Genomic DNA, 54,227 nt, shown 5'->3' on the forward strand with positions numbered 1-54,227 from the left:
TGGGCTGACCGGCACCCGGCCGGTACCCCCGCCGGGCCGGCCGGCCTCCGTCCGCGCGGCCCGCTCCGCGGAACCGCCCTGCCGTCCCGCGGGGTCGGCCAGGTGGGTTCGTCCGTCAATGCCCCATTGACCCTTTCGGGTTGGGCATGGCCGATGATTGACCCATTCGTTGATCATTTAGTACGCAACCCGGCTGGTCGGCACTACGCTGCGCCCATGAGCATGCTGACTCCCCCCGGCATGGGCGGAAAGTACCGCATCACCGGAAACGCCTACCCCCGGATGCGCCGCCCCCGTAACCGCCGCCGGATCATCCTCCTGGCGACGGCCTGCATCGTCGCCCTGGGCCTGGCCGGCTGGGGAACGCTGCAGCTCATCGACGTCTTCACCGGTGGTGAGAAGAAGGCGGTGGCGGGCGGCAGGAAGCCCGACTGCAAGCCCGCGGCGACCACCCCGGCCGCCCCCGCGGGCAAGGTCCCGCAGCCCGCCGCGATCAAGGTCAACGTCTACAACGCGACCCCCCGCAGCGGCCTCGCCAAGCAGGTCGGCGAGGAGCTCAAGAAGCGCGGCTTCCAGGTCGTGAAGTTCACCAACGCGCCCAAGGAGTACGACAAGAAAGTCAAGGCCGCCGCCCTGCTGGTCGGCGCCCCCAAGTCGCTCGACAGCACGCTCCCGGTGCTCGGCACGCAGCTGAAGAAGGCCGAGCGCAAGGCCGACGGCCGCGCCGGGGCGGACGTCGACCTGATCATCGGCGACGCCTTCAAGTCCCTGGACGCGAAGAAGGACGCGGACACCGCCCTGGCCACCCTGGCCAAGCCCGCGTCCGCGCCCTCCGGCGACAAGTGCTGAGCACGTCCCCTACGGCGTAGGTACTACTCCGCGGTCCCGTACATCCGGTCGCCCGCGTCACCCAGACCCGGCACGATGTAGCCGTTCTCGTTGAGCCGCTCGTCGACCGAGGCCGTCACGACGGTGACCGGGGTGCCGGCCAGCTCGCGCTCCATGACCTCGACGCCCTCCGGGGCGGCCAGCAGCACGACGGCGGTGACGTCGTCCGCACCGCGCTTGATCAGCTCCTGGATCGCCGCGACGAGCGTGCCGCCGGTCGCCAGCATCGGGTCGAGCACGTAGACCTGGCGGCCGGAGAGGTCCTCGGGCATCCGGGTCGCGTAGGTCTCCGCCTGGAGGGTCTCCTCGTTGCGGATCATGCCGAGGAAGCCCACTTCGGCGGTCGGCAGCAGCCGGACCATGCCGTCGAGCATGCCGAGACCGGCCCGCAGGATCGGTACGACCAGGGGGCGCGGGTGGGACAGCTTGACGCCCGTGGTCGCGGTGACCGGCGTCTCGATGTCGACCTGCTCGGTGCGCACGTCCCGGGTGGCCTCGTACGCGAGCAGGGTGACCAGCTCGTCGGCGAGGCGACGGAAAGTAGGGGAATCGGTGCGCTTGTCGCGCAGCGTGGTGAGTTTGTGCGCCACCAGCGGGTGGTCGACGACGTGTATCCGCATGTTTCCACAGTAACCGGGCGTGGCCACCGGCCGCCCGCCGCGGCCCCGCCGGGGGCACCCCTGCCGCACTCCTCCCCGTTCGGCTCGCATCATCACCACGACCCGAGGGAAGGTGAAGACATATCCATCCCGCCTCTTCAGGACGGTGCGGCCGATGACGCAGCAGCCAGAACAGGACACCGCCGGGCAGCGGACCGAGGAGAGCGACGCGGCCCGCAGGCGCCGACGCGCCCAGTTCCTCCGCGAACTGAACGAGGCCAAGGAGCTGCGGGACCGGGTCCAGCCGAGGCGGGCCCGAGCGGCCCGAATGCGCCAACAAATGCGGATGCGTACCTTCCGCTGGTAGTCGCAGGAGCACTTCCCGGACAGTGCCGAACACCTCACCCTCCGGACTGATGCACGACGCAAGAGCGGAAGACCTCTCGCTCGGGCCAGGTTTCTGCCACGATTCCGAGTGGGCGGGGCCGAGCGGAGCGCCGCTGAATCGTCACACCTCTGATCAGTGGGAGAGTCACGGTGTACATCGCCGCACTGCTCGCGCGCACCGAAGACGGTTGGCAAGCGAGCGACACAGAGCTCGACGACGTGGAAACCCTGTCGGACCTCGTCGAACTGGCCCGTGAGGGCTCGGTGGACGACGACACGGTTCTCGTCTTCATCGAACAGGAGGACGCCTGGTTCGGCGTCGTCCGCGTGGAGGACCTGGAGGAACCGCGGATCTACGTCTCCGACGCGGCCGCCGCGGCCCGTTCCAGTTACGGGGAGATCCTCACCAACGAACTGCTCGGCGGGGACGGCGACGACCTCTCCGCCGACCTGGACTCGCTGGACCTCGACGGCACCGAGGACGGCGAGAGCGAACCGGCCGCCCCGGACGGGGAGAGCGACGGCCTCGACGACGACACCGCCGACGGGCCGGGATCGAAGGCCGCGACGGCGGGCCCGGTCGGTGACCGGCAGATCCTGGCCGACCTGGGCATGAGCGAGAAGGAGCTGCTGGAGCTCGACGGCGACGCGCTGTCCGAGATCGCGGACGCGCTGGGCGTCGCGGAGATCCTGGAGGCCGTGCGCTAGTGCCCCCTGAGCAACACCGGCGGTCCCCGCGGGAGCAGGCCCCGCGGGAACCGGCGGCGCACACCTACGACCTCGTACGGGAGCCGTGGCAGCCGGTCATGGTCCTCGCCCTGGCCGAGGCGGCGGCGGCAGCGGCGGCCGGTGACGTGCCGGTCGGCGCCGTTCTGCTGTCCCCGGCCGGGGAGGTGCTCGCCCTCGGCCACAACGAGCGGGAGCTGCACGGCGACCCGACCGCGCACGCCGAGGTGCTGGCGATCCGGCGGGGCGCCGAGAAGCTGGGGCAGTGGCGGCTGGCCGGCTGCACGCTGGTCGTCACCCTGGAGCCGTGCGTGATGTGCGCGGGCGCGATCGTCCAGTCCCGGATCGAGCGGGTCGTCTACGGCGCGCGCGACGAGAAGGCCGGGGCGGCGGGCTCGCTCTGGGACCTCGTACGGGACCGGCGGCTCAATCACCGGCCCGAGGTGATCGCCGGAGTACGTGAGGAGGAGTGTGCGGCGCAGCTGACGGCCTTCTTCCGCGACCGGTAGGCCCCTCGTGCCCGGACCGGCGGTTATCGGTTTCGGAGCACTGCCTCACGTGGGCTAGACTCTGTCTCGGTAGCGTGTCCGAGTGGCCTAAGGAGCACGCCTCGAAAGCGTGTGATGGTGCAAGCTATCCGTGGGTTCAAATCCCACCGCTACCGCCATCAGAAAGCCCCCGCCGGAATTCCGGTCGGGGGCTTTCTTCATTCCCGTACGGCGGACGGTGTGCCGCGCGCGTACGGGAAGGGGTGCGGGCCGCACGGTCCGCGGAAAAGGCGAAAGCCGGCAGCGCCGGCCGTGAGGGCGGCCGTGACTGCCGGCTTTCGAAGAGGACGGGGGAAGCGGCATCGGGGGGACAAGCCGCTCCCCCCGATGAGAACGGACCCCAAAGTCCGAGCCGCAGTCAGGGGGGTGCGCGACCCGGACCCCGCAGTGAGGTCCCGTTCCTCGCCCGGTGGATTCCTGCCAGATCCCCTCGGGCTCAAGAACAATCCTGCCCCTGCCGCGCGCCTCCGCACGACGCCAAAGGGCCTCCATGGCGGGGCCCTTGGTCCTTAAAGGAGGAGTGAAGGACTCCGGAAGGACTCGCTGAGTGATCGCATACGGCCACTTGAGTTGTCCGCTCGTACGGTTAGACTCTCGCGACTGCTTGGCGGACCACAGGGGAGGGTCTGGGCGTGGACATCAAAAAGGCCATCCTGTACATCTTGGTCGTTTTCGTGCTGTACACGATCATCACCTCCCCCGACAAGGCGGCGAACATGGTCGGGCTAGGCTTCCAGGGCCTGTCCGACGCGGCCCGGGGCATCGGTTCGTTCATGACCAATCTCGTGAAGTAGCCGGCCAGCAGGCGACCCGCGGAGCCCGCGGCAGGGCCGCTCCCCTTCCCCAAGGAGTGTCCGTGATCCGCCATCTGGTCCTCTTCAAGCTCAACGACGGCGTCGACCGCGACGAGCCCCGCGTGCAGGCCGCAGCGCAGGCCTTCTTCGAGCTCGGGGACCTCGTTCCCGAGCTGGAGTTCTGGGAGTGCGCCTGGAACATCACGGACCGCCCCATCGCGTACGACTTCGCCATCAACTCCGCCGTGTCCGACGCCGATGCGCTGAAGCGGTACATCGAGCACCCGGCGCACCAGGCGGCCGCCGGACAGTGGCGCGAGTTCGCCACCTGGGTCATCGCCGACTACCCCTTCTAGTCCGGCCGCCCCTTCCGGACCACCCTCCCCTCGGGGAGGAAACGCCCGGCCCCGCATCTCATGGATGCGGGGTTTTTGCATTGTTATGCCCCAACTTGCCCTCAACACGGCGTTATACGGTGCTTGCACACAGTGCACATGTCTTGTGATGCTATGACCGCTTTTGACGGATGAGTGAAGCGAAGTGTTCAGGTAGCGACCGAAAAAGGGGTGGCGTGACCGTGCCGGCCAGTACTGCTCCACAAGCGCCGCCCTCCCAGGCGACCTCCCCGGAGGTCTCGCCCACCGGGCCCTCCCCGACCACCGAGGCCCCGCTCACCGAGACCCCCGAGCGCATCCCCGGCGCCCCGGCCGCCCGCACCCGCGGCGCGGACACCCGGGCCCTCACCCAGGTGCTCTTCGGCGAGCTGAAGCACCTCACGCCCGGCTGCCGGGAGCACTCCCGGGTGCGGGCCGCCCTCATCGAGGCCAACCTGCCGCTGGTGCGGTACGCCGCAGCCCGGTTCCGCTCGCGCAACGAGCCGATGGAGGACGTCGTCCAGGTCGGCACGATCGGGCTGATCAACGCGATCGACCGGTTCGACCCGGACCGCGGCGTCCAGTTCCCCACCTTCGCGATGCCGACCGTGGTGGGCGAGATCAAGCGGTACTTCCGCGACAACGTGCGCACCGTGCACGTCCCGCGCCGCCTCCACGAGCTGTGGGTGCAGGTCAACGGGGCGACCGAGGACCTCACCACCGCGCACGGCCGCTCCCCCACCACCGTGGAGATCGCCGAGCGGCTGCGGATCACCGAGGACGAGGTGCTCGCCTGCATCGAGGCGGGCCGCTCCTACCACGCGACCTCGCTCGAAGCGGCCCAGGAGGGCGACGGGCTGCCGGGCCTGCTCGACCGCCTCGGCTACGAGGACCCGGCGCTGGCCGGAGTCGAGCACCGGGACCTGGTCCGCCACCTTCTCGTCCAGCTTCCGGAGCGTGAGCAGCGGATTCTGATGCTGCGTTACTACAGCAACCTGACGCAGTCCCAGATCAGTGCGGAGCTGGGAGTTTCCCAGATGCATGTGTCACGGCTCCTTGCCAGGAGCTTCGCGCGGCTGCGGTCCGCAAATCGAATCGAGGCGTAACCCTCGCGGGTGGAACCTGCGGGGGGCAGAAAAGCCGCACACCCCCTCTTTCCTGCATGTATTTGTCGACTTGGCGCTACAGCGTGTTGCCGACATGTGACATTCTGCTGGAACCGCGTTTGCCGCAGCTCCGCCTCCGGTATTCAGGTGGAGGCTGCTTCCTCCGACGGGAAGCGTCCGCCGCTACCGTCCGCGACCCTAAGAGGGGGTGGCATGTCCGTAGAACAGGGCAGTTCGAAGGTGCTCATCAAGGATGCGCCCGACATGCTCGACCGTGCTCCGGCGATCCAGATCCCGGTGCAGCCGGTGCCCGAGCAGGTGGCGCCCGTGCAGGCGCCGCCGATCGTTTCCCAGCCGGAAGCACTCGACACCCGCACGCTGTCCCGCTCCCTGTTCCTGCGGCTCGCCGTCCTCGACAAGGACAGCCCGGAGCGCACGTACGTCCGCGACACCCTCATCGAGCTCAACCTGCCGCTGGTGCGCTACGCGGCCGCGCGCTTCCGGTCGCGCAACGAGCCGATGGAGGACATCGTCCAGGTCGGCACCATCGGCCTGATCAAGGCGATCGACCGCTTCGACTGCCAGCGCGGGGTGGAGTTCCCCACCTTCGCGATGCCGACGGTGGTCGGGGAGATCAAGCGCTTCTTCCGCGACACCAGCTGGTCGGTACGGGTGCCCCGGCGGCTCCAGGAGCTGCGGCTGGCCCTCACCAAGGCCAGTGACGAGCTCGCCCAGAAGCTGGACCGCTCGCCCACCGTGCCCGAACTGGCCGCCGTGCTCGGGGTTTCCGAGGACGACGTGGTCGACGGCCTGGCCGTGGGGAACGCGTACACCGCCTCCTCGCTGGACTCGCCCTCCCCGGAGGACGACGGCGGCGAGGGTTCGCTCGCCGACCGGCTGGGCTACGAGGACACGGCGCTGGAAGGCGTCGAGTACCGCGAGTCGCTGAAGCCGCTGCTGGCCAAACTGCCGCCGCGCGAGCGCCAGATCATCATGCTGCGCTTCTTCGCGAACATGACGCAGTCGCAGATCGGCGAGGAGGTCGGCATCTCCCAGATGCACGTCTCCCGGCTGCTGACCCGCACCCTGTCCCAGCTCAGGGAAGGGCTCATCGCCGACTGAGCCGATCCGCCCCGGCGGCCCCCAGGGCCGCCAAGTACTGCTACCCACTGGTCATTTGACGAGGCGTCAGCAAGACTGGCGCGATGCGACGTCAGCGAGTGGCGGTGGGTGCCGGTGCGGTCGTGCTGTGCCTGGGCGGTCTGCTGGCCGCCCTGGGTGACAGCGACGGCGAGGACGGATTTGTCGCGGTGGGTGCGGCCGGAGCGGGCCCCGAGGGGGCTCCGACGAGGGCCGTACCGCCCGAGGGCGGCATCCAGTACGTACCGCTCGACTCGTCCGGACGTGCCGCGGACCCGTCCAACTCCGCGACGGACAAGCCGGGTTCGCCCGCAGCAGGCCCGCGCCCCGGTTCGACGCCCGGGGCCGACGGCCGGTCCGCCCGTACGCCGGCGGACGACGCCCCGCGGGGCGGCACGGACAGCGGAGGTTCCGGCGGCGCCCCCGGTGGCGCCCCTGACAGCATCTCCGGCACCGGAAGCACCCCCGGCAGCGGCGGTGGCACCGGAAGCGGCGGTGGCACCGGAAGCACTTCCTCCGGCGGCAGTGGCGGTACACCCGCCCCCGGCCGGACCACACCGCCCCCGCCCCCCTCGAAGCCCGCCCCGAAGCCGGGCCCGGCCAAGCTCTCCGTGGGCTCGCCGGTACGCGCCCAGGCGGACCGGCGGTGGTGCGAGAAGGTCACCGTGGCACTGCGCAACTCGGGCGGGACGGCGGTGCGCTCGGGCACCGTGACGTTCGCGACGCACATCATCGGCGCGCTGGGCGTCGACTGGGGGACGCGCACGTCCTCCCAGCCGCTGCCCGGACCGATCGGCCCGGGAGAGGCCAGGAACGCGACGTACACGGTCTGCGTGGACGCGTGGCGGGTGCCGCTGGGGATGCACGTGGAGACCCGGAAGGTCACCGCCGCCTGGAAGTAGGGGTCCGCCCCGGATCCGGGCCGGCCCTCGCGAGCCGGGCCCGTATCCGTACGGGAGGTACGGGATCCGTACGGACGCACGGGATCCGCAGGGGACGTACTAGCCGAGGGCGAGCCAGGCCACCGCGGCCAGCACGACCACGACGGCGACGATGCCGATGATCAGTCCGGTCTTCGGGCCCGACGACTGCGCGGCGGGCTGCGAGCGGCGCTGCTGAGCAGGCTCCTCGTCCACGAACGCGCGGAACATCTGGGTGCTGCCCGCCGGGTCGTAGTTGCCCTCGGGACCTTGGCCCTGGGGGGCGTGGGGGTTGTGTGCCATGCGCGAGACCCTAGCGAAGGTGACCCCCCGAGCGACACCCCAGGGCCCTTCTCGCCTCTGATCTGCGGCTTTACCGGCGGTACCCGAGCCCTTGACCGGTCGCACACGGAGCCTTTTGGATTCCTTTGCCCCAGAGGCCCGAAATTAATTTGTCTGAAGCAACCATCTACTCATATGGTTGCCCTAAGCAACAAGATGCGTATGAAGGCTCAAGGAGGTGCCGTGGCCGCACAGAGCCAGTACGAGGAACTGGCCCGCCAGCTCAGCGCCTTCGGAGCGGTGAAGCGAGGGCTGGCCCGCATCCTGCCCCTGGAGTGCCCGCCCGCTTCCGCCGCCGTCCTCACCCTGCTCGACCGCAACGGCGAGATGCGGCTCAGCCGGCTCGCCGAGCTCATGGCCATCGACATGTCGGTGACCAGCAGGCACGTGACCCATGTCGCCGAACGCGGCTGGATCGACCGCTCGCCCGACCCGGGCGACAAGCGGTCCCGGATCCTCCGCCTCACCCCGGACGGCAAGGCCGTCCTGGACGAGCTCTCCCGGCACAGCACGGAATTCCTCGCCGACACCCTCGGCGACTGGTCCGACGACGAGGTCGGACAGCTCAACGCGATGCTCGCCCGCCTGCGCGACAGCTTCGGCGACTGCCGTTCCTGGACGCCCGTGCCGCTCGACTGCACCGCGCACACCGCTTCGGGCGGCACGTCCGGCACTCCGGACGCCGCACCCACGACTTCCGCGATACCCGCAACACCTGCGTAAAGGACAAGGATTCAATTGGCTACGACCACACCGGCCGGTGTGCGGGGCGGCCACGCCAAGCACGGGGCACCAGCCCCTGCTTCCGACAGCGCCGCTCCCATGACGCACCGGCAGATCATGGAAGCCCTCGCGGGCCTCCTGCTCGGCATGTTCGTCGCGATGCTGTCGTCGACCATCGTGTCGAACGCCCTTCCCGAGATCATCCGCGACCTCGAAGGCACCCAGAGCGCGTACACCTGGGTCGTCACCGCGGCCATGCTGTCGATGGCCGTCACCACCCCGATCTGGGGCAAGCTGGCCGACCTCTTCAGCAAGAAGCTGCTGGTCCAGATATCCCTGGTCATCTTCGTGATCGGTTCGGCACTGGCCGGACTCTCGCAGAACACCGGCATGCTGATCGGCTTCCGCGTCCTCCAGGGCGTCGGCACCGGCGGCCTGGTGGCGCTCTCCCAGATCGTGATCGCCGCGATGATCCCGCCGCGCGAGCGCGGCCGGTACTCCGGCTACATCGGCGCCACCTTCGCGGTGGCCACCGTCGGCGGCCCGCTGCTCGGCGGCGTCATCACCGACACCTCGTGGCTCGGCTGGCGCTGGTGCTTCTACGTGGGCGTGCCGTTCGCGGCCATCGCCCTGGTCATCCTGCAGAAGACGCTGCACCTGCCGGTGATGAAGCGCAAGGTCAAGATCGACTGGTTCGGCGCGTTCTTCCTGGCCGCTTCGGCCTCGCTGCTGATGATCTGGGTGACCCTCGCGGGCGACAACTACGACTGGATCTCCTGGCAGACCTACGCCATGGTCGGCGGCGCGATCGTGCTCGGCGCGATCTTCATCGTCGTCGAGACCAAGGCCGCGGAGCCGCTGATCCCGCTGCGCTTCTTCCGCAACCGCACCATCGCGCTGACCGCCGCGGCGAGCCTGTTCGTCGGTGTCGCGATGTTCGGCTCGACCGTCTTCCTGAGCCAGTACTTCCAGCTCGCCCGGGACAAGTCGCCGACGATGTCCGGCGTCATGACCATCCCGATGATCGCGGGCCTGTTCCTCTCGTCCACGATCTCCGGCGCCGTCATCACCAAGACCGGCCGCTGGAAGGGCTTCCTGGTCGGCGGCGGCGTCGGCCTGGTCGCGGGCCTGGGCCTGCTCTCCTCCATCGCGTACGACACCGACTACTGGCAGGTCGCCATCTACATGGCGGTGCTCGGCCTCGGTCTCGGCATGATGATGCAGAACCTGGTGCTCGCCTCGCAGAACCAGGTCAAGCCGCAGGACCTCGGCGCGGCCAGCTCGCTGATCACCTTCACCCGTACCCTCGGCGGCACGCTCGGCGTCTCGGCGCTCGGCGCGGTGCTCGCCACCCGCATCACGCACTACGTGGAAGAGGGCCTGGAGAAGGCGCACATCCAGCTCCCGCCCGGCGGCGCGGCCTCCGGCGGCAGCATCCCCGACATGGACAAGCTCCCGGCGCCGATCCGCACCATCATGGAGAGCGCGTACGGCGACGGCATCGCGGACCTGTTCCTCTACGCCGCCCCGATCGCCCTGGTCGGCCTGATCATGGTCCTGTTCGTCAAGGAGGTCGCACTGAAGACCTCCAACGACGCCGAGACCCCCACCTCCGCGCAGGCCGAGACGCCCGTGGAGAGCGCGGCCGAGGGCCTCGCCGGAGTCACCGTCGGCATCGCCGAGGAGGCGCCCGTGACGCAGCCGCTGCCCGCCGGACCGCCCACCGGACGGACCCTGCACGGCACCGTCCGCACCGCGGAGGGCGTTTCGGTCCGGGGAGCGGCGGTCACGCTGATCTCGCTGGCCGGCCGTCAGCTGGGGCGCTCGGTGGCCCAGCCCGACGGGCGCTACCAGGTGGACGCCCCGTCCGCGGGCAGTTACGTCCTGATCGCCTCGGCCGACGGCTTCCAGCCGCAGGCCTCCACGGTGACCGTCGCCGACGAGCCGCTGGCGTACGACATCCTGCTCTCCGGCACCAGCGGTCTCAGCGGTGCGGTGCGCAGCGCGGCCGACGGGTCGGGCGTCGTGGACGCGATGGTCATCGTGACCGACGTGCGCGGCGACGTGCTCGCCACCGGCAAGTCCGGTGACAACGGCGAGTTCGTGTTCGGCGAGCTGGTCCCGGGCCAGGTGACCGTCGCGGTCAACGCGGCCGGGTTCAGGCCGATGGCCCTTCCGGTGGAGATCGGCGGCACGGGTGTCACCCGTATCGAGGCCGTCCTCGCGGCGGGTGCGCTGGTCCAGGGCACCGTCCGGGCGGGTGCCGCCCGCCGGCCGCTGCCGGACGCCCGCGTCACGCTCATGGACGCGGCGGGCAACGTGGTCGCCACCGCCACCACCGGTGAGGACGGCGCGTACGCCTTCACCGACCTGGACGCGGGCGAGTACACCGTCGTCGCGACCGGCTACCCGCCGGTGGCCGGCAACCTGACGGTGGCCGGACGCGGTGTGGACGCGCACGACATCGAGCTCGCCCACCCGGGCGAGTAGCGAATAGGGCTCCGGCACGGGGCGCGTTCCGAGCGGAGGCGCGCCTCGGTGCCGGGGAGCGGGGCCCGGTCCCCAGGGACCGGACTTCCAGGGGGCGGCAGGCAGGGGACGGCCTGCCGCCCCCCTTCTTTTCTTTTGAGTACGTACGAGAGATGCAGGCAGGTAGCGGTATGGGACTTCGCGCACAGGTACGGACCCGGGACGGCTGGGCCGTGCAGCACGCCGTGGTGACCGTCACCGACATGACGGGCACGCAGGTATTGCGGGCGGCGGCGGACGGCGAAGGGGTGGTCAACGACCCGACCGCGCTGGCGGCCGGCCCGTACACGGTCATCGTGACCGCGGTGGGTTACGCGCCCGTCGCGTCGACCGCGCTGGTCACGGCCGCGGGCCGGATCGAGGCGGGCAACGTGACGCTGCTGCGGCAGGGCGGGGTGGAGCTGCCGCCGCCGGGGACGTGGACCATCGACCCGGTGCACTCGTCGGTCGGCGCGGTGGCGCAGCACCTGGGGATCTCCAGCGTACGCGGGCGGTTCACCGGGTTCTCCGGGCGGATCGAGATCGCCGAGGACGTCGCGAAGTCCCGGGTGGAGGCGGTCATCTCGTCCGCGACCATCGACACCGGCAACGCGATGCGCGACGGGCACCTGAAGTCGCCGGACTTCCTGGACGTGGAGACCTACCCGGAGATCGTCTACCGCAGCACGGGCCTGGTGCCCGCCGGGCCCGACCGGTGGACGGTCAAGGGCGAGCTTGCGCTGCACGGGGTGGTGCGCGAGGTGGACCTCGACCTCGGCTACCTCGGCACCGGTCCCGACCCGTGGGGCGGGGTGCGGGCGGCCTTCCACGCCACGGCCGACCTGCGGCGCGACGACTTCGCGATGAACTACAACCAGGTGGTGCAGGCCGGTATCTCGGCGATCGGCGCGACCCTCCGGGTGGAGCTGGACGTGCAGGCGGTGCAGGGGGACGTGCTGCCGCAGGGCTAGCCGAGCCCGCTGCCGGGCGGCTCAGTTGCGGTGGTCGAAGCTGCCCGGTTCCGGGGGGACGCCGCCGGTCCGCAGGACCAACTCGTGGCAGACCTCGCGGAGTTTGACGTTCCGGCCCTGCGAGGCCCGGCGCAGCAGGTTCAGGGCCTGGTCCGCCGGGCACCTGCGGCGGGACATCACTATGCCGATCGCCTGGTCGATGACGTAGCGGTTCTCCATCGCCGCCCGCAGGTCCCGGACCGCCGCCGACTCCCGCTCGATGCGCTCGGCGACCGCCACCGCGCCCGCCGCCTGTTCGGAGAGGCGGCGGGCCAGCTCCCGCTCCCCCTGGAACGCCCTCGGCTTCTGGGAGTAGAGGTTGAGCGCGCCGACCGTGTTCGGGCCGGTCCGCCCGGTGTGGGTGGGGGCGGGCGTCCGGGCCGGGACCGACAGCGGGGCCGCGAGGACCGAGCGGATGCCCTGGGCGGCGGCGAGCCCGGGGTAGGGGCCCCAGCGCTCCTCGCCGATGGTGTCGGCGACGTACTCCTCGACCCCGTTCTCCAGGCTGCAGACGCACGGTCCGGCCTCGACCTCGTACTGCATCGCGTCGAGCAGCAGTGCCTCGCTGTCGCTGCTCGCGGTCGTGACGAGGCGGCCGTTGCGGCGCATGGTGACGCTGCACGAGTCCGCGCTCTCCACCACGGACACCGCGTGTGTGGTCAGGTCCTGGAGGAACGAGTCCAGCCCCCGCCAGTCGGTCAGTGCGTCGTAGACGGAGCCGAGGTCGAATCCGATGCGCTCCCGACCGGCTCCGGTGTCTGTCGTCTCGGTCATACTTCTGCTGCTGCCCCCGATCCGGCCGGAAACGCCGGGCGTGCTCCGCGCCGGGCGGCTTCGGTGCGCGCGGGTGCGTGCGCTCGGGCGCACACGGTTACGGTTCACTCCCTCGACCGCCGCCCGGTGACGTGCTCCAATGGAAGCCCTGGTCAGGAAGCGGCCCCACCGACCACGACGTGCGCCCATGGCCGTCGGCATCGGACAGGTGAGCGCTGTGCCCTTCCGTCTGACCCTCAGGGACCTCCCCCACGCCCCGTACCGCTGCGTGGTGCTGCTCATGCCGTACGAGATCGACATAGCGAACTGCGAGGCGGCGTACGGGGCGGTGCGCGCCGCGCTGGACCGGCGGCAGGGCCGGATCGACGTACTGGTGCTGGACTTCACCGGGACCGTCTTCACGGACAGCCGCGGTGCCCGGCTCGTCTCCGCGACGCGGGAGTACGCGGGGCGGTCGGGCGTCGCGGTGCGGCTCGCCGCGGGTGAGGGCAGGCACGACGGCGGGCTGGTGCGGCGAGTGCTGTCGCTGACGGGGATACGGCGGGACGTGCCGGTGTACCGGACGGTCGAGGAGGCGGTCACGGGGGTCGACGAGCTGGCCCAGTGGCTCGGGCGGCCGGGGGACGCCGGCTGACGGGGCGGTCGCTCCCGGCTGACGGGGGCCCGGGACGGTCCGGGCTGCCGGGGCCGGTGGACAGTCCGGGCTGCCGGAGCCGGTGGGCGGCAGCGGGGGCCGGGGCGTGCGGGGCGCCGGTGTTCCGGGCGGGGCCGCTACTCGGGGCGTTTCGTCGCGCCGCTGGTCTCGATGCCCGCGATCAGGACGTCCAGCGCGTTCTCGAAGTCGCGGTCGTACATCTCGGCGACCGTGTCGCCGCCGCGTGCCGCCATCAGCTCCGTCGATTCGCGGAACAGCGGGGACTCCTCGATCTCTCCGGCGATCAGTCCCATCGACCGCTGGAAGAACTCGTCCGTGGTCAGCTCCGCCTCCGCCGCGAGCCGGTTGAACTGGGCCTCGCTGGTGGCGAATCCGAACACGAACTGGAAGACGGCGGCAATCATGCCGCCGTGCCGCTCCAGGGGCGCGCCCGTCCTGCGCATCACCGCGAGCGTGGCGCCGGAGAAGGCCATGAAGTGCGGCCCGATGTTGAGGAAGCGCCCGACCAGCAAGGTCGCCCACGGGTGCCCCACCAGCAACTCGCGGTAGCTCTGGGCGAGTTGCCGCAGCTGGATGCGCCAGTCGGTGTCGTCGTCGGGGTCCGGCAGGACGATCTCGCCCGCCACGTGGTCCAGGGCGAGTTCGAGGAGGTCGTCCTTGGTGGCGACGTACCAGTAGACCGACATCGCGGTGACCTTCAGCTCGGCGGCCAGCCGGCGCATGGAGAACTTGTCGAGGCCGTCCGCGTCGAGCAGTGCGACGGTGACGGCGGTGATCCGGTCGCGGTCGAGATGCGCGGCGGCGGGGTCGGACCTGCGACCGCCGCCGCTGCCCCCGCGCCCGCCGGCGCCCCCGCCCGGCGACTTCTTCGCGTCCATCCATACGCTGCTCTGTCCGGGCTTCTTGACGCGGTCGGCCGCCGGCACCATGGGGCACTCTCCTCGGTTCTGCTCGGTCCAGCTCCGTCGAGCGGGACGGACCGTGTTGTTCCGGTTCGTCCCGTCGATGGTATGCCGCGGACTACTCCGGCGGTACGGGTACGGAGGGCCCGGCCTGCTCCTTCCGCAGCTCTGCCGCGCGGGCGTCGGTGCGCTCCGCACGCCACAGCAGCAGCGCCGCGAGGAGCCCGCCGACCAGCACCGCGACCGCCCCGACGAGCTGACTGGTGGCCAGCCCGGAGGCGAACGCGTCCCGGATCGCGTCCCGTTCGCCCTCGCTGCCCGCCGACGCCATCGCCGCGGGCAGCGACACCGCGCCGACGGCGGCCGGGAAGAGCGCCGCGAAGCGGGAGTTGAGGACCGCGCCGAGCACGGCGACACCGAGCCCGTTGCCGAACTCCGCCATGGTGCCGTTGACCCCGGCACCGACCCCGGCCTTCTCCGGCGGGATGGCGCTCATGATCGCGTTGGCCATGGCGGGTCCGGAGAGCGCGATGCCCGCGCCCATCACCACGAGCCCCAGCAGCATTCCGCCGTAACTGTGGCCGCCGAGGGTCGCGATGCCCGCGAGCCCGGCGGCGACCAGCGTCATGCCCAGCGCGATCGTCCGGGGCGTGCCCAGCTTCATCAGCAGCCGCGCGCCGACGCCCGCCAGGTTGAGCACGACGACGGTCACGGCGAGCGGAGCGGTCCGCAGACCCGCGTCCAGCGGGTCGTACCCGAGCACGAACTGGAGGTGCTGGGTGAGCAGGTAGAGCGAGCCGCCCATGCCGAAGGCGACCAGGATCGAGCCCGCGACGGCGCCGATGAAGCGCTGGTCGCGGAAGAAGTGCATGTCGAGCATCGGGTACGGGGCACGCAGCTCCCACCAGGCGAACGCGGCCAGCACCGCGACCCCGGTCCCGGCGGCGAGCAGCACCTGTCCGGAGGTCCAGCCGTGCTCGGGGCCGGAGATGATCGCGTACACCACCGCGGCCATGCCGATCGTGGAGAGCACCGCGCCGGGCAGGTCGGGCCGGTCGCCCGCCGGGTTCCTGGACTCCGGCACCAGGGTGAGGACCGCGACCAGGGCGAGCACCGCCACCGGGATGTTGATCAGGAAGATCGCGCCCCACCAGAAGTGGTCGAGCATGAAGCCGCCGAGCAGCGGCCCGGTGGCGAAGCCGAGCGAACTGACCGTCGACCACAGGGCGATGGCCCTGACCCGCTCGCTGTCGTCGAAGATCTGCATGATCACGGCCAGCGTGGTCGTCATCAGCAGCGCCCCGCCGACGCCCATCCCGGCGCGGGCGGCGATGAGCTGTGCGGAGGACTGCGCGAGTCCGGCGACCAGCGAGCCGACGCCGAACAGCACGAGCCCGGCGGCCAGCATCTTCTTGCGCCCGTAGCGGTCGGCGGCGCTGCCCGCGGTGAGCAGCAGCCCGGACTGCACGAGCGAGTACGCGTTGATCATCCACTGGATGTCCGCGCTGGAGGCGTGCAGTTCGGTGGTCAGGGAGGGGATGGCGACGTTCAGGACGGTGTTGTCGAGCAGCACCGTGAGCTGGGCGAGGCAGATGACCCCGAGGATCAGCCAGCGCTGGGGGTGCCCCCGGGACGGGGTCGCGGGCGGGGTGTGACCGGTGGCCGGCGCTGTCATGCCGAATCTCCTCTACGGTGTACAGCGATTTCTTGTACACCGTAGAGGAGTTTCTTGTACGCCGTAAAGTCGGTTATCGGGAGAGCGGCTTCGTCAGGTCGTAGAGCGTGGTCCCACCCGCGGAGACCTTGGTGAAGTTGGCCTTCACCCAGGTACTGATGGAGCTGCTGGTACCGCCCTGCGGGCCGCCTCCCATCCGGACCCGCTCGCCGCCCTCGCCCCGGGCACCCCCACCGGGCCCGCCGGACCGCTCGCCGTCGTCGATGAAGTAGTGGATCTTCCCTTCGCGTACGTGGGCCTGGAACGCGGCCAGGGTCGGGGACGGGTCGCTGCCGTTGAAGCCGCCGATGGCCATCACCGGCTTGCGGGTGGCGAGTTGGTAGCTGGCGGCGTTCTGGGAGCCGACGGCGGCAGCGGCCCAGGTGTAGTCGTCGGCGTCGGCCTCGATACGGGCCTTGGCAGTGGCGTCGACCCGCTGGCCGTCGAGGAGGCCGTTCATCGGGGCCCGGTTGGTGCCGCCGCCTGAGGTGGAGGCGCCGGGGGTGGAACTGCCGGGGGTGGCCCCTTGGCCGCCGCCGTTCGGGGGCTGGGCGCCGCCGGGCGGGGTGCCGCCGGGCTGGTTGCCGCCGGGCTGGTTGCTGCCCTGTGCTCCGCCGGGCGGGGTGCCGCCCTGGCCGCCCCAGGGCTGGGCGGCCTGTCCGTTGCCGTTGCCGTTGCCCGGTCCCGCGATCCAGAGGCCGGGGCCGGGGCCGCGTTCCATGCGCATGCCGGGGCCGCCGAAACGGCCGCCCATGGCCGAGGGGCCCGCCGTCACGATCGAGCCGGTGTGGCCGGTGCCGACGGTCTGGGCCGCGTACGCCGCCGGGCCCGCGAGACCGGTGGCCAGGCCGAGTCCGGCCGCGCCCACGGCCACGTACCGGACGAGCCGTCCCTCGGTGAGCCGGCCGGGCAGCAGACCGGTCGCGAGCAGCCCGAGGGCGGCGAGCCCGCCGGTCACCAGCACCGCCCAGCGCAGCCACGGCAGGTGGTCGGGGGTCCGGCCGAGCAGGACGAACGCCCAGTACGCGGTGACGCCCACGGTGCCCGCGAGGGTGAGGGCGGCGGCCGGGTGGCGGCGCTCCTCCCACAGGACGGCGGTGCCCATGCCGATCAGGGCGGCGACGTACGGGGCGAGGGCCACCGTGTAGTACTCGTGGAAGATGCCCGCCATGAAGCTGAAGACGGCGGCGGTCGCCAGCAGCGCCCCGCCCCAGGCGAGGAACGCGGCCCGCGCGGTGTCGGTGCGGGGCGCCCGCCAGGTGATCACGAGCCCCGCGACCAGCAGGATCAGCGCGGCGGGAAGCAGCCAGGAGATCTGGCCGCCGACGCTCGTGCCGAACATCCGCAGCAGTCCGGACTCGCCCCACATGCCACCGCCGCCACCGCCGCCGGGACCGCCGGGGCCACCGCCGCCGACGCTCCCCGCCTCGTTGCCGTTGATGCGGCCCAGGCCGTTGTAGCCGAAGGTCAGCTCCAGGAAGGAGTTGGTCTGGGAGCCTCCGATGTACGGGCGCGAGGCGGCCGGCCACAGTTCGACCAGGGCGACCCACCAGCCGGCCGACACGACGACCGCCAGCCCCGACAGGGCGAGCTGGCCGAACCGCCGGGCGACACCGGTCGGCGCGCAGACCGCGTACAGCACGGCCAGCGGCGGCAGGATCAGGAACGCCTGGAGCGTCTTGGTCAGGAACGCGAACCCGACCGCGACCCCCGCCCACACCAGCCACTTCGTCCGCCCGTCCTCCAGCGCGCGCAGCACGAGGTAGACGGTGACGGTCATCAGGAGGGCGAGCAGCGCGTCCGGGTTGTTGAAGCGGAACATCAGCGCGGCGACGGGCGTGAGCGCCAGCACCGCACCGGCGACGATTCCGGCCGCGTACGAGAAGCGGCGGCGGACGGCCGCGTACAGGACGGCGACCGTACCGACGCCCATCAGCACCTCGGGGACGAGGATCTGCCAGGAGCCGAGGCCGAAGAGCCGTACGGAGAGCGCCATCGGCCACAGGGCGGCCGGGGGCTTGTCGACGGTGATGGAGTTCGCGGCGTCGGAGGAGCCGAAGAAGAAGGCCTTCCAGCTCTCGCTGCCTGCCTGGACGGCCGCCGAGTAGAAGGAGTTGGCGTAGCCGGAGGAGGAGAGGTTCCAGAGGTAGAGGGCGGCGGTGGCCAGGAGCAGCAGGATGAGGCCGGGGCGGGGCTTGGGGAGCGCGGAGAGCACGCGGGGGAGCCTGGCGCCGAGGTGGTGGGTCCGGGTCGGTGCGTCGGTACTCACGGGGACTTCAGTTCCTCTCGGGCCCGGGGGTTCTGGTGGGGTTGCTGGGTTTGTTGGGTTTGTTGGGGCTGGCATGGCTGGTGGGCTGTCGGTCCGGACGGTTGCGGCCTTTCCTGGAAGACCCAGGCGCGCAGCAGCAGGAAGCGCAGGACGGTGGCGGCGAGGTTGGCGACCACCAGCACGGCCAGTTCGCTGTGGTGCGAGACGGGGCCGCCGACGGTGCCGAGTGCGGCGAGCGAACCGCTGGTCAGGGCGAGCCCGATGCCGAAGACGACGAGCCCCTGCGCCTGCTGGCGGACGGCCCGGCGCCGGCCGCGCACCCGGAAGGTGAAGCGGCGGTTGGCGGCCGTGTTGGCGACGGCGGACAGCAGCAGGGCCGCCGCGTTGGCCGCCTGCGGCCCGGCGAAGGTCCGCGCGAGGGAGTAGAGGGCCAGGTAGAGCAGCGTGCTGAGCACGCCCACGCAGCAGAATCCGATCAGCTGGCGGACCAGTCCGCGCGGTACGGCGTCGAGTTCGCGGTCCCTGGGGTCGTCGCCGAAGGGCCGGGCGAGCCGGTCCAGCGGCAGCGCGCCCACCGCGAGCGCCCGCCCCACCCGCCACACCCCCTTCAGGTCCTCGACGGCGGTACGGAAGATCCGCACGCTGGAGTGGGGGTCGTCGACCCAGTCGACCGGAACCTCGTGGATGCGCAGCCCGGCACGTTCGGCGAGCACCAGCATCTCGGTGTCGAAGAACCACCCGGTGTCCTCGACCATCGGCAGCAGCCGCCGTGCCACGTCTCCCCGGATCGCCTTGAACCCGCACTGGGCGTCGCTGAAGCGGGCGGCCAGGGAGGAGCGCAGGATGAGGTTGTACGTCCGCGACACGAACTCCCGGCGCGGCCCGCGCACCACCCGCGACCCGCCCGCCAGCCGGGTGCCGATCGCGAGGTCGGAGTGGCCGGAGATGAGCGGGGCGACGAGCGGGAGCAGCGCGTTCAGGTCCGTGGACAGGTCCACGTCCATGTACGCGAGTACGGGTGAGTCCGAGGCCTCCCAGACGGTGCGCAGCGCCCGGCCGCGCCCCTTCTGCCCGAGCCGCACCGACCGTACGGCGGGCAGCTCGGCGGCGAGCGCGGCGGCCACCTCGGGAGTGCGGTCGGTACTGGCGTTGTCGGCCACGGTGAGCCGGAAGGGGTAGGGGAAGTTCCGCACCAGGTGCTCGTGCACCCGCCGCACGCACGGTTCGAGGTCGTCCTCCTCGTTGAACACGGGGATGACGAGGTCGAGGAGCGGGGTGGGGTGGGGGCCGACGGGGGTGGCGTGACGGGAGGGGAGGGTGGCGGGGAGGGGAGCGTCGGAGGGGCGGCTCCCGGGGGCGCTCCCCGGCTCGCTTCCGGTCTCGTGCCGAAGGTCGCTCCCGGGTTCTCCGCCCGGCTCCCGGAGGGAACTTTCGAAGGTTGGCCTCATGGGAACGACGTTGTCCGAGGCAGCTGTTGAGGGGGTGTGGTGAGGCTGTGGGTGAGCTGTGAGGTGGGGCCGGGGCGGTTTCTCCGCGCCTTGGGCGGGCGCTGTGTCCGCGCGATGCGGCGGCTGCGGCGGGGGGGGTGGACCGACTGCGCGGACCGTCCGTCTGGGGGGCGTTCTACCCGCGCGGGTCGCTGCCCGTGAGCCGTCCTACCCGCGCGGGTCGCCGCCGGCGGGCAGCCGCACTGTGAACACCGTGCACCCCGGCTCGCTCGTCACCGCGACGCTCCCGCCGTGCGCCACGACCACGGCCCGCACGATGGCCAGGCCGAGGCCGGTCGAGGCGACGGACGTCGGGGCGGCGGAAGCCGGGACAACGGACCTCGGGGCGACGGACGTGGTGACCCCTCTGCCGACCAGGGTCGTCGTCGCGGAGCCGCCGGGAGGGGTCCCGGTGCTGTCCGCCGTACCTGCCGAGCCCGCCGCACCCGCCCGCGTCCGGGACGCGTCTCCGCGCGCGAACCGTTCGAAGACCCGGTCCACCAGCTCGGGCGCGATGCCGGGGCCGTCGTCGCGGACCTCGACGACCACTTCCCGGTCCGCTCCGGCCGCAGCTCCGGCTCCGGCTCCGGTCCCGGTTCGCACGCTCGCCGTGACCCGTGTACCGGGTGGCGTGTGCGTACGGGCGTTGCCCAGCAGGTTGACCAGGACCTGCTGTAGGCGTGCCGGGTCGCCGCGTACGAGGACCGGTTCGTCGGGCAGTTCCAGCCGCCAGACGTGGTCCTGTCCGGCCGCCCTCGCGTCGCTCACCGCGTCCACCACCAGCGGCAGCAGATCGGTGCTCTCCCACGAGAGCGGCGCTCCGGCGGACCCGGCCGTGCCACCCTCCGCCCCCGCGTCCAGCCTGGCCAGCAGCAACAGGTCCTCCACCAGCCCGGTCATCCGCGTCGCCTCGGACTCGATCCGCCCCAGCGCGTGCCGGGTGTCGGGCCCGGTGGCCGCCGCCTCCTCACTCCGCCGGGTGAGTTCGGCGTACCCGCGTATCGAGGCGAGCGGCGTCCGCAGCTCGTGGCTCGCGTCCGCGACGAAGCGCCGTACCCGCATCTCGCTCTCCTGCCGGGCGGCCAGCGCGGAGCCCACGTGCCCGAGCATCCGGTTGAGCGCCGCGCCCACCTGTCCCACCTCGGTGCGCGAGTCGGCCTGCGCCTGCGGTACGCGCTCGTGGAGCGCCACCTCGCCCCGGTCCAGCGGCAGTTCGGACACCCGCGTCGCGGTCGCCGCGATCCGCCGCAACGGCCGCAGCGCCGCCCCCACCAGGGCGTTCCCGGCGAGCCCGGCGGCCACCAGCGCGGCCAGCGTCACACAGACCACGACCACGACGAGGGTGTGGACGGTCTCCTGGACGTCCTTGAGCGGGAAGCCGAGCACGACGGACCGCTCGGCGGAGGCGGAAGATCCGGTGCCGTTGCCTGACCCCGTTCCCGTTCCCGTACCCGTCCCCGTCCCGGTTCCCGTCACCTCGCCCGGCAGCGGGCCCGGGAAGCCCTCCGGCGGTGTCTTCCCCGGCCAGTCCTTCCCGCTCCCGGCGAGCACCCGGTAGTCCCCGAGCCCCGGCACCGTCACCGTGTGCGGCTCGCCGTCCCTGGGCACCGCGTCCAGCGCCTTCACCTGGGCCGCGTTCAGCCCTTCCAGATGGGCCCTGATCCGCGCGCCCGAGGTGCCGGAGTCGTCCTTCACGTCCACGCTGGTCGCACCGGCACCGCCGCGCAGCCCCACGGCCCCGAGCGGGGTGCCCGGGGCCGCCACGAAGTCCAGCCCCCACCCCCGGTCGCGCGCCACCGCCTCGCTCAGCCGCGCGTCCACCTGGCGTTCCAGGTACGACTGGAGGGCGACGGAGGTCACCGCCCCCACCACCACCGCCACCACCGCGACGAGCGCCACGCAGCACACCACCAGCCGCGCCCGCAACGACAGACCGCGCGCCGTCAGACCGCGCACCGGGAACCGCCGCGACGGCCTCCTCCGCACCTCATCCACCCGGCTTGATCAGATACCCGGCCCCGCGCCGCGTGTGGATCATCGGGGTGCGTCCCGCGTCGATCTTCTTGCGCAGGTACGAGATGTACAGCTCGACGACGTTGGCCTGGCCCCCGAAGTCGTAGTTCCACACCCGGTCGAGGATCTGCGCCTTGCTGAGCACCCGCTTCGGGTTGCGCATCAGGAACCGCAGCAGTTCGAACTCGGTCGCCGTCAGCCGCACCTCGCTCCCGTCCCGCCACACCTCGTGGCTGTCCTCGTCGAGCCGCAGGTCCCCCACGACCAGCTCCGACGCGGACCGGGCGATCACTCCCGCACCACCGCCCGCGCCGCCGCCACCGCTGCGCCGGATCAGCCCCCGCAGCCGCGCCACGACCTCCTCCAGGCTGAACGGCTTGGTCACGTAGTCGTCGCCGCCCGCCGTCAGCCCGGCGATCCGGTCCTCCACCGCGTCCTTCGCCGTCAGGAACAGCACCGGCACCTCGGGCAGGTCCTCGCGCACCCGCCTCAGCACCGACAGCCCGTCCATGTCCGGAAGCATCACGTCCAGTACGACCGCGTCGGGGCGGAACTCACGTGCCGCGCGCAGCGCCGCCGCCCCGTCGCCCGCGCTGCGCGTCTGCCAGCCCTCGTACCGCAGCGCCATGCACAGCAGCTCGGCGAGCGGAGCCTCGTCGTCCACCACCAGCACGCGCACGGCCCCGCCGTCGCCCGCCGCGCCCGCGCCCACGCCCGTGCCACCGCCCGCCCGGAGTGCGCCGTCCGCCGTCCGCACCGTCTCTGTCGTCCGCATGCGGTCAGCCTGTCGGGGGCCGGTGAGAGCACCCTTGGCCGTTCCTGTGAATCAGCTGAGAAGAGTCCGGGGAAAGTCCTGGCCGGAACGGAGCGGCCGGAATAGCCGCAGCCACCCGCCCGTTGCCCCCCACATGACCTCCGACGCCACTCCGGCCTCCGCAGCCTCCCCCTCCGCCCCATCCGTCACGTACGGCCGTCTCGGCGTCTGGAGCAGCGCCTTCCGCGCAGGCACTCCCGAGCAGCTCCTCGAACTCACCGACGCGGTGACCGAGTTGGAGGACCTGGGATACGGAACGGTGTGGTCCGGCGGCAGTCCTTCGCTGGACGACGTCGCTCCGCTCCTCCAGGCGACGAGCCGCATCAAGGTCGCGACCGGCATCCTCTCGCTGTGGCAGCACACGGCGGAGGAGGTCGCCGCGCAGGCGGCCCGCTTCGAGGAGCAGTACCCGGGCCGTTTCGTGCTCGGCCTGGGAGTGAGCCACGGCGCGCTCGCCCCGCAGTACGCCAAGCCGTACTCGGCGATGGTCGGCTACCTGGACGCGCTCGACGCGGCGCCGGTGCCGCTCCCGGCCGGCCGCCGGGTGCTGGCGGCCCTCGGCCCGAAGATGCTGGAGCTGGCCGCGAACCGGGCGGCGGGCGCGCACCCGTACCTGGTGACCCCCGAGCACACCGCCCAGGCGCGGGAGGCGCTCGGCCCGGACGCGTTCCTGGCCCCCGAACTCACCGTCGTACTGGACCGGGACCTGGAGCAGGCGCGCACCACCGCCCGCGGCATGCTGGGCATGTACCTCCAGCTGCCCAACTACACCAACAACCTGCTGCGCCTGGGCTTCGCCGAAGCCGACTTCACGGGCGGCGGCAGCGACCGCCTCCTCGACGCGCTGTTCGCGCTCGGCGACGCGGACCGGGTGGCGGCGAAGGCACAGGAGTTCTACGCGGCGGGCGCCGACCACCTCGCGCTCCAGGCCCTGACCTCGGCCGACCGCTCCACGTCGCTGCCGAGGGAGGACTGGCGGGAGCTGGCGAAGACGCTGCTGTGAGGTGAGGGGCGGCCGGGGGAGCGGCGGCTCGCGGCGCGGACCGCCACTCCCCTCCCCGTACGGCCTCACAGCTTCACGGCCTCAGCGCCTCACGGCTTCACGGCCTCAGAGTCCGAAGAGCCGGGCCCCGTTTCCGTGGCAGACCGCCCGCAGCCACTCCTCGCCCAGCCCGAGCCGCTCCAGCGACTCCAGCTGGTGCAGATAGCCGTACGGGATGTTGGGGAAGTCGCTGCCCAGCAGCACCCGCTCCCCCAGGTCCCCCAGCCGCCCCAGCTCCCGCACCGGGAAGGGCGCCATCGCCTCGCTGAAGTCGGTGAAGGCCATCGTGGTGTCGAGCCGGACCTCCGGGTAGCGCTCCGCCAGGTCCAGGAAGTCGGCGTACTCCGGCATCCCCATGTGCGCCACCACCAGCCGCAGCCCAGGGTGCCGGGCCAGCACCGCCCCCATCGGCCCCGGTCCGGTGAACTTCCCCGGCATCGGCCCCGACCCGCAGTGCGTCACCACCGGAATCCCGGCCTCCGCGAGCAGGCCCCACACCGCGTCCAGCTCGCTCGCGCCCGGGTCGTACGCCCCGACCTGCAAGTGCGCCTTGAAGACCCGCGCGCCGCCCTCGACGGCCGCCCGCACGTACGCGGCCACGCCGGGCTCCGGATAGAAGGTCGCCGTCCGCAGACAGCCCTCCGCGCGGCGGGCGAACTCCTGCCCCCAGCCGTTCAGCCACTCGGCCATGCCCGCCTTGTGCGGGTAGATCATCGAGGTGAACCCCACCACCCCGAACTCCCGCAGCAGCGCGATCCGCCGGTCCTCCTCGAAGCGGTACGTGATCGGCCACTCGACCCCGGTCAGGGGCCCCACGCCGTCGAAGTACGCCCACACCTTGCGGAGCACCCGGTCCGGCATGAAGTGCGTGTGCACATCCACCAGTCCGGGCAGCCCGAGCCGCTGCCACCAGGCGCGCACGGCGGCGGCCTCCTCCGGGCCCGCGGCGGTGCCGGCGGGGTCGGGGCCGCTGCCGGTGCCCCCGTCCGTACCGAAGTCACCGATGTCCGTACCGACGTCCGCACCGAAGTCCATGCGCGCACGCTACGTGCATCTGCCACGCATCGGAATCCCCCTCAGAACAGTCCTTCCTGCTCTCCCGCCCGCCCCGGCCCCACCACCCGTACCGGCACGCTCACCGGCCCCGCCGCGTCCGCCCCCACCAGCTGCCACCCCACCAACAGCCTCGTGTCCACCACGAGCAGCCCGCCGTCCGCCGCCGCCAGGTACAGATCGGGCCCGGCAGCCGCCACCAGCTCCCCCGCGACCACGCCGTCCGGCACCAGTTCGACGACGTCGTGCACCGCCCGGTCCCCGTCGAGGGCCCGCAGCCCGAACGCCTCCGCATGGTCGACCACCTGGAACCCCACCCGCTCCAGGGTCTCCGGCCACCCCGCGAGCCCGGCCGCCGCCCGCCACGCCGACTCGACCTCGGCGGCCCGTTCCGGCCTTCCCGGCAGCGCCCCGCGCGCCGCCCGCTTCTTCCCGTACGGAATCCGGTCCGGCACCCCGAGCGCCGCCCGCAGCACCTCCTCCGTGCGCCGGGCCGCCATCAGCGGCCCCCGCCCCAGCCAGGCGTACGCGACCGCCCCCTGCTCCAACAGCCGCGCGCCGCCCCGCTCCTCGGCCGTGATCCCGACCTTGACCAGCCCGGTCCCGAACCACGCCAGGTACACCCGGTAGGTGCGCGGATCGTCGGGCACCCCGTCCGCCGCCACCGACCCCACCCGGTCCAGCCGCGCGCACTCCCCGCAGCGCGCCCGCGAGGTGTGCCCCGGCACCACGGCCCCGTACGGGCACGGATGCTCCCGCGCGCCCACGCACCGCCGCAGCCCCACGGCCCGGAACGCGACCGGCTGCCCGTACACCAGCGGACTGGTCCGCCCCCCGGCCCACCGAAGCCCCGGCGCCCCGCCCGTCCAGCTCAACCCCGCACTGCGCCATTCCATGGAGCCCAGTCTTCCTCTTCGACGACGGGTACGGGGGCCGCTCCTGGGAGTCGGGGGCACGCTTGCGGCGAGGCGGAGGCGGGGCACGCCGGGAGGGGCGCGGAGGCGGGGCACGCCGGCAGGGGCGCGGAGGCGGGGCACGCCGCCAGGAGCACGCCGCCAGGGATCGCGGAGGCGGGGCACGCTCCGGGGAGTGCCGCATGCCCCGGTGCGCGCCCCGCGTCCCACGACGGCACCTCACCGCCCGGTGCGACGCCGCCTCCGTCCGTAGGCCACCGCCACCACGAACAGGAGCGGTCCCCAGGCCAGCAGCGGCACGTAGGCGGCGGTCATCAACCCGTACTTGAAGCCTTCCGGTGCCTCCGGCGCCCCCATGTTGTCCACCGCGTTCCACTCCAGCGCGCCCAGCACCGTCACCAGGGTGACGACCAGGGCCCCCGCCAGCGCCGGAACCATCGCCGCCGCCGTCGGAATGGTCCGCCCGCCCAGCCACGGCACCCACCGGGGCAACACCTCCCCCCACCGCCGCACGAGCCCCAGCGTCAACAGGGCCACCAGCTCGGCCACCAGGCTCAGCCCGACCAGATAGAACGAGCCGGATCCGGGGAAGCCGCCCGGCCCCAGGAAGTCGTCGCGGAAACCCGAGTCCCACCCCAGCGCGATGGCGATCCGCCAGACCCCGGTCGGTACGGCCGTGAACGCCGCCGCGTGCGCGGCCCACCGGATGCCCCGCGACACCTGCGGGCCGTGCTCGGCGCCCGCCCCCGGAGTCCGCTCGCGCGGAACCGGTGCCGTCGTCCTGCGAACCTCCGTGCCGCGCTCCCGCGTCTCCTGCGGCGACCACGGCCAACGCAGCACCTCAGCCACGGCGTCCCGCCCCCTCAACGCCCTCAACGCCACCCTTGCCGAGGCCCTTTTCGGCACCCTTCGCGATGCCCTGCCCGCCACTCCGCCCGGCGTCCCCGGTCGCGCCCTGCCCGGCGGACCCGCGCGCGCCCTTCGCCGGGCTGCCCGGGTTCTTCAGCACATCGGCGTGCACCACCCGGAAGCCGCCCTCGACCACCTTCGTGAACGGCGCGGGCGCCATGCACGTCCCCACCTCGGAGAGCATGACGTTGCCCTCCGCGTCCCGTGCCTCGGTGTCGAGGTTGGCCTGCCCCCACGAGAACCCGAGCCGGTCCGGCGCCCCGTGCTCGCCCTGCTGCACGCTGATGCCGATCCGCGTGCCCTTCTCGTGGGCGTCGGAACTGCGGATGATCGCCGTCAGCGTGGCGGTCCTCCCGCTGGTCACCAGGCAGTCCACATCCGCGACCGCCCGCATGGGCTTCTTCGCGCCCGGCACCAGGTGGCTGAACCGCACCGTGCCCCGCGCATCGGTCGCCATCCCGGCCGGAATCCCCGGTACCGGCCTGCTGAACGGCACGCCCACCGCGTTGACGCCGAACCGGATGTCGTGGTCGGCGGACTCGACGTACCAGAGCTTCCCCGCCCCACTCACACTCGCCACCCCGGGCATCCCGTGCCCCGCCCGCTCCGCCCCTGACTGCGCGGCGGACCCGGAAGGCCCAGCGGACCCGGAAGGCCTGGCAGACCCGGCGGGCACGGCGGCCCCGGCGGCGGGCGCGGTGGCCGTCGCGGGAGCCTTCACGGGTGCCGCGGCCGTGGAGGCCGGCGTAGTAGCGACCAGGGTCACGGACAGCGCCGCGGCGACGGCACCCACCGTTCCGACGGTGCTGAGAACAAGAGCGCGCATGCGGGAATCCCTTTCCGTGGCGGGTACTCGGCGCCCACCGCACGGCCCTTGCCGTACAGCCTTCGACCTGCGCCTTCGTCCCTGACTCGTCCCTCTCCGGAACGGCTCCAGCCTCGCCCCGCGGCCCCGCCCCGGACCATCCGCCGATCGGCACAAAGACCGCCCCCGAAGCGGGCCCGAACCGGCCCGTCTCTGCCGATCGGCAGAGGGCGCCCGGCCGCCGCCCGCCCGTACGCTGATCGCCATGGGGGACTCAACAGGCATGCCCGGACTGCTGCTCAGCGCCATACCGACGGCTGCCGCCACCGCGACCGTCCTGTGGACCGCCGCCCACGCCCGGACCGCCCGCACCAGGACCGCCCACCGCGGCACCGGCCCCTCCCTGCCCCGCCCGGCCCGCCGCCCCCGGCGCGACCGCACGGAGCCGCCCGACCCCGCGCCAAAGCCCCCCGCACCGGACCTGTCCCCACCGAACAGCGCTCCGCAGGACAGCCCTCCGCCGGGCACTCGTCAGCAAGGCAGCCCCCCACCGGACAGTCCCCCACCGCACAGCGCTCCGCAGGACAGCCCCCCACCGGGCACTCCTCAGCAAGGCGGCCCCCCACCGGTCGTCCCTCGGCCGTCCGGCCCCCCGCCCGCCGCCCGCGCAGCGCACGGACCCGTCCCGCCCCGCCTGGGCCGGGCCACCGCCCTCTGCGCGCTGCTCTCCCTCGCCACCTCTGCCGCCCAGCCGTTCCTGGAGGTCACGACCGGGTGGAAGCTCCCCGAGGCGGGGCTGCTGCTGCTCCTGATCGTCCTGACGACCAGGTACGCACCCCTGCGCCAGCTGTACACGGCGCTGCCCCTCGCCGCGCTCGCGGTCTGCGCCTGGCCGCTGCCGCTCGTCGCAGGATCATTCCTGGAACACACCGGCGTGGCCGCCTTCTGGCTGCTGCCCGCGCTGGCCGCCGCGGCCTCCGGCGCGTACCCCCGCCGTCAGGAGCACCGCAGGCGGCAGGCGGTGACGACGGCCCGGCGCGACCAGCGGCTGCAACTCTCCCGCGACCTGCACGACTTCGTGGCCCACGACATCAGCGGCATCGTCGTCCAGGCCCAGGCGGCCCGCTTCGTCGCGTCGGCCGATCCGCACCAGGCGGTCCTGGCCCTCGAACGCATCGAGAGGGCCGGCCTGAACGCCCTCGCCTCCATGGACCGCACCATCACCATGCTGCACGGCGACGACGCCTCCACCACGGACGCGCTCCCCGGCCTCCCCCAGCTCCCCACCCTGGTGGCGGAGTTCTCGGCGGCGGGCGGCACCCGGGCCCGCCTCGACCTCCCTCCGGACGCCGAGCAGGCACTCTCCCGCGAGGCGGGCGCCGCCGCGTACCGCATCGTCGTCGAGGCCCTCACCAACGTGCGCCGGCACGCACCGCGGGCGACCCGCGCGGACATCGTCCTCACCCCGACCCCCACCGCGGTCGAGCTGACCGTGACGAACGACCGCAGCGGCAGGGCCCGCCCCGGCTCCCGGGCCCGCGGCGGCCACGGCCTCCCCGCCCTCACCGAACACGCCCTCGCGCTCGGCGGCACGCTCAGCGCGGGCCCGTACGACACCACCGGCTGGCGTCTGACGGCCGTACTCCCCCGGAAGGAAGCCCCCGCCCCGTGACGTCTCCCACCCGCATCCTGCTCGCCGACGACCAGGCCGACATCCGCACCGGTTTCCGGCTGATCCTCGACTCCCAGCCGGACATGACGGTGATCGCGGAGGCCGCCGACGGCACCACCGCCGTCGAACTGGCCCGCTCGCTCCGCCCCGACCTGGTGCTGGCCGACATCCGTATGCCGGGCCTGGACGGCCTGGAGGTCACCCGCCGGCTGACCGGCCCGGACGTGCCCGACCCCATCCCGGTCCTCGTGATCACCACGTTCGACCACGACGACTACGTCCGTACGGCGCTGCGCGACGGCGCCTGCGGATTCCTCCTCAAGCGCTCGGGCCCGGCCCTCCTCATCGAGGGCGTGCGGGCCGCGATGTCCGGCGACGTCCTGATCAGCCCCCAGATCACCGTGCGCCTCCTGCGGTCCCTCACACCACCGGCCCCGGAACCGGTCCGCGCCCCCCGGCAGCCCTCCCCGCTGACCCCGCGCGAGGAGGAGATAGCCCGGCTGGTCGCCGACGGCCTCACCAACGCCGAGATCGGCGACCGCCTCTTCATCTCGGCCGGCACCGCCAAGACCCACATCGCCAACATCCAGTCCAAGCTGGGAGCCCGCAACCGCGTCGGCATCGCCGCCTGGACCTGGCAGTCGGGCCTCCCCACGCCGCCCGGGTGAACCTGCCGGAAGCACTCAGGGGGAGATGAGTACGTACGCCCTCACCCCGGCGGCCCGGGGCGGCGAGGCTTTCCCCATGCCCCAAGACCAGCGGAAGCCGCTGCCCCCACTGCTCCCGACCCTCGCCCTGGCCCTGTTCGCGCTCGGAGCGTGGGCGGCGTGGCTGGGCTGGGACCAGACCCGCGACCTGCACCCCGACGGCTCGACGACCGGCCCGTACGAGGCCTGGCAGGTGATCGGCCTGCTGCTGACCCTGCTGCCCCCGCTCTACTGGGCCGCCTCCCGGCGCCACCTGACCGCCTCCGTACTGGGCATCCCCGCCGGCCTCACCGTCGCCGCCTACGTCGACTGGTCCGACGACGCCAGCGGCCTCTTCATGGTCGGTGTGGTCATCACCCTGCTGGGCACCCTGACCGCCACCGCCCTGGCGTCCGCCCTCATCACCGCCACCACCCGCACAACCCCCCGAGCCGGAACCTGAACCCCCGTCCCCCGCGGTGCCTCCGGGCAACGCAAGAGGCCCCGGACGCGATGTCCGGGGCCTCTCACCTCTGTGCACTCGGCAGGATTCGAACCTGCAACCTTCTGATCCGTAGTCAGATGCTCTATCCGTTAAGCTACGAGTGCTTGTCGCTGTGCTTCCGGGCCGTTTTCCGCCCCGTCGGCGTTGCAAGAAGAACATTACATGACCTGCGCCGTCATGCGAAATCCATTGCGCACACCTGGCCTGAGCTGGGCAAACACCCGGACGAGTGACAGCCGCCCCGCCTCGTGACGCACCGGGGTCCCGGTACGAAGGAAGCCCCGGTCCTGGTGGACCGGGGCTTCCCGTGTGCTGGCGGAGGCGGAGGGATTTGAACCCTCGATGGGCTTTAAGACCCAAACCGCATTAGCAGTGCGGCGCCATAGACCGGACTAGGCGACGCCTCCAGCACGAACCGAAACGCCATCGCTTGCGCGATCGCGAGTAGGTGCGTTGCAGATGATGGCACAGCATTGCGCGGTGTCACCAATCGCACCCCACGGTACTAGGCGGAAGGGCCGCAGGGCAAAGCACTTCCCGCGCTCGTGCGGCGGGACCCGCGGGGCGTTCCGGGGGTCCGGCCGGGGTCGCGGGCGGAGGGGCGGACGGCCGGGTGCGGGTGGGTACGGGTGTGCGGAAAACGGGGGAGAGTGGCGGCGCCCGGCACGGGTATGCGCCAGGGGTACGTGCCCTCCACACCTGCTTCTCCCGCGCGTCCGGGATCTCCCGCAAGATCCACTTCGGGCGGATCCGGTCCTCACGCTCATCCGCCGTCACGCCCGTATCCCCAGCCTTTAGACTCCTTCCAGTGACAACGCGCGGCCCGCGGGCAAAAATTGGGGTCGCCGGAGGGTCACCGACTGGGCAAGTTGCAGTAATCAGGGAGGAACCGTCGTCGTGAGCAGCAGGCCATCCCGAGGCGCTGCTCGCCTCGCAGCGATACTCGACGCTCTCCCCGACGGGCTGCTGCTCGTCAACTGCAACGGGACCGTCGTCAACGCCAACACCATCGCCCTGGAGACCTTCGAGACCCCGGGCACCGCCCTGGTGGGGCGTGGCCTGCTCGACCTCCTGCCGGAGTTCGACTCCAAGCTGATCCCCGGTTCCATGCGCCGCCCGGACAACGCCGCCGCGCAGAACCGCACCAAGCCGACCCGGATGACCGCGCGGCGCACCGACGGCAGCCAGTTCCCCGTCGAGGTGACCAGCGCGAACCTGGAGGACGGCCGGGACGCGTTCAGTGCCGACCGCCCCGTCGGCGCCACGTCCCTGACCGGGGACGAACTGCTCATGCTGGTCGTACGGGACCTCACGGGCACCGTCGACACCGAGGCGGAGCTGGCCCGTTCGCAGCGGCAGACCGAGATGATCCTGCGGGCCGCCTCCGAGGGCGTGGTGGGCACGGACACCGACGGGCGCATCGTGCTCGCCAACCCGGCCGCGGCGCAGATCCTCGGCTTCCGCGCCAGCGACCTGGGCGGCAAGTCGCTGCACGAGCTGGCCGTGCACTCGCGGGCCGACGGGACGCCGTTCCCGTACGAGGAGTCGCCGCTCGCCGACACCCTGAAGTCCGGGCGCAAGCACCGGGTGCGCGGACAGGTGCTGTGGGCGAAGAGCGGCAAGGCCGTGCCGGTCGACATGACGACGGCACCCGTGCGCGACGGCGAACAGCTGGTCGGCGCGGTGATGACGTTCACCGACCGCCGCCCCTACGACGAACTGGTCACCCGGCACGCCGAGGAGGTGGCCGCGACCGCCGCCCAGCACACCGAGGAACTGGCGACAACGCGCGAGCGGTACGACGCCGAAGTCGCGATGGGCCAGGAACGGTACGAGGAACTGGCCGGGCGGCACGCCCAGTTGAGCGCCGTGCTCGGCGGCTCGCTGCGCGGCCCGCTGCAGGAGCTGCGCGGCGAGCTGGGGACGCTGGCCGCCGACCCGGCCGGTCAGCTGTGGCCCGAGGCCAACCAGGTGCTGCACCACCTGGCCGCCGGCTACGCCCGGATGACGACGCTGGTCGACAACGTGCTGGGCTACCAGCGCCTCGCGGCCGGCGTGGAGCCGTTGGTCAAGGCGAACGTGCTGGTGGACGGGGTCGTCGCGGCGGCCGTGGAGGGTGCGGTCGAGCTGATCGGGCCCGGCCGCGTCCAGTTCGCCGTGCACGCGCCGCCGATCGAGGCCGAGGTGGACGGTGCGCGGCTGGCGACGGCGCTGGCCCACCTGGTGGCCGACGTGGCCGGGGTGGACTCGACGGGCAAGGCACCGGTGGCCCTGGCCGGCGGGGGCTACGTCGACTCGACGATCGTGGTGGCCGCCGCACAGCGCGGCGAGGTCGTGCGCTTCGAGGTGCGGGGGCCCTACGCGGGCGGCGACCCGGTCCACGAGCCGATCGTGCGGGGCATCGTGCAGGCGCACGGCGGCGTGCTCCAGACGCACGACATGCCCGGGACGAGCGGTAGCGCCTATGTGCTGGAGGTGCCCCTGGGGGCGGGCTCGGGAGCGGTCGAGGCTCCGGCCCCGGCTCCCGAGGCGGCCCCGGAGGCGGCGGCTGCGGCGGACGCCGCGCCCGGTGCTCCCTCGGGTCCTGCGGGTCCCGCTGCGCCCGCGGGTCCTGGGGCGGCCTCTCCGGCCGGTGGTGACGCCGTGCCGGTGCCCCCGCAGCAGGGCAGCGGGCGACGGGCCCGGCGGTCCTCCACCGACGCGTTCCTGGAGCCGGGCGGCGAGGGGAACGGCCCGGCCGGCGCCGGTCCCGGCGAGGAGGCCCTGGCTGCCGGTGCCGCGCAGAGCGCGCCGAGCGGCCGGCGGCGGGCCCGGCGCGGCCCCTCCGACGAGCAGCAGGAACTGATTCCGGCGCAGGGCACCGGCGAGGGTGTCGGCGGCGCGGGCGGAACCGGCCGCCGGCGCGGTCGGCCGAGCCCGGCCGAGGAGCCCGGCGCCGATGTGCCCGCGGGTGCCGGTCCGGGTGCCCCGGGCGCCGGTGCACCGGTGGGTGCCGGTGCGGCCGGGGCCTACGGGCAGGGTGACGGGGCTTCCGGCACGGGCGGCTCCGCGGGCGGACAGGCCCTGGCGCTGCCCGCTCCCGCGCGTTCGGCGGAAGGGACCGCCGAGCGGTCCGGCGGTCCGGCCGAGGGGGCCGTGGTGGCGGCCGGCGAGAGCGCGCCCGGACGGGCAGGGCTCTCCGGCACCGTGCCGCCGCAGGGGATCGCGCAGGAGCTGCCGCAGAGCGTTCCGCCGCAGGGGCTCGCGGGCCAGGGCACCGAGCAGGCGCCGACGGGCCGCCGTGCCCGGCGGGCGGGCAGCCCGATGCCCGCGCTGCCCCCGGCCGGCACCCCGGACCAGGCGCCGACGGCTCCGCCGGAGGCCGCTCCCGGCACAGACGGCGCCGCGGGCACCGGCACCGACCGCACCGCCCAGGAAGGTCCGGGCACCGGCCACGGCACCGACCACGGCAGCAGCCATGGCACCGGCCCGAACGCCGGTCACCGCCCCGTCCCCGCCCCTGCCACCGGGCACGGTCCGGGCTCCGGCGGAACGGGCGCACTGCCCGCCGCCCAGCCCATGGGACCCGGGCCCGGACCCGTGAACCCGGGGCTGCCCGACGCCGGGCTGGCCGAGGACGACACCTCCGGGCACGGACAGGTCCTCGCCTCCGCGGGGGCCGCCCAGCAGCGCGGTCAGGGGCAGGCCCAGGGCTCTTCGGGCGGCAGGCGGGCGCGGCGGGCGCTGGCCACCGCTCCGGCGGCCGAGGCCGAGAGCGCGCGCAGCCCGTTCGCGCTGCCTCCCGCCGACGCGGACCGCGCCCCCGGCCATGTGACGGAGGCCCCCGGTGAGCAGCAGGCGCCGGGCGGCGCGGCGCACAACGGCTGGCCCACGCCCTCCGCCCAGGTGGCGAACCCGGCGCCCCTGCCGCAGGCGTCGCGCGCCCAGGCGCAGCCCCTCCCGCTGCCCGCCGAGGCCACGCACTCGACCCAGGGCCGTGCCTTCAGCGTGCGGACGCTCGGCCAGGGGATGCCCTTCGCCCAGCACCTCACGCAGCAGCAGAACCAGTCGCTGGGCTCCGGGCGGCGCCGCAAGCTGGCGACCCCCTCGGAGGAGGAGCGTCCGGGGGCAGCCGCGCTGGGGCCGGCCGAACCGGCCGCCCGTCCGCATCCGCACGGCACTCCTCAGCCGGGTGCGGCCGAAGCGGCGCAGGACGCGCCGGCCTCCGGTCCGGCAGCGGTGCAGCTGCCGCACCAGCAGCTCATCTCGACGCCGTCCGAGGGGCGTGCGTACGCCATAGACGCCCCGGACGAGGGCAGCGAGGGTCCTGAGCCGCTGGACGGCCCGAACGGCGCCGTCGAGGTCGCCAACCGGCCCGTACCGCAGCCCGTCGACGACGAGCTGCCCCCGGAGCCGCTGGACAACCCGCGGCGGCTGCTGGTGTGGCCCGCGCCGGACGTGTCAACGGAGCAGGCGCTCAGCGACCGCGGCTACCGGCCGGTGATCGTGCACTCCCGCGAGGAGGTGGACGCGCAGATCGCGGCGTTCCCCGCCGCGTTGTTCGTCGATCCGCTGACCGGGCCGATCACCCGTACCGCGCTCCAGTCGCTGCGGCAGGCCGCCGTGGCGGCCGAGGTGCCGGTGCTGGTCACGGCCGGTCTTGGCCAGGCGACCCGGGAGGCGGCGTACGGCGCCGACCCGGCCGTGCTCCTGAAGGCGCTCGCTCCCCGGGACAGCGAGCAGCACCCGCCGAGGGTGCTGCTGATCGAGGAGCACGAGGAGATCGCGCTCGCGCTCAACGCCACGCTGGAGCGTCGCGGCATGCAGGTCGTGCGGGCCGCCGACGACAACGAGGCGGTGGCGCTCGCCGGTCAGATGCGGCCGAACCTGGTGGTCATGGACCTCATGCTGGTACGCCGCCGGAGGGCGGGCATCGTCGACTGGCTGCGGGCGAACGGTCAGCTGAACAGGACCCCGCTGGTCGTCTACACGTCCGCAGGGCTGGACCAGTCCCAGCTCCCGAAGCTCTCCTCGGGCGAGACGGTCCTCTTCCTCGCGGAGCGCTCCACGAGCGCCGAGGTGCAGGGGCGGATCGTCGACCTGCTGGCGAAGATCGGCACCAACTGACGCACGGGCGTGGATGTTTCACGTGAAACGGGCGGGCCCGTCACGTGACGTGGGTGGAGCGAGGAAGGCGGGCGGGGTGTGTTTCACGTGAAACACACCCCGCCCGCCTTCCTCACGGGGGCGGTCACCGCCGCCCCCGCCGCAGCCCGTAGGGCCCCTACAGCTCCGTGACGTCCAGCTCTCCGTCCGCGTAGTTCTTGCGGATCACCTTCTTGTCGAACTTGCCGACGCTCGTCTTCGGCACGGCGGGCACCAGCGCCCAGCGCTCCGGCAGCTGCCACTTGGCCACCGATCCGGCCAGGAAGTCGCGCAGGTCGGCGTAGGTGGCCGTGGCGCCCTCCTTGAGCACGACGGTGGCCAGCGGGCGCTCGCCCCACCGGGTGTCCGGGACGGCGACGACGGCGGCCTCAGCGACCTCCGGGTGTGCCATCAGGGCGTTCTCCAGGTCGACGCTGGAGATCCACTCTCCGCCGGACTTGATGACGTCCTTGGCCCGGTCGGTGAGGGTGAGGTAGCCGTCCGCGCTGATCACGCCAACGTCGCCGGTCTTCAGCCAGCCGTCCTCGCTGAACTTGTCGTCGGGGCGGAAGTCCTCGCCGCCCGCGCCGCCGTAGTACGCGCCGCCGATCCAGGGGCCGCGCACCTCCAGTTCACCGGCCGACTCGCCGTCCCACGGCAGCACCTCGCCGGTCGGCCCGACCAGCCGGGGCTCGACGCTGGCGGGGAACCGGCCCTGGGTGACGCGGTAGGGCCACTCCTGCTCGGCGTCGAGTCCGGCCGGCGGGTGCGCCATGGTGCCCAGCGGCGACGTCTCGGTCATGCCCCACGCATGGCACAGCCGTACGCCCAGCCGGTCGTACGCCTCCATGAGCGCCGGCGGGCAGGCGGCGCCGCCGATGGTGACCTGGCGCATCGAGCTGAGGTCGCGCGGGTTGGCGGTGACCTCGGCGAGCAGTCCCTGCCAGATGGTGGGGACGGCGGCGGCGTGCGTGGGGCGCTCGCGCTCGATCATCTCGGCGAGCGGGGCGGGCTGCAGGAAGCGGTCCGGCATCAGCATGTTGATGCCGGTCATGAAGGTGGCGTGCGGCAGGCCCCAGGCGTTCACGTGGAACTGCGGGACCACGACGAGGGTGGTGTCCTGGTCGGTGAGCCCCATCGACTCGGCCATGTTGACCTGCAGGGAGTGCAGGTAGATCGAGCGGTGGGAGTAGGCGACGCCCTTGGGGTCGCCGGTGGTGCCCGAGGTGTAGCAGAGGGCGGCGGCGCTGCGCTCGTCGATGTCCGGCCAGTCGAAGGTGGTCGGGCGGTCCGCGATCAGCTCCTCGTACTCGTGGACCTGCGGAGTGCAGCCGTCGAGGAGGGAGCGGTCGCCGGGGCCGGCCACGACGACGTGCTCGATGGTCGGCAGGTGCGGCAGGAGCGGGGCGAGCAGCGGGAGCAGAGAGCCGTTGGCGATGACCACGCGGTCGGCGGCGTGGTTGACGATCCAGATCAGCTGTTCGGGGGGCAGCCGCAGGTTGAGGGTGTGCAGGACCGCGCCCATGGAGGGGATCGCGAAGTACGCCTCGACGTGCTCGCTGTTGTTCCACATGAGGGTCGCGACCCGCTGGTCGCCGACGACGCCCAGTTCGTCGCGCAGGGCGTTGGCGAGGCGCACGGCGCGCGCGCCGACCTCGGCGAAGCTGCGGCGCTGCGGTTCGGCCTCACCGGTCCATGTCGTGACCTGTGACTTCCCGTGGATGGTCATCCCGTGCTTCAGGATGCGGGTCACGGTCAGCGGTACGTCCTGCATGGTGCTGAGCACGGCGTCCTCCCGGTGGGCGCGCGAAATGGCACGTAGCACTGGGCTTCGCTCGCCCGTGCGTGTCTCGCCGATTCTGCGCACGTACCCGGCGGTATGTCACTACCTGGGGGTAACCAAAAGGAGGGGAAAGGTGCCCGGTCAGCGGGCCGGCGTCAGCTCCGGGTCCTCGCGGAGCTTGCCCAGCGCACGGGAGACCGCGCTCTTGACCGTGCCGACGGAGACGCCGAGCACCTCGGCGGTCTGCACCTCGCTCAGGTCCTCGTAGTACCTGAGGACGACCATCGCGCGCTGCCTCTCGGGGAGCTTCATGATCGCCCGCCACATCGCGTCGTGCAGCACCTGCTGATCGGCGGGGTCCGCGGCGGGCGGTGCGGTGGAGCCGGGGATGCTCGGCTCGGGCAGGTCCTCGCAGGCGAACTCGTCGACCTTGCGCTTGCGCCACTGCGAGGTGCGCGTGTTGAGCAGCGCCCGGCGCACATAGCCGTCCAGGGCGCGGTGGTCCTCGATGCGCTCCCAGGCGACATAGGTCTTGGTCAGCGCGGTCTGCAGCAGGTCCTCGGCGTCGGACGGGTTCGCGGTCAGCGAGCGCGCGGTGCGCAGCAGGACCGGCCCACGGGCCCGGACGTAGCTGGAGAACGACGGGTATCCGGTGAAGGAGGCGGCGTGCCCGGCGTGCCCGGTGGCGGCCTTGGATGCGCTGGTGCAGACAGGCGTGGTCATGTGTTCCACGCTAGAAGCGGCGATGGTCCCGGGGATCGGCCCCAGGTCCCGAAGGCATGTCCGCCTCAGGTTGTAGAGGTGGGGCAGGCCCCACCTCCTGAAGGTGGAGGGGGGCCCGGGGGGTATCAGGGTCGGGGCATCGGGGGAGCCGGGCGGGACGGCTCAGCCCCAGGTGCGGGCCACCAGTGCGTCGACCCGGTTGCAGTCGATGTTCAGGAGGTGCCCGCCGTGGCTCTCGCGCACGTTGCCGGCGTACTGGTGGATGCGGCGGTGCGGCGTCCAGGCGGCGCGGTGCAGCGCCGGCTCGTGGTGCACGGAGGGCTTGCTGCCCCAGCGCGCGAACCAGATGACGGCCGGCAGGTCGCCTGCCCGCACCTGCCGCGCCCATTCCATGTGGCGCACGCCCGAGGAGGAACTGCTGTAGTAGCCGGGGAAGTACTGGTGGCGCCTCAGTTCCCGGTTCCAGGCCTGTACGAAGGTCAGGGTGCGCTTGGCGCAGGGCTTGTCGCGCAGGTCGTAGGACTCCATGTCGAGGTAGAGGGTGCTGCCGGGGATCATCCCGTGCCACTTGGCCCGCCGTACCGCGTCGCGCCCCTCGGCGGTGCCCTGCCGCCAGGGGTCGGCCCCGATGGCATAGGGGCGCTTGTGGCCCTCCCACACGCACGGCGACTGGGAGCCGACGTACACAGGGAGCAGGAACCAGCCCATCCGGTCGACCGACTTGATCCACTGCTTGTTGAGGTTCTCCTGGCGCGGGCAGCCGCGGCCCCGGCCGCCGAAGTAGATGCCGACGGCGCGGTACGCGGAGGCGCGGCGCCAGGCCTTCATGGTGGCCAGCGAGGGGGCTTCACAGGTGTCGAAGGCCCAGCCGTTGAAGTGGACGGGCTTGGCGGGTCCGGCGGACTCGGCCCCCGGGGACGTCGTGGGCCGGGTGTCGCCCGCCCTGGCGTCGGCAGGCAGCACCAGCGTGCTGAACACGACGGCCAGCACCCCCGCGAGCAGCAGGCCCCGGCCGGGTGACCATTTTCGTACGTACGCAGAAAGTCTGATTCGGTACATACGCTGAGCTAACGGTCATCCCGCAGCCGAGTCCACGACGCACGCCGGGCCGGTCAGCAATCGGTGCCCAGGATCAACCCGGATGTGGGAACTCCGGTGCCCGCCGTCACCAACGTCCGTTCCACACCCGGAACCTGGTTCACCGACGTGCCGCGGATCTGCCGGACCGCCTCCGCGATCCCGTTCATCCCGTGCAGGTACGCCTCGCCGAGCTGACCGCCGTGCGTGTTGAGCGGCAGCGCGTCGGACGCCACGAAGTCCGCCGCCTCGCCCGGCCCGCAGAACCCGAACTCCTCCAACTGCATCAGCACGAACGGAGTGAAGTGGTCGTAGAGGATCCCCACGTCGATCCCGGCGGGCGTAAGGCCCGACGTACGCCACAACTGCCGCGCCACCACTCCCATTTCGGGAAGCCCGGTGAGGTCGTCGCGGTAGAAGCTCGTCATCTGCTCCTGGCCGCGCCCGGCGCCCTGCGCCGCGGCCACGATCACCGCGGGCGGCTGCGCGAGGTCCCGGGCCCGCTCGGCCGTCGTCACCACGACCGCCTGCCCGCCGTCGGTCTCCTGGCAGCAGTCGAGCAGCCGCAACGGCTCCACGATCCACCGCGAAGCGGCGTGCTCGGCCAGCGTGATCGGCTTCTGGTAGAAGTACGCCGCCGGATTGCGCGCCGCGTGCCGCCGGTCGGTCACCGCGACGTGCCCGAACGCCTCCGGGGTCAGCCCGTACGTGTGCAGATAGCGCTGCGCCGCCATCGCCACCCAGGACGCCGGGGTCAGCAGCCCGAACGGCAGTGCCCAGCCGAGCGCCGCCCCCTCCGCCGAGGGCTCCCGCCGCTGCACCCCGGAACCGAACCTGCGCCCGGAGCGCTCGTTGAACGCCCGGTAGCAGACCACCACTTCGGCCACCCCGGACGCCACCGCCAGCGCCGCCTGCTGCACGGTCGCGCAGGCCGCACCGCCGCCGTAGTGGACGCGGGAGAAGAAGGACAGCTCGCCGATCCCGGCCGCCTGGGCGACGGTGATCTCCGGGCTGGTGTCCATGGTGAAGGTGACCATGCCGTCGACGTCCGCGGGGGTGAGCCCGGCGTCGTCCAGCGCGGCGTGCACCGCCTCCACCGCCAGCTTCAGCTCGCTGCGCCCGGAGTCCTTGGAGAACTCGGTGGCCCCGATCCCCGCGACGGCGGCCTTCCCGCCGAGGGTGTCCGCCCTGCGCACGCTCATACCGGCTCCTCTTCCCGGAAGGCGACCCGCACCGTGCCGGTGACGTGGTTGCCGATGCCGTTGGCCCCGACGATCCGGATCCGCGCGGTGCCCGCCGCCCCGTCGACCTCCTCGACCGTGCCGCGCAACACCATCGTGTCGCCCGGATAGTTGGGCGCGCCGAGCCTGATCCGTACCGCCCGCAGTCGGGCACCGGGGCCGAGGCTGTCGGTGACGTACCTCCCGACCAGGCCGTTGGTCGTCAGGATGTTCATGAAGATGTCCGGCGAGCCCTTCTCCCGCGCGGCCTCCACATCGTGGTGCACGTCCTGGTAGTCGCGGGAGGCGACCGCCCCGGCCACGATCAGGGTGCGGGTCACCGCTATCTCCAGCGGCGGCAGTTCCTCACCGGCCCTCATCCCTCGCTCCCCTCCGCCACGGGTTCCCCGGCCACGAGTCCCTCCGCCATCAGCAGCTCCCCCAACTCCTCGCCCGCCTGTCCCGACCCGCCCAGATACGCGTCGATCTGCCGCCCCCACAGGAAGTGCCGGTGCACCGGATGCTCCAGGTCGGCCCCCATGCCGCCGTGCAGGTGCTGCCCGGTGTGCACCACCCGCCGGCCCGCCTCCGATGCCCACCAGGCGGCGGTCAGCGCGTGCGTCCCGCAGGCGAGGCCCTCGTCGTACCGCCAGGCCGCCTCGTACGCGGTGACCCGGATCGACTCCGTGTCCATGTGCGCCTCCGCCGCCCGCAACTGGACCCCCTGCTTCGTCGACAGCGGCCGTCCGAACTGCTCGCGCTCCGAGGTGTAGCGCGCGGCCCGTGCCACCGACCCGGCGCACACCCCGGCCTGGAGCCCGGCGAAGGCGATCCGCGCCGCCGCCCGGATCCGTTCGTACGCCGCAGGGCCGGGCCCGCCCAGCCGCTCGCCCCGCGCACCGCTGAGCACCAGCCGCCCGGCCGCCCAGGGCGCGGTCGTCTCGACCGGCTCCACACCGGCCCCGGCGTCCTCCGTACGCACCAGCCACAGCGCCCGGTCCGCGTCCGGCACCACCACATGGGTGGCGTCCCGCAGCCACGGCACAACCGGAACCGCCCCGGACAGCGCACACACGTCCGACCCGGCCGCGTCCTGCGCCCGAACCGGGCTCGCCCCGGTGGCCGAAAACGCACCCACGGCCACCACGGAGCCGTTTCGCAGCCCGGGAAGCAGCGAATCCCGCTGCCGCTCGCTCCCGTACGCGCCCACCGCGAGCAGTCCGTACACGCCCGTGGCCGCGAGGGGGATCTGCGCGGTGGTCCGCCCCTGCTCCTCCAGCAGCAGGACGAGCCCGAGCAGACCGACCTCCTCGACGGCTTCGAGGAGTCCCGCCCCGCCGAGCCGCTTCCACAGCTCGGCATCCGTGCCCGTCCCGGCCGCCGTCAGCCGCTCGTGCGTCGAAAGATCGCCGAAGATCTCCGCCGCCAGGTCCCGCGCGGCCCGCTGCTCCTCGCTCGGAGTGAAGTCCATGCCGCCCTCACCCCTCACCCTCGGCACGTGCCCCGGCCGCTGCCCCATCGCCCCGGCCGGCCGCCGGCCGGAACACCGGCAGTTCCAATTCCGCGTCGAACCGCTGGAACTCCGCCCGCACCCGCATCCCGATCCGCACCTCGTCGTGCCCCACCCCGACCACGTTGCTGAGCATCCGCACGCCCTCCGCGAGCTCGATCAGTCCCACCGCGTACGGCGGGGAGAAGGCGGGGAACGCCGGATGGTGCATCACCACGTAGGAGAAGACGGTCCCCTCGCCGCTCGCCTCGACCGTGTCCCAGTCCGCCGAACCGCACGCGTTGCACCCGGGCAGCCAGGGGAACCGGAGCACTCCGCACTCCTTGGCCGTGCACCGCTGGATCAGCAGCCGGTGTGCCGCGACCCCCTCCCAGAAGCCCGCGTTGTCCCGGTTGACCACCGGCCGGGGCCGCAGCGGAGCAGGCGCCCCGTTCGCGTCGCCCTGTTGAGTTGTTCCCGTGGCCCGGCCGCCCCGTGCCGCGCCCTGCTCCGCCGGGCGGTCCCGCGCTCCGCCGCCTTTCGCGCGCGGTGCGTACTTGAGGATGCGGAAGCGGTGCGTCCCCGCCGGCTTCCCGTCCGCGTACACATCCATCCGCGTGGTGACGAAGTGCCCCGCGCCCAGCTTGGTCGTCTTGCGCTCCGAGACCGACTCGATCACCGCGTCGAAGGTGATCCGGTCCCCCGGCCTCAAGTCCCGTACGTACTCCTGCTCGCAGTCGGTGGCGACCACCGAGGTGCACCCCGCGCCGTCGAGCAGCGCGAACAGTTCGTCGTACGCGGACGTGCGGCCCGCCCCCGACCCGTGCCCGGACAGTCCGCCCATCGTCCAGGCCTGGAGCATGGTCGGCGGAGCTATCGCGTCCGGCCCTTCGTATGCCGGACTGGTGTCTCCCATCGCTTCGCACCAGTGCCTGATCATCGGTTCGTTGACCAGGTCCTTGCCCACTGCCGAGGTGGCCGCCGCCAGCCCCTCGTACTCCTTCAAACGGGCGAGGAAGTCACCCGGTTCCCCGATCCCGTCACTTTCCGTGACCAGTTTTTCCGTCACCGCTTGACCCTCCGCATCCCGAGCCGCATCGTCGCGACGATCTCCCGCTGCACCTCGCTCACCCCGCCCCCGAAGGTGTTGATCTGCGCGGCCCGGTTCATCCGCTCCAGCTCGCCGTCCCCGAACACCCCGGGCGAACCGGCCCGCACCAGCGCCGCGTCGCCGACCACCTCCTGGCACAGCTGGTAGACCGCGACCGCGCTCTCGGTGCCGACGAACTTCACGCCGCTCGCGTCGCCCGGCGCCAGCGTGCCCGCCCCCACGTCCCCCACGAGGCGCCAGTTCAGCAGCCGCACCGCCGCGAGCCGCGCGTGCGCCTCCGCCAGCCGGGCCCGGACCCAGGGCCTGTCACCAGGCCTTTCACCGGTCGCCGGGTCCACGGTCCGGGCATGGTCGAGCGCCTGCGCGAAGGCGTCCTCGGCCTGCATCCCGATCGCGGCGAGCGCGACGCGCTCGTGGTTGAGCTGGTTGGTGATCAGCCCCCAGCCTTCGTTCTCCTCGCCCACCAGGTTCCCGGCCGGCACCCGGATCCCGTCGTAGTACGTGGCCGTGGTGGTCAGCCCGCCCACGGTCACGATCGGCGTCCAGGAGAAGCCGGGGGCTTCGGTCGGCACCAGCAGGATCGATATTCCCCGGTGCTTCGGGGCCTCGGTGTCCGTCCGGCAGGCCAGCCAGATCCAGTCCGCGTTCTGGGCGTTGCTGGTGAAGATCTTCTGTCCGTCGATCCGCCACTCGTCGTCGCCCTCCTCACTCTCCGTGCGCACCGCCCGTGTCCGCAGCGAGGCCAGGTCGGTGCCCGCGGACGGCTCGCTGTACCCGATGGCGAAGACGAGTTCGCCGCGCAGGATGCGCGGCAGGAAGAAGTCCCGCTGTTGCGGGGTCCCGTACTTCATGAGGGTCGGCCCGACGGTGTTCAGCGTGACCATCGAGACCGGGGCGCCCGCCCGGTAGGCCTCGTCGAAGAAGACGAACTGCTCGTCGGGGCCGCACCCCTGGCCCCCGTACTCCTCGGGCCAGCCGATCCCGAGCATCCCGTCGCCGCCGATCCGGCGCAGCAGGGCCCGCTGGTCGGCGGCGCCCTCGGGCAGGCCGTCCGGCATCACTTCACGGAAGTACGAGCGGAGTTCGGTGCGCAGCCGCTGCTGGCGCCCGGTCGGTGCGAGGTGCACGGCGGTGTCCTCCGGCGGTTTGCCCGGTCGTACGGGGCGACGTACGGGCGACGTACAGGGGTGACGTACGAACCTGTGGAACAAGGTTTCTGACTGTCCGTCAGATTTAGTCGCCCTGTCAAGGTCACCGGCAGAAGCCGCGGCCCCGCCCGCACGGGTCCACCGAATCCACACGGGGGAGGCCCGGACGCGGACATGCGGAAATGCCTGTGCGGCGGCGCCGAAGCACCGCCGCACAGGCAGCCGTTCACCCCGCAGCACAGACCTTTTTCAGGTCGCCTCCGCTACCAGAGCTCGGTGAAGTTCACCGCGACGTTCTCGTTGCCCTGGTTGATGGACGTGAAGCCGGAGCCGTTCACGCTGGCGTTGTTGCTCTGGTTCGAAGCGCCTGCACCGTTGGCCACCTGCTGGGTGGTGGTGGAGTTGCCGTTGTTCGTACCGCCCACGCCGCTTCCGTTGATCGTGGCGACAGCCGCGTTGGAGCCGTCGTCCGCGAAGGAGCCGTTGTCGGCGGTGGCGACACCCGTGAAGAGGGCGGCGGCCAGGGGGAGAGCGGCAACAGCGGCGAAGATGCGGGCATTACGCATGGTCAATTCCTCCAGGAACTGCAAAGACGGTTTGTTCCGAGGGAGTTGGCCGACTGCCTCGGTGCTGGTGACGACGTCGCAGCACCAGAGTTGCCCACCGAATCCCCGGCGAACCACCCACCAGGCACTTATTCGCTCGCAAGCGTGATGTTTTACCGATAAACCCCCAACCTCATCGCAAAACTGCCAGCTCTGGGCCAAATGGGTGATGAGGCGCAGTAACCCCATAGGACGAAGCGTTCCGTCAGATTTTCAGCCAACTTTCCCCACTTCCCTTGCTCGAACATTCGTACGACTATGGAGGCATGGCCACTCCAGACCGGCTGACCGCCACCCTGGCCCTCGCGCACGCCCTCTCAGCGGCGGAGCGCGGCCTTCCCGTGATCCCCCTGTCCCGCACCAAGCTCCCCGCCCTGCGCTCCCCGCACCACGACGAGCCCCTGTCCGGGGGCGGCCCCCAGCGGCCTCCCTGCCGGGGCGAATGCGGGCTTCCCGGCCACGGCGTGTACGACGCGTCGACCGACCCCGCCGTCGTCCGCGCCCTGTTCGCCGCGGCCCCGCGGGCCACCGGCTACGGCATCGCCTGCGGCCGTCCGCCGCACCACCTCATCGGCATCGACCTCGACACCAAGCACGGCGACGACCCTCTCTCCGCACTCGAACACCTGGGCCACGAGCACCACTTCACGCTCCCGCCCACGGTCACCGTCCTCACCCCGTCCGGCGGCCGTCACCTCTGGCTCACCGGCCCGCCCGGCGTCGACATCCCCAACTCGGCGAGCCGGCTCGCCCCCGGCATCGACGTCCGCGGCACCGGCGGCTATCTGGTCGGCCCCGGCTCCCTCACCACCCACGGCGTCTACCGCCTGGCCCCCGGCACCGCCCACCTCCCGGCAGCCCCCTGCCCGGCACCGCTCCTGGCCCTCCTGACCCGCCGTCCCCGGCGGCCCCCACCGCCCCCGACGGTCAACTCGGCCCAGCAGCAAGCCGGAGGAAGGGGCCAGGGCCTCGTGGAGTTCGTCCGCGCCGCCCGGGAGGGCCAGCGCAACACCCGCCTCTTCTGGGCCGCCTGCCGCGCCTGGGAGAACGGTCTCGGCGAATCCCTCGCCCCCGCCCTCACCGAGGCCGCCCTCCAGGCCGGACTCACCCTCGCGGAGGCACGCTCCACCCTCGCCTCGGCCGCCCGGCTGACCACGGGCACGCGCGCGTAGCGCGAGTACGCCGGGGGTCGCGGGCGCTCCTGCCGCCCCGGCCCCCGACCGCCCCGACCGCCCGATCACTCGTACGCTCGCGGAATCGGGTCCTCCGCGGATCCCGGGCTTCCGCGGGCCCCGGGCTTCCGCGGGCCCGGCCCTCCTCGGACAGCACGACGGCCCCCGACCAACTACCCGGTCGGGGGCCGTGCTTGCGCGGTGGGTGTGGGATTTGAACCCACGGTGACATCGCTGCCACGACGGTTTTCAAGACCTTTCGCCGATCACGGCCGGTCCGATCTCCACCGCAGGTCAGACGGGTACGAGAGCCCCGGAAGAGCCGTCGTCATCGTCATCGTGCCCGCTACGTGCCCCCGGCTCATGATCGTGCCCGCTCAGCCAGGAGTCCGACGCTTCCGCCACCTGATCATCACGACCGGCAACCGGCCGGGCGTAGTGCCGGGTGGTGACGCTCGCGTTCGAGTGCCCGAGCCGGTGTGCGGCGGTCATCACACCGTACTTGTCGGCAACCCACGTACCGTGCGAGGCGCGGAGATCGTGAGGGGTCACGTCGGTCAGGCCGGCCGCCGACACCGCGGGGTCGAAGTACGCCTTGCGCCACTGGTTGTACCGCAGGGGCTTGCCACCGGGTGTGGTGAACAGCAGCGCATCGTCCCCGCCGGGCAGGGTCTCCAGGTACTTCCCGATCTTCTTCGCGAGGGCCGGGCCGACACGGATGAGCCGCTTCTGATGTGACTTCGGAGTGTCGAAGACGAGCTTGCCGTTCGCTTCGGCAAGGTTCTCGTCCACGAGCACGAAGCCGCCGGACACGTCGATGTCCACACGGCGGAGAGCGAAGGCCTCACCGACCCGAAGGCCCGCGTACGCAAGAAGCGCGATCAGCAGGTCATGGGGCTTGGCCGCGCTCCGCACCATCCGGGACGCTTCCAGCGGAGTCAGGATGTGCGGCTCGGTCTGGGGCATCCGGGGGAGCTTCACGCCCCGGCACGGCGTCACCGGGATCATGTCGTTGTCGACAGCCGAGCGCATGATCTGCGAGAGCACCCGGTACGCCTGCCGGATGCGCGACGCGCTGAGACCCTTGGTCCGCATCGAGCCGACCCACTCCGTGATCGTGATCGGACGCAGGCTCGACAGTTCCCGGTCCCCGAGCGCCGGAGTGATCAGGGAGTTGATCAGCGACCGGTAGGTGGCTTGGGTCTTGTGCTTGAGCTGCGGGGAGACCGCCGCGAGCCAGCGCGCGGACCAGTCCCGTACGGTCGTCTGCCCTTCGGCGGGGTCGAGCCACCGGCCCTCTTCGATCTCGATGCGCTTCTTGTCGAGCCACCGACCGGCGTCCGTCGTGGTCGCGAACGTGCGATCAGCGGGGCGGAGAACGCCGTCCGGGCCCGGGTAGCGCGCCTGGAAGCGACCGGAAGGGAGCTTGCGGATACGGCCGAAGTTCCGGCGTGCCTTGCGCCTCCCAGCCATTACGCGGCCCTCCGGTAGGTCACGGCGATCGGTTCCACGGTGTGCTCCGTGATGAAGGCCGCCAGAGCCTGTTCCGGGATCCGGACGTGCCGGCCGACCTTCACGAAGGTGATGCGCCGCTCCTCGATGAGCCGCCGCGGGAACCGGACTCCGGTACCGAGCGCCTCGGCTGCTTGCTGCACGGTCAACAGACGATCCATCGTCACCACGCCCCCTCTGCGGTCGGTAGGTCGGTCGTGCGCTCTTCACGGGCGATCTCTCGGCTTTGCTCGATGTCGCGGCGGATGTTGGCGGCCAGCCAGGATTCGCCGGGGGTGTGGCCGTGGCCGGCGTAGGTCCAGTGGGCGAGGATGAGCGTGGTCTCCTCGGGGATCTCGTCGGGGTCGGGGAGGCCGAGGGCGGCGCGGTGCTGGGCGGCGCGGTAGTCGGCGCGAACCTGGCGGAGGGCGCCAAGGGTGGTCGAGTAGCGGCGGGACTTGGTGGAGAAGTGGCCGCGGAAGCCGAGCATGTGGGCCCAGTCGCGGAGCTTGCGCTCCGGGTAGGCCGCGTGCAGGTCAAGGCACGCTTCGATCAGGCGCCGGGGGTGATCGGGTACCCCGAGGAGGACTAAGGCTTCCTTGTTGCCGATACGGCGGTCCACGGTGCCGGTGGTCTCTGCGGCTTTGGTGGCGTACTTGGCGACGTAGGAGGCCACGGCCTGTTCGGTGATCTCAGAGCCGTCCCCGAACGCCTTGATCTCGCGCACATCCACGCGGTCACCCCAGGCCAGCACGCGGGCACGGTGGTCACCGGACGCCTTCAGATCAACGCGGGCCCGGGATGCTGCGGCGTGAACCGCGTCGGTCAGCAGGGCGACACTCGCCCACGGCGGGGGCGGGCTGTCGGGTCCGTCCGGGCCGTCGAAGCGGATCACCGCGTGGAAGTGGATCGCGCCGCGCTTCTGGTACTCGGCCACCTTGCCGAAGGACACCTTGGACTGCTCACGGGCCGCCTTCTGGGTCAGGCCCGCTCGGGCGGCGATCTCGCGGCGCAGGTAGATCGTGAAGAACCGCCACAGCTCGGAGGCGTGGTTGTTCCACAGCACGGCGCCCGCATAGTCGTAGGTGGCTGCATCGAGCGGGGTGCCCAGCTCGGGCGCGTCCTCCGCATGGCGTGCACCGCAGCGGCACGGCCGGTGGTCCGGGCGGTTGTGGACCGGGCCGAACGACGGGGCGGTAAGGGTGGCAAAGACGCGGGGGTGTTCGCGGAGCGTGGTCGGGGTGCCCTTGGCCGGGTCCCCGACGAGACCGGCACGGATCAGGTGGTAGGTGTCCCCGGCGTACGTCCAGGCGCAGGACGGGCAGCGCGAGGCACGGCGGTTGCCGCACGCGATGCGGAGCTTGCCGCCGGGCTCACTGTCGGTGGCGTACGAGTACAGGACTTGGCCGGTGGCGCGGTCGCGGGTGACCGTCGCACCCTGGAGGTGGATCGGGTCGGAGCAGCCTCCGGTGCGGCGGATCTGGTCTTGGATGCGGTCGAAGCCCGGAGATCCGGCGACCCTCAGCACATCGGCGAGGGTGGCCGGGTCCAGGCCCGCCAGGGTGGCGGTGTCACTCACGCGAACACCCCCTGCCGGCAGGTCAGGAACGCGGTGCCGATCCACTCGGTATAGACAGGCGGGATCGCTTCGGTGAGTTCCTCACGCGCATCGGTCCAGGTGATGCCCATCGCACTCTGCATCTCGGACACGGTGGCCTTGCCCCCACCGGCTCCGTAGGCGGCCACGTAGGGGCCGTCCCGGTAGACGCCGTGGCGGTAGCCGCGCACGTAGCCCCGGTGACGGGGGTGGGCCGGTTGCACGGTGGCCCAGTTGCCGAGTTCGAAGGTGCGGTGCCGCAGCACTCCCAGCCCGAACATCTCCCCGCACAGAGTCAGATCCCGACGGACGGGTGCGCGCCCGTTGGGCTGCTCTATCACGTACGGCAAGCCCGTCGCTTCCAGCAGGGTGCGCAGTTCCGGGATGAGCTGGACGTGATCGCGTCCCCAACCCTGGGAGGCGTTGGTACCGACCGTCAGCGCACACCCTGCCTGGCAGGGCGGGGACGTGTGGACGAACGCGTACTGGCCGATGTCACCGGTGGTCAGCAGCCGTTCGAGGTGGGTGAGCGCGTCGCCCTGGTACTGCGGGAACGGGTAGTTGGGACGGGGCACGAGATCGACGCCATCGACGTCGAAGCCGGCGCGGTGGTAGCCCATGGCCGCCCCGCCGGCGCAGGAGAACAGGTCCAGCACCCGCAGCCCGGTGCGCGAAGGCGTGGTCATTGCACTCACCGCCCAGCCGGGACGGGCAGGGGGCGGGCGAGGGTGCGGGTGCCGGTGCCGTGGCAGGTGCGGCAGATCGCGGGGACGACGTGGCGGGAGCCGTCGCGGTGGCGGGTGCCGGTGGTGATGGCGACGACGGGGAAGCCGTCGCAGTCCGGGCAGACTCGGGTCACGGGGCCGGGGCGGTGCGTCATGATGGGGGTGCCTTTCGGGTCAGTGATCTGGAAGGTGGTGAGGCGCCCGGGGCGGCGGAAACTTGGCGGTTGAGGCCGCCCCGGGGGCTGTCAGCGGCGGCGGTTGCGGCGCGGCGGGTTGATCGGCGGGATGTCCTCGTAGCCGCGCTTTCCGGCGTCGAACGAGTCCTGGTCCACGTCGCCGTTGCCGAGTTCGCGCTGAATCCGGCGGACGGTCCTGCGGTCCCCATGGCGCTTCGCGATGGCGTACTCGCGGCCGAGTTCGGCGGCGGCCGGGTCGGCCGGGGACGGGTCCTGCTTGCGGCTGAAGATGCCCATGTCGATCGGTCCTTTCAGTGGTGGTTGATCTCGTCGCGCAGGGTGCGGACGAGGAAGAGCACGACGAGCCCGGACACCGACAGCGCGACGGCGGTCACGGCGACCGCAAGAAGCAGCGACACGGCGACGGAGGCCAACGCGAGGGCACCGGCGACACCCCCGGCGGCGAGGGCGACCGTGGTGCCGGTCGTACGCGGCAGCCGGGCGGCCAGGCCCAGCCCGGAGGACACGGGCGCCGGGGCCGGGGCGGGGTCGACGACGGCCGGCGGAGAGGCCGGGGTGTGGGCGGTCAGGACGGGGGTGTCCGGGACGGGGTGGCGGGGCTTGAACACGGGCTTGTCTCCTTCGGGTGGGTGCTACTTGGTGAACGGGGTGATCGCGGGGGCCAGGAAGCTGTCCGCGAGGAGGAAGCCTCCAAGGAGAAGCAGGGCGATCAGCCAGATCGGCGGGCGGGTGAGCTTGATGCCGAGGTAGCCGACGACAATCACAGCGAGCCAGAGCGGAACGTCCATGACGGGATCTCCTAGGCCGAGCAGCGGTGGGTACGCGCGGCGAGTTCGGCGGCGGAGCGGTTGTGGTACTCCGCGGAGAAGTCGCAGCGGGGCGCGGTGCAGGCGGCGGTGTGGCGGTCCCGGCCGCGGCCGTCGTAGAAGCTGGCGACCTGGACGGGGCCGAACTTGCGGACGTCACGGAAGCGCCGGTAGGCGGACATAGCGAATCGTTCCTTTCGGTCAGGTGAGTTGGAGTTGGGCAGCGATCGAGTCGACGACCGGTTCCGGGAGTCCGAGTTGCGCCCGCAGGCTGGCAACCGGGAGCGGGCTTCCGGTGGTCGCGTGGTGCTGGTCAGCGAGCTTGCGGGCATGGTCCAGGAGTGCCGGCGGAACACTCGCCGCGACCGGCTTGGGCTCCGAGGCCGGTGCCGGAAGTTCGGCAGGCGCGGGCGGCTCGGAACGCTCCTCGGCATCGGGCGCGGTGTCGGTGCGGTGCACGTCGACCGCAGGCACTTCCTCGCTGGGCTCCATGGGCGCCGGGGCTGCGGGGATGGCCGGAGTGTGGACGAGGAGCGTGCCACCGAGGAAGGCCAGCGCGGGCCATCCGGCGACCGCGATCCGCAACCAGGTCGGCACGTCGGCCAGGTCGAGGAGTCCGGCGGTCGCGATGTTGGCACCGAGCGAGGCGAACAGGGCGATGACGAACCAGGTCCAGGCGGCACGGTCACCGCGGGCGGTACGCAGGCGGCGCCAGGCCGCAACTAGCAGCAGATCGACGCTGATCGGGTAGGCCCACGCCTGCCAGCCGGTCTGTCCGGCTGCTTCGGCCAGGTCGTGCAGGTGGGAGAAAGACAGGGCTCCGGCGATCACTGCTTGGATCAGTACGGCGTCCACACGGATCGGACGGTTCATGTCGCTTCACCTCCTTCGCGCGTTGAGCCGAGGGCGGGACGGGGAACGGGTCCGACCGCCCAGCCCCGGCGGTAATCAGTCGGTGGGCGCGGTTCCGGTGCCGAGGCAGTCCAGGCACACCGCGGTCTGCTTGTCTCCGGTGTCGCGCTTCTTGCGGGCACCGACCCGCACCGTCTCGGTGATCTCTCCGGTCCCGCTGCACGGCTGGCACTTCGCAGACTTCAGCGCTGCGGTGGGGGGCGCGGTGGTCTTCCGTGCAGCCATGGAGATCACCAAGCCCACGGGGAGTCGGTGTCAGAGCCCTCGGAGGGCTCGTCGTGGTGGGCATCCATAGCCTCCGGCGCGTTGTTCCACGCGGACAACAGGGCGGACTCCAGCGGGTCGAGCGGCTCCGGACTGCGGTCAGCGGGCTCCGGGAAGGGGAGAACGGTCATGAGGTCACTCCTTCGGTTTCAGGCATGGGCGGGGTGGGGACCTGGCGTGAGGCGGTCACGCCGACCGGTGAGCGGGGTGTCTCAGGGAATGGCCGGGGCCGTCGTGGGCATGGGCGGGAACACCACCGCCGGGGCCGGGGCGGGAGCGGGAGCCGGGCGGAAGGGCTCCAGGGCCGGAAGGTCCGGGATCAGGTGGGCGAACTTCCGGCAGTCCGCGACGGTTTCCTCTACCGAGGTCAGCGGGGTGCGGATGCGGCCCCAGCCGCCGGAGGCATCCGCGGCAACGGCCTGCCCGGGGCGGTCCGCGGGGATCGTGCACGCGGCCGGCACCGATTCCGGGGCCACGTCGTTCAGGCCCATTTCCGCGGTCTGCTTGTCGTTGACCCGGTGGACCACCCGGCCGGTGAGCTGGGCCCGGAGCATCGTGGCGCCCTTGCCCAGTTCGGAGCCGAAGCGCTGCCCGCAGATCTCCAGGTACACGCCGACCGCGCGGGAGAGCTGGGCCAGCCGGATCAGCCCCATCACGATCCGTTCGCGGCGCTCCTCATCCCTCTTCGAGGAGATCAGGAACAGTTCCGCGATCTCGTCGATCAGGACCACGACCGGCGCCGGCCGCATGTCCTCCGGCAGCTCCCACACGTCCGAGGCGCCGTGCTTGGCCAGCAGATCGAAGCGGTCTTCCATCTCCGCCACCAGCACATCGATCAGCGAGGCGGCATCGTCCGGGTTCGTCGCCAGTGCGGACAGCCGCGGCGCATACCGGGACTGCTCGACACCGCGCTTGCAGTCGATCCCGACCAGGGCGACCGGCAGTTGCGCCAACCCCTTGATCAGGCTGCGCTGATACATCGACTTGCCGGACTGGTTCGCCCCCAAGGTCAGCGCGTGCGGGATCTCCCGGTAGTTCCGCTCGTACGCGGTGCCGTCGTCCCGCAGCGCGACCGGCACGACGAGATCACGCGGCTCGGTGTTCTTCGGCATCTGCACCCGGCGCAGCAGGTCGAAGCCCGTCATCCGCAACTGGACGAACCCGGGCTTGGTCGGCCGCACATGGACCGAGTGGACGCCCCAGGCGTGCCGCAGCCGCTCCGAGGCCGCCGCCAGATCGGCGGGCTCCAGCCCCGCAGGAAGGCGCAGCGTCACCCGCAGCCCGGTCGACGTGCCCCACATCCGGCGGATCTTCGGAGCCACCGGCCGCACCTCGTGCCGGGCGACCCGGCGCGACATGAACGCCCGCAGACCCGACGGCTGCACCGTCAGCCCGCACACATCCATCGTGTTCCGGTACGACCACGCGAACCGCCCCCAGGCCACCGGCATGCCGATCGTCGCCCAGTACACCCGCGGCGCCCGCACCTTGGCGTAACCGGCGCCACCAGCCGCCGCTAAGGCGCCCGAAGCCTCCAGCCACAGGGTCAGGTCAGCCATGACTCAGAGCCCCATGATCGCGGTCGCGCGGAAGGAGATCCCGTGGCGCTTCTCGCCGTTGAAGGTGTTCTCCCAGTCCCGCGCCTTCAGGCCGACCACCTTCACCGGCATCCCCGGCACCAGCCCCTCCGGGAAGCCCGTCTCCGGCACCGTCACCTGGTAGAGGTTTCCCTCTCCCTCGTCCGAGACCAGCAGGCCCACCGTCGACAGCGACGCGTTCGTCTCCCGGTCCACCGCCCGCTCACCGGTCTTCTTGTTGACCATCTTCGGCTCCGGCGCAGTCGCCACGAACACCACAGCGGTCGAAGTGTCGATCTTGAAGGACGGCATGACTGTCTCCTTGAGTTCAACTCAGGCCCTTTGGACCTCTTGCTCAACTTGTTGGTACAAGCTGACACCTAGAGAGTGAGCCACAGGGAGTGAGACGTCAAGCACTTCGCGCAAACATGTACCAACAAGTTGAGCGAGTGCGTCATGATGAGGGCATGAGTAAGCAGCCGAAGTACCAGCAGGTTGCCGACGCGTTGCGTCGGGAGATCGACAACGGCACCTACCGACCTGGCTCGCGGCTGCCCTCCGAAGCCGAACTAGCAGGCCGGTTCGACGCCTCCCGAAACACCGTGCGGTCAGGTCTCAATCTGCTGGTCAGCCAAGGTCTCATCACGTCCAGCCAGGGCCTTGGTTACGAGGTTCGCAAGCATGAGGTGTTTGAACTCAACGCATCTCGCTTCGAGAATCTGACCTTCCCGCAGAACGGAGATGCCTTCTCCACCGACGTGACCAACGCTGGCCGGCATCCGCACCAAACCTTCCGCGTCGAACTCACACCAACGCCTGAGTATGTTGCGCAACGGCTCAGGGTCGAGGCGGGGTCACGCTCAGTGCTGCGGTTCTGCCACCGGTTCGTGGACAACGTCCCTTGGTCGACTCAGGCCACCCACTACC

Annotated in this window: 57 protein-coding genes and 4 tRNA genes (2 of these 61 cut by a window edge); 22 read left to right on the plus strand and 39 right to left on the minus strand. The window is 72.2% G+C overall.

What is annotated here, in order from left to right; translation table 11 throughout:
• Both ACFYVL_RS35350 and ACFYVL_RS35355 read left to right on the plus strand, forming a co-directional pair.
• A protein-coding gene (locus ACFYVL_RS35350) for a type II toxin-antitoxin system VapB family antitoxin (protein ID WP_003955420.1) crosses the window boundary here: on the plus strand, positions 1–8 show its end. Its footprint begins 289 nt before the window's first position; 8 of the gene's 297 nt are visible here — the last part of the coding sequence; the start codon falls outside the window, past its left edge; it ends in the stop codon at positions 6–8.
• Between the two features lie 208 nt (positions 9–216).
• Positions 217–849, plus strand: coding sequence for a LytR C-terminal domain-containing protein (locus tag ACFYVL_RS35355; protein ID WP_389252346.1), 633 nt, complete (start codon positions 217–219; stop codon positions 847–849).
• A 23-nt stretch (positions 850–872) separates the two neighbouring features.
• On the opposite strand, the gene upp is transcribed toward ACFYVL_RS35355, so the two are convergent.
• Complete coding sequence (upp, locus tag ACFYVL_RS35360; protein ID WP_389252348.1) at positions 873–1,508, minus strand: uracil phosphoribosyltransferase; 636 nt, start codon at positions 1,506–1,508, stop codon at positions 873–875.
• A gap of 154 nt (positions 1,509–1,662) precedes the next feature.
• Between upp and ACFYVL_RS35365 the strand changes: the two genes are divergently transcribed.
• From ACFYVL_RS35365 to ACFYVL_RS35405, 9 genes are all read left to right on the plus strand, one after another.
• Positions 1,663–1,854: a hypothetical protein gene (locus tag ACFYVL_RS35365; protein ID WP_389252350.1), complete on the plus strand. Its 192-nt coding sequence runs from the start codon at positions 1,663–1,665 to the stop codon at positions 1,852–1,854.
• Positions 1,855–2,024: 170 nt separating this feature from the next.
• Positions 2,025–2,582, plus strand: coding sequence for a hypothetical protein (locus tag ACFYVL_RS35370; protein ID WP_389252352.1), 558 nt, complete (start codon positions 2,025–2,027; stop codon positions 2,580–2,582).
• A 98-nt stretch (positions 2,583–2,680) separates the two neighbouring features.
• Positions 2,681–3,109, plus strand: coding sequence for a tRNA adenosine(34) deaminase TadA (gene tadA / locus ACFYVL_RS35375; RefSeq protein ID WP_389252494.1), 429 nt, complete (start codon positions 2,681–2,683; stop codon positions 3,107–3,109).
• Between the two features lie 68 nt (positions 3,110–3,177).
• Positions 3,178–3,267 (plus strand) — tRNA-Ser (locus tag ACFYVL_RS35380).
• 513 nt (positions 3,268–3,780) lie between these two features.
• Positions 3,781–3,942: a hypothetical protein gene (locus tag ACFYVL_RS35385; RefSeq protein ID WP_389252354.1), complete on the plus strand. Its 162-nt coding sequence runs from the start codon at positions 3,781–3,783 to the stop codon at positions 3,940–3,942.
• Positions 3,943–4,004: 62 nt separating this feature from the next.
• Complete coding sequence (locus tag ACFYVL_RS35390; RefSeq protein WP_389252356.1) at positions 4,005–4,298, plus strand: Dabb family protein; 294 nt, start codon at positions 4,005–4,007, stop codon at positions 4,296–4,298.
• A gap of 221 nt (positions 4,299–4,519) precedes the next feature.
• On the plus strand, positions 4,520–5,422 hold the full coding sequence (locus ACFYVL_RS35395; RefSeq protein WP_389252358.1) for an RNA polymerase sigma factor SigF: 903 nt from the start codon (positions 4,520–4,522) through the stop codon (positions 5,420–5,422).
• A 213-nt stretch (positions 5,423–5,635) separates the two neighbouring features.
• Positions 5,636–6,544, plus strand: coding sequence for an RNA polymerase sigma factor SigF (locus ACFYVL_RS35400; protein WP_389252360.1), 909 nt, complete (start codon positions 5,636–5,638; stop codon positions 6,542–6,544).
• An 83-nt stretch (positions 6,545–6,627) separates the two neighbouring features.
• Positions 6,628–7,464, plus strand: coding sequence for a hypothetical protein (locus tag ACFYVL_RS35405; protein WP_389252362.1), 837 nt, complete (start codon positions 6,628–6,630; stop codon positions 7,462–7,464).
• A gap of 99 nt (positions 7,465–7,563) precedes the next feature.
• Here the strand turns inward: ACFYVL_RS35405 and ACFYVL_RS35410 are convergent, their stop codons facing one another.
• Positions 7,564–7,785, minus strand: coding sequence for a hypothetical protein (locus ACFYVL_RS35410; RefSeq protein WP_389252364.1), 222 nt, complete (start codon positions 7,783–7,785; stop codon positions 7,564–7,566).
• Between the two features lie 222 nt (positions 7,786–8,007).
• Between ACFYVL_RS35410 and ACFYVL_RS35415 the strand changes: the two genes are divergently transcribed.
• From ACFYVL_RS35415 to ACFYVL_RS35425, 3 genes are all read left to right on the plus strand, one after another.
• The gene (locus ACFYVL_RS35415; protein ID WP_389252366.1) at positions 8,008–8,547 is read left to right on the plus strand and encodes a MarR family winged helix-turn-helix transcriptional regulator; all 540 of its coding nucleotides are present in this window, start codon (positions 8,008–8,010) and stop codon (positions 8,545–8,547) included.
• 15 nt (positions 8,548–8,562) lie between these two features.
• On the plus strand, positions 8,563–11,037 hold the full coding sequence (locus ACFYVL_RS35420; protein ID WP_389252368.1) for an MFS transporter: 2,475 nt from the start codon (positions 8,563–8,565) through the stop codon (positions 11,035–11,037).
• Positions 11,038–11,207: 170 nt separating this feature from the next.
• Positions 11,208–12,026, plus strand: a complete 819-nt coding sequence (locus tag ACFYVL_RS35425) for a YceI family protein (RefSeq protein ID WP_389252370.1) — start codon at positions 11,208–11,210, stop codon at positions 12,024–12,026.
• A gap of 21 nt (positions 12,027–12,047) precedes the next feature.
• Here ACFYVL_RS35425 and ACFYVL_RS35430 read toward each other — a convergent pair whose 3' ends face one another.
• Positions 12,048–12,839 (minus strand): GAF and ANTAR domain-containing protein, encoded by a 792-nt coding sequence (locus tag ACFYVL_RS35430; protein ID WP_389252372.1) that lies wholly within the window; start codon positions 12,837–12,839, stop codon positions 12,048–12,050.
• A 217-nt stretch (positions 12,840–13,056) separates the two neighbouring features.
• On the opposite strand from ACFYVL_RS35430, the gene ACFYVL_RS35435 reads away from it, so the two are divergent.
• Positions 13,057–13,473, plus strand: a complete 417-nt coding sequence (locus ACFYVL_RS35435) for an STAS domain-containing protein (protein ID WP_389252374.1) — start codon at positions 13,057–13,059, stop codon at positions 13,471–13,473.
• Positions 13,474–13,610: 137 nt separating this feature from the next.
• Here the strand turns inward: ACFYVL_RS35435 and ACFYVL_RS35440 are convergent, their stop codons facing one another.
• From ACFYVL_RS35440 to ACFYVL_RS35465, 6 genes are all read right to left on the minus strand, one after another.
• Entirely contained in the window at positions 13,611–14,423 is an 813-nt protein-coding gene (locus tag ACFYVL_RS35440; RefSeq protein WP_389252376.1) for a TetR/AcrR family transcriptional regulator, read from the minus strand.
• 91 nt (positions 14,424–14,514) lie between these two features.
• Positions 14,515–16,071: an MFS transporter gene (locus ACFYVL_RS35445; RefSeq protein WP_389252378.1), complete on the minus strand. Its 1,557-nt coding sequence runs from the start codon at positions 16,069–16,071 to the stop codon at positions 14,515–14,517.
• A 73-nt stretch (positions 16,072–16,144) separates the two neighbouring features.
• Positions 16,145–18,454, minus strand: coding sequence for an ArnT family glycosyltransferase (locus ACFYVL_RS35450; protein WP_389252380.1), 2,310 nt, complete (start codon positions 18,452–18,454; stop codon positions 16,145–16,147).
• Positions 18,376–19,827, minus strand: a complete 1,452-nt coding sequence (locus ACFYVL_RS35455; protein ID WP_389252382.1) for a glycosyltransferase — start codon at positions 19,825–19,827, stop codon at positions 18,376–18,378. Before ACFYVL_RS35455 ends, ACFYVL_RS35450 begins: the two co-directional genes overlap by 79 nt.
• A 207-nt stretch (positions 19,828–20,034) precedes the next feature.
• Positions 20,035–21,822, minus strand: coding sequence for a sensor histidine kinase (locus ACFYVL_RS35460; protein WP_389252384.1), 1,788 nt, complete (start codon positions 21,820–21,822; stop codon positions 20,035–20,037).
• Positions 21,823–21,853: 31 nt separating this feature from the next.
• Positions 21,854–22,654 carry a response regulator transcription factor gene (locus ACFYVL_RS35465; protein WP_389252387.1) on the minus strand — a complete coding sequence of 267 codons (801 nt, stop codon included), beginning with the start codon at positions 22,652–22,654 and terminating at the stop codon, positions 21,854–21,856.
• Between the two features lie 133 nt (positions 22,655–22,787).
• Between ACFYVL_RS35465 and ACFYVL_RS35470 the strand changes: the two genes are divergently transcribed.
• Positions 22,788–23,696: an LLM class F420-dependent oxidoreductase gene (locus tag ACFYVL_RS35470; RefSeq protein ID WP_389252389.1), complete on the plus strand. Its 909-nt coding sequence runs from the start codon at positions 22,788–22,790 to the stop codon at positions 23,694–23,696.
• Positions 23,697–23,801: 105 nt separating this feature from the next.
• Here the strand turns inward: ACFYVL_RS35470 and ACFYVL_RS35475 are convergent, their stop codons facing one another.
• From ACFYVL_RS35475 to ACFYVL_RS35490, 4 genes are all read right to left on the minus strand, one after another.
• Positions 23,802–24,770, minus strand: a complete 969-nt coding sequence (locus tag ACFYVL_RS35475; RefSeq protein WP_389252391.1) for an amidohydrolase family protein — start codon at positions 24,768–24,770, stop codon at positions 23,802–23,804.
• 41 nt (positions 24,771–24,811) lie between these two features.
• The gene (locus ACFYVL_RS35480) at positions 24,812–25,684 is read right to left on the minus strand and encodes a DUF2797 domain-containing protein (protein WP_389252393.1); all 873 of its coding nucleotides are present in this window, start codon (positions 25,682–25,684) and stop codon (positions 24,812–24,814) included.
• A 237-nt stretch (positions 25,685–25,921) separates the two neighbouring features.
• Positions 25,922–26,551: a hypothetical protein gene (locus ACFYVL_RS35485; protein WP_389252395.1), complete on the minus strand. Its 630-nt coding sequence runs from the start codon at positions 26,549–26,551 to the stop codon at positions 25,922–25,924.
• Positions 26,544–27,182, minus strand: a complete 639-nt coding sequence (locus ACFYVL_RS35490) for a hypothetical protein (protein ID WP_389252397.1) — start codon at positions 27,180–27,182, stop codon at positions 26,544–26,546. The genes ACFYVL_RS35485 and ACFYVL_RS35490 overlap by 8 nt, the downstream gene beginning before the upstream one ends.
• A 499-nt stretch (positions 27,183–27,681) precedes the next feature.
• Between ACFYVL_RS35490 and ACFYVL_RS35495 the strand changes: the two genes are divergently transcribed.
• Genes ACFYVL_RS35495 through ACFYVL_RS35505 form a run of 3 tightly spaced genes read left to right on the plus strand, consistent with a single transcriptional unit; the run spans position 27,682 to position 30,237 of the window.
• Positions 27,682–29,088, plus strand: coding sequence for a sensor histidine kinase (locus ACFYVL_RS35495; RefSeq protein WP_389252399.1), 1,407 nt, complete (start codon positions 27,682–27,684; stop codon positions 29,086–29,088).
• Entirely contained in the window at positions 29,085–29,756 is a 672-nt protein-coding gene (locus tag ACFYVL_RS35500) for a response regulator (RefSeq protein ID WP_389252401.1), read from the plus strand. Before ACFYVL_RS35495 ends, ACFYVL_RS35500 begins: the two co-directional genes overlap by 4 nt.
• A 25-nt stretch (positions 29,757–29,781) precedes the next feature.
• On the plus strand, positions 29,782–30,237 hold the full coding sequence (locus ACFYVL_RS35505) for a hypothetical protein (RefSeq protein ID WP_389252403.1): 456 nt from the start codon (positions 29,782–29,784) through the stop codon (positions 30,235–30,237).
• A 73-nt stretch (positions 30,238–30,310) separates the two neighbouring features.
• Here the strand turns inward: ACFYVL_RS35505 and ACFYVL_RS35510 are convergent.
• Together ACFYVL_RS35510 and ACFYVL_RS35515 are read right to left on the minus strand one after the other, a co-directional pair.
• Positions 30,311–30,383: transfer RNA gene (locus ACFYVL_RS35510), tRNA-Arg, on the minus strand.
• A 209-nt stretch (positions 30,384–30,592) separates the two neighbouring features.
• A tRNA-Ser gene (locus ACFYVL_RS35515) sits at positions 30,593–30,686 on the minus strand.
• A gap of 490 nt (positions 30,687–31,176) precedes the next feature.
• Between ACFYVL_RS35515 and ACFYVL_RS35520 the strand changes: the two genes are divergently transcribed.
• The gene (locus ACFYVL_RS35520; protein ID WP_389252405.1) at positions 31,177–35,385 is read left to right on the plus strand and encodes a PAS domain-containing protein; all 4,209 of its coding nucleotides are present in this window, start codon (positions 31,177–31,179) and stop codon (positions 35,383–35,385) included.
• 157 nt (positions 35,386–35,542) lie between these two features.
• On the opposite strand, the gene ACFYVL_RS35525 is transcribed toward ACFYVL_RS35520, so the two are convergent.
• The 9 genes from ACFYVL_RS35525 to ACFYVL_RS35565 form a co-directional block, all read right to left on the minus strand.
• The gene (locus tag ACFYVL_RS35525) at positions 35,543–37,189 is read right to left on the minus strand and encodes a long-chain fatty acid--CoA ligase (RefSeq protein ID WP_389252407.1); all 1,647 of its coding nucleotides are present in this window, start codon (positions 37,187–37,189) and stop codon (positions 35,543–35,545) included.
• A gap of 138 nt (positions 37,190–37,327) precedes the next feature.
• Complete coding sequence (locus ACFYVL_RS35530; RefSeq protein ID WP_389252409.1) at positions 37,328–37,909, minus strand: SigE family RNA polymerase sigma factor; 582 nt, start codon at positions 37,907–37,909, stop codon at positions 37,328–37,330.
• Positions 37,910–38,071: 162 nt separating this feature from the next.
• Complete coding sequence (locus tag ACFYVL_RS35535) at positions 38,072–38,968, minus strand: DUF1906 domain-containing protein (RefSeq protein ID WP_389252411.1); 897 nt, start codon at positions 38,966–38,968, stop codon at positions 38,072–38,074.
• Positions 38,969–39,021: 53 nt separating this feature from the next.
• The gene (locus ACFYVL_RS35540) at positions 39,022–40,188 is read right to left on the minus strand and encodes a lipid-transfer protein (protein WP_389252412.1); all 1,167 of its coding nucleotides are present in this window, start codon (positions 40,186–40,188) and stop codon (positions 39,022–39,024) included.
• On the minus strand, positions 40,185–40,586 hold the full coding sequence (locus tag ACFYVL_RS35545; protein WP_389252414.1) for a MaoC family dehydratase: 402 nt from the start codon (positions 40,584–40,586) through the stop codon (positions 40,185–40,187). Before ACFYVL_RS35545 ends, ACFYVL_RS35540 begins: the two co-directional genes overlap by 4 nt.
• Positions 40,583–41,677: an acyl-CoA dehydrogenase family protein gene (locus ACFYVL_RS35550; protein WP_389252416.1), complete on the minus strand. Its 1,095-nt coding sequence runs from the start codon at positions 41,675–41,677 to the stop codon at positions 40,583–40,585. The genes ACFYVL_RS35545 and ACFYVL_RS35550 overlap by 4 nt, the downstream gene beginning before the upstream one ends.
• A gap of 7 nt (positions 41,678–41,684) precedes the next feature.
• Positions 41,685–42,764: a bifunctional MaoC family dehydratase N-terminal/OB-fold nucleic acid binding domain-containing protein gene (locus tag ACFYVL_RS35555; protein WP_389252418.1), complete on the minus strand. Its 1,080-nt coding sequence runs from the start codon at positions 42,762–42,764 to the stop codon at positions 41,685–41,687.
• The gene (locus ACFYVL_RS35560; RefSeq protein WP_389252420.1) at positions 42,761–43,933 is read right to left on the minus strand and encodes an acyl-CoA dehydrogenase family protein; all 1,173 of its coding nucleotides are present in this window, start codon (positions 43,931–43,933) and stop codon (positions 42,761–42,763) included. Before ACFYVL_RS35560 ends, ACFYVL_RS35555 begins: the two co-directional genes overlap by 4 nt.
• 284 nt (positions 43,934–44,217) lie before the next feature.
• Entirely contained in the window at positions 44,218–44,520 is a 303-nt protein-coding gene (locus tag ACFYVL_RS35565) for a hypothetical protein (RefSeq protein ID WP_389252422.1), read from the minus strand.
• A 305-nt stretch (positions 44,521–44,825) separates the two neighbouring features.
• Between ACFYVL_RS35565 and ACFYVL_RS35570 the strand changes: the two genes are divergently transcribed.
• On the plus strand, positions 44,826–45,731 hold the full coding sequence (locus ACFYVL_RS35570) for a bifunctional DNA primase/polymerase (RefSeq protein ID WP_389252424.1): 906 nt from the start codon (positions 44,826–44,828) through the stop codon (positions 45,729–45,731).
• 197 nt (positions 45,732–45,928) lie between these two features.
• On the opposite strand, the gene ACFYVL_RS35575 is transcribed toward ACFYVL_RS35570, so the two are convergent.
• From ACFYVL_RS35575 to ACFYVL_RS35645, 15 genes are all read right to left on the minus strand, one after another.
• Positions 45,929–46,022, minus strand: a tRNA-Ser gene (locus ACFYVL_RS35575).
• 3 nt (positions 46,023–46,025) lie between these two features.
• Complete coding sequence (locus tag ACFYVL_RS35580; RefSeq protein ID WP_389252426.1) at positions 46,026–47,204, minus strand: tyrosine-type recombinase/integrase; 1,179 nt, start codon at positions 47,202–47,204, stop codon at positions 46,026–46,028.
• Positions 47,204–47,404 carry an excisionase family DNA-binding protein gene (locus ACFYVL_RS35585; RefSeq protein WP_389252428.1) on the minus strand — a complete coding sequence of 67 codons (201 nt, stop codon included), beginning with the start codon at positions 47,402–47,404 and terminating at the stop codon, positions 47,204–47,206. Before ACFYVL_RS35585 ends, ACFYVL_RS35580 begins: the two co-directional genes overlap by 1 nt.
• Before the next feature lie 2 nt (positions 47,405–47,406).
• Positions 47,407–48,801: a replication initiator protein RepSA gene (repSA, locus tag ACFYVL_RS35590; protein ID WP_389252430.1), complete on the minus strand. Its 1,395-nt coding sequence runs from the start codon at positions 48,799–48,801 to the stop codon at positions 47,407–47,409.
• Positions 48,798–49,505 carry a DNA methylase gene (locus tag ACFYVL_RS35595; protein ID WP_389252432.1) on the minus strand — a complete coding sequence of 236 codons (708 nt, stop codon included), beginning with the start codon at positions 49,503–49,505 and terminating at the stop codon, positions 48,798–48,800. The genes repSA and ACFYVL_RS35595 overlap by 4 nt, the downstream gene beginning before the upstream one ends.
• A gap of 5 nt (positions 49,506–49,510) precedes the next feature.
• Positions 49,511–49,699 (minus strand): hypothetical protein, encoded by a 189-nt coding sequence (locus ACFYVL_RS35600; protein WP_389252434.1) that lies wholly within the window; start codon positions 49,697–49,699, stop codon positions 49,511–49,513.
• A 90-nt stretch (positions 49,700–49,789) separates the two neighbouring features.
• Positions 49,790–50,017, minus strand: coding sequence for a hypothetical protein (locus tag ACFYVL_RS35605; protein ID WP_389252436.1), 228 nt, complete (start codon positions 50,015–50,017; stop codon positions 49,790–49,792).
• 14 nt (positions 50,018–50,031) lie between these two features.
• Entirely contained in the window at positions 50,032–50,349 is a 318-nt protein-coding gene (locus tag ACFYVL_RS35610) for a SpdD protein (protein ID WP_389252438.1), read from the minus strand.
• Positions 50,350–50,373: 24 nt separating this feature from the next.
• A complete protein-coding gene (locus ACFYVL_RS35615) occupies positions 50,374–50,529 on the minus strand; it encodes a hypothetical protein (RefSeq protein ID WP_389252439.1) in 156 nt (51 codons plus the stop codon).
• 11 nt (positions 50,530–50,540) lie between these two features.
• Positions 50,541–50,729: a mobile element transfer protein gene (locus tag ACFYVL_RS35620; RefSeq protein ID WP_389252441.1), complete on the minus strand. Its 189-nt coding sequence runs from the start codon at positions 50,727–50,729 to the stop codon at positions 50,541–50,543.
• A gap of 19 nt (positions 50,730–50,748) precedes the next feature.
• Entirely contained in the window at positions 50,749–51,420 is a 672-nt protein-coding gene (locus ACFYVL_RS35625) for a DUF2637 domain-containing protein (RefSeq protein ID WP_389252443.1), read from the minus strand.
• Between the two features lie 75 nt (positions 51,421–51,495).
• Entirely contained in the window at positions 51,496–51,684 is a 189-nt protein-coding gene (locus ACFYVL_RS35630) for a hypothetical protein (protein ID WP_389252445.1), read from the minus strand.
• 5 nt (positions 51,685–51,689) lie between these two features.
• Entirely contained in the window at positions 51,690–51,854 is a 165-nt protein-coding gene (locus tag ACFYVL_RS35635) for a hypothetical protein (RefSeq protein ID WP_389252447.1), read from the minus strand.
• Positions 51,855–51,935: 81 nt separating this feature from the next.
• Positions 51,936–53,282, minus strand: a complete 1,347-nt coding sequence (locus tag ACFYVL_RS35640; protein WP_389252449.1) for an FtsK/SpoIIIE domain-containing protein — start codon at positions 53,280–53,282, stop codon at positions 51,936–51,938.
• A 3-nt stretch (positions 53,283–53,285) separates the two neighbouring features.
• Positions 53,286–53,612 (minus strand): hypothetical protein, encoded by a 327-nt coding sequence (locus tag ACFYVL_RS35645; protein WP_389252452.1) that lies wholly within the window; start codon positions 53,610–53,612, stop codon positions 53,286–53,288.
• 155 nt (positions 53,613–53,767) lie between these two features.
• Here ACFYVL_RS35645 and ACFYVL_RS35650 point away from each other — a divergent pair, with 155 nt between their 5' ends.
• On the plus strand, positions 53,768–54,227 hold the 5' portion of the coding sequence (locus ACFYVL_RS35650) for a GntR family transcriptional regulator (protein ID WP_389252454.1). Its footprint extends 314 nt past the window's final position; 460 of the gene's 774 nt are visible here — the first part of the coding sequence; it begins with the start codon at positions 53,768–53,770; the stop codon falls past the right edge of the window.

Origin of the sequence: Streptomyces sp. NPDC004111, from assembly GCF_042874215.1 — a bacterium.
Taxonomy (GTDB): Bacteria; Actinomycetota; Actinomycetes; order Streptomycetales; family Streptomycetaceae; genus Streptomyces.

What these genes read in the sequence shown, in the direction of transcription:
- ACFYVL_RS35355 (WP_389252346.1), top strand. Translation starts at nt 217, where the DNA reads ATGAGCATGCTGACTCCCCCCGGCATGGGCGGAAAGTACCGCATCACC.
- upp (WP_389252348.1), bottom strand. Translation starts at nt 1,508, where the DNA reads ATGCGGATACACGTCGTCGACCACCCGCTGGTGGCGCACAAACTCACC.
- ACFYVL_RS35365 (WP_389252350.1), top strand. Translation starts at nt 1,663, where the DNA reads ATGACGCAGCAGCCAGAACAGGACACCGCCGGGCAGCGGACCGAGGAG.
- tadA (WP_389252494.1), top strand. Translation starts at nt 2,681, where the DNA reads ATGGTCCTCGCCCTGGCCGAGGCGGCGGCGGCAGCGGCGGCCGGTGAC.
- ACFYVL_RS35400 (WP_389252360.1), top strand. Translation starts at nt 5,636, where the DNA reads ATGTCCGTAGAACAGGGCAGTTCGAAGGTGCTCATCAAGGATGCGCCC.
- ACFYVL_RS35405 (WP_389252362.1), top strand. Translation starts at nt 6,628, where the DNA reads ATGCGACGTCAGCGAGTGGCGGTGGGTGCCGGTGCGGTCGTGCTGTGC.
- ACFYVL_RS35410 (WP_389252364.1), bottom strand. Translation starts at nt 7,785, where the DNA reads ATGGCACACAACCCCCACGCCCCCCAGGGCCAAGGTCCCGAGGGCAAC.
- ACFYVL_RS35425 (WP_389252370.1), top strand. Translation starts at nt 11,208, where the DNA reads ATGGGACTTCGCGCACAGGTACGGACCCGGGACGGCTGGGCCGTGCAG.
- ACFYVL_RS35430 (WP_389252372.1), bottom strand. Translation starts at nt 12,839, where the DNA reads ATGACCGAGACGACAGACACCGGAGCCGGTCGGGAGCGCATCGGATTC.
- ACFYVL_RS35440 (WP_389252376.1), bottom strand. Translation starts at nt 14,423, where the DNA reads ATGGTGCCGGCGGCCGACCGCGTCAAGAAGCCCGGACAGAGCAGCGTA.
- ACFYVL_RS35445 (WP_389252378.1), bottom strand. Translation starts at nt 16,071, where the DNA reads ATGACAGCGCCGGCCACCGGTCACACCCCGCCCGCGACCCCGTCCCGG.
- ACFYVL_RS35450 (WP_389252380.1), bottom strand. Translation starts at nt 18,454, where the DNA reads ATGCCAGCCCCAACAAACCCAACAAACCCAGCAACCCCACCAGAACCC.
- ACFYVL_RS35455 (WP_389252382.1), bottom strand. Translation starts at nt 19,827, where the DNA reads ATGAGGCCAACCTTCGAAAGTTCCCTCCGGGAGCCGGGCGGAGAACCC.
- ACFYVL_RS35465 (WP_389252387.1), bottom strand. Translation starts at nt 22,654, where the DNA reads ATGCGGACGACAGAGACGGTGCGGACGGCGGACGGCGCACTCCGGGCG.
- ACFYVL_RS35470 (WP_389252389.1), top strand. Translation starts at nt 22,788, where the DNA reads ATGACCTCCGACGCCACTCCGGCCTCCGCAGCCTCCCCCTCCGCCCCA.
- ACFYVL_RS35475 (WP_389252391.1), bottom strand. Translation starts at nt 24,770, where the DNA reads ATGGACTTCGGTGCGGACGTCGGTACGGACATCGGTGACTTCGGTACG.
- ACFYVL_RS35480 (WP_389252393.1), bottom strand. Translation starts at nt 25,684, where the DNA reads ATGGAATGGCGCAGTGCGGGGTTGAGCTGGACGGGCGGGGCGCCGGGG.
- ACFYVL_RS35495 (WP_389252399.1), top strand. Translation starts at nt 27,682, where the DNA reads ATGGGGGACTCAACAGGCATGCCCGGACTGCTGCTCAGCGCCATACCG.
- ACFYVL_RS35505 (WP_389252403.1), top strand. Translation starts at nt 29,782, where the DNA reads ATGAGTACGTACGCCCTCACCCCGGCGGCCCGGGGCGGCGAGGCTTTC.
- ACFYVL_RS35530 (WP_389252409.1), bottom strand. Translation starts at nt 37,909, where the DNA reads ATGACCACGCCTGTCTGCACCAGCGCATCCAAGGCCGCCACCGGGCAC.
- ACFYVL_RS35535 (WP_389252411.1), bottom strand. Translation starts at nt 38,968, where the DNA reads ATGTACCGAATCAGACTTTCTGCGTACGTACGAAAATGGTCACCCGGC.
- ACFYVL_RS35540 (WP_389252412.1), bottom strand. Translation starts at nt 40,188, where the DNA reads ATGAGCGTGCGCAGGGCGGACACCCTCGGCGGGAAGGCCGCCGTCGCG.
- ACFYVL_RS35545 (WP_389252414.1), bottom strand. Translation starts at nt 40,586, where the DNA reads ATGAGGGCCGGTGAGGAACTGCCGCCGCTGGAGATAGCGGTGACCCGC.
- ACFYVL_RS35550 (WP_389252416.1), bottom strand. Translation starts at nt 41,677, where the DNA reads ATGGACTTCACTCCGAGCGAGGAGCAGCGGGCCGCGCGGGACCTGGCG.
- ACFYVL_RS35565 (WP_389252422.1), bottom strand. Translation starts at nt 44,520, where the DNA reads ATGCGTAATGCCCGCATCTTCGCCGCTGTTGCCGCTCTCCCCCTGGCC.
- ACFYVL_RS35570 (WP_389252424.1), top strand. Translation starts at nt 44,826, where the DNA reads ATGGCCACTCCAGACCGGCTGACCGCCACCCTGGCCCTCGCGCACGCC.
- ACFYVL_RS35580 (WP_389252426.1), bottom strand. Translation starts at nt 47,204, where the DNA reads ATGGCTGGGAGGCGCAAGGCACGCCGGAACTTCGGCCGTATCCGCAAG.
- ACFYVL_RS35585 (WP_389252428.1), bottom strand. Translation starts at nt 47,404, where the DNA reads ATGGATCGTCTGTTGACCGTGCAGCAAGCAGCCGAGGCGCTCGGTACC.
- ACFYVL_RS35595 (WP_389252432.1), bottom strand. Translation starts at nt 49,505, where the DNA reads ATGACCACGCCTTCGCGCACCGGGCTGCGGGTGCTGGACCTGTTCTCC.
- ACFYVL_RS35600 (WP_389252434.1), bottom strand. Translation starts at nt 49,699, where the DNA reads ATGACGCACCGCCCCGGCCCCGTGACCCGAGTCTGCCCGGACTGCGAC.
- ACFYVL_RS35605 (WP_389252436.1), bottom strand. Translation starts at nt 50,017, where the DNA reads ATGGGCATCTTCAGCCGCAAGCAGGACCCGTCCCCGGCCGACCCGGCC.
- ACFYVL_RS35615 (WP_389252439.1), bottom strand. Translation starts at nt 50,529, where the DNA reads ATGGACGTTCCGCTCTGGCTCGCTGTGATTGTCGTCGGCTACCTCGGC.
- ACFYVL_RS35620 (WP_389252441.1), bottom strand. Translation starts at nt 50,729, where the DNA reads ATGTCCGCCTACCGGCGCTTCCGTGACGTCCGCAAGTTCGGCCCCGTC.
- ACFYVL_RS35625 (WP_389252443.1), bottom strand. Translation starts at nt 51,420, where the DNA reads ATGAACCGTCCGATCCGTGTGGACGCCGTACTGATCCAAGCAGTGATC.
- ACFYVL_RS35630 (WP_389252445.1), bottom strand. Translation starts at nt 51,684, where the DNA reads ATGGCTGCACGGAAGACCACCGCGCCCCCCACCGCAGCGCTGAAGTCT.
- ACFYVL_RS35635 (WP_389252447.1), bottom strand. Translation starts at nt 51,854, where the DNA reads ATGACCGTTCTCCCCTTCCCGGAGCCCGCTGACCGCAGTCCGGAGCCG.
- ACFYVL_RS35640 (WP_389252449.1), bottom strand. Translation starts at nt 53,282, where the DNA reads ATGGCTGACCTGACCCTGTGGCTGGAGGCTTCGGGCGCCTTAGCGGCG.
- ACFYVL_RS35645 (WP_389252452.1), bottom strand. Translation starts at nt 53,612, where the DNA reads ATGCCGTCCTTCAAGATCGACACTTCGACCGCTGTGGTGTTCGTGGCG.